Source organism: Acinetobacter sp. BY419 (assembly GCF_019038395.1).
In the GTDB taxonomy this organism is placed as follows: Bacteria; Pseudomonadota; Gammaproteobacteria; order Pseudomonadales; family Moraxellaceae; genus Acinetobacter.
Genome location: NZ_JAGFXZ010000002.1, coordinates 114,782 through 164,899 on the forward strand (window position 1 = coordinate 114,782; position 50,118 = coordinate 164,899).

Below are 50,118 nucleotides of genomic sequence, written 5' to 3' on the forward strand. Positions count from 1 at the left end.
GTTTAGAATTGGTGAGTTGGATTCATTTAATGATAGAAGTGAGTTATTTTATTGGACATTAGGGTTGCAGTTAGATCAAAAGTTTAATAGTAGAGAGTTAATAAAAAAGTTGAATAAATATGCTTTGTTGCGAACATCACATCAAAAGAAAAATTTAATTTTAATTAGTTTAATAATGGGACAAGAACCTTATGCCAATTATCATATTTTTATCAGTTCAGTCGTCAAAAAAATAAACGCATATTTATGTACTGATAAACGCCTCTTTATGCAAAGACATAATTTGAGTACATGGGGTTCTAATGGGATTAATGATATTGGAGAGTCAGAGTGGTTTAGATTGATTTTAGAGAAGGACTTGGATATTACAGATACATTTATTGATAAGCTTCTTGCTGCATATGAAAGTGCTAATAAGAGTAGTGATCCTGAGTACCAATTAAGTAATACTTTAAAAAATGTATCAATTACTGAACTAGATCATTCGAGTAATTTTATTAAAGATTGGCAGTCATACATCCATAAAGGGCTTTAATCTTATAATTGATGAAAATATTTAACTAATTTTACCACATCATCCGTTTGCAGTTGCTCACGAAGTTTTTAAAATGATTAAATAACAAATGCTTATCCACACCTCTAGATTTTTAGCTGATATGCTTATTTTTCTTTAGACTGATCCGGTTCATTCTCCGAACTGTCTAAAGTACTTTTTAAAATTGCACTGTAGATTGGCGTTGCACCTAAAGTTTGCGCCATAAATGTCGCTGCCAGACAGGTAATAATTAGCGGTAAAATGAGTACAAAACTTCCCGTCATTTCCATGACAACCATGATGCCTGTCAGTGGGGCGCGAATTGTGGCAGCAAAAAGACCGGCCATCCCCAACACCGCACAGCTAAGTAATTCAATATCATATTGAGGAAAAACAGGCTGTGCGATCATCCCAAACATCACCCCTATAATTGCACCTAAAGCAATTATCGGTGCGAAAATACCGCCAGGCGCACCTGAGCCAAAACATAAAATAGTCGCAATAAAGCGTAAACACAGAAGAATCAAAAGCGGATAGAACATGGCCATGCCATCTACAAGATTGGGTAAAAGAGCGAAACCTCCCCCTGTCATTTCAGGTTTCAGCACGCTTAAAACCCCAAAAGTACCTGCAAGCACAGCACCCGTTAAAGGAAAGAAAAATCGTTTCTTTTGATAAAACAAACCCAGAAGACGACGTAAAGTTAAAATGAGAAAATTGGATAAAGAACCAATCAGGCCAAGAAACAAACCTAAAAAAATATAAATCCAGACAGATTTTAAAGGGGCTGCCAAATAAGTCCCAATATCTAAAATAGGATTAGACCCCATAATGAACTGATAGACCATGCAAGAAGTAATACAGCCAACAAAAATAGCCTTAATAGACGCCTTGGTATAAGTAAATTCAGTTCGCATCTCTTCAATGACAAACAAGATCCCACTCAGCGGTGCATTAAATGCGGCAGTAATACCTGCACCTGCGCCAGTTGCAATGAGTGTATGCTGAGACTCTTTATTTTTGGCTTTACAGATGTCGGCAGTCATTTTCCCAAGGTTGGCCCCTATTTGTACAGTAGGCCCTTCACGTCCTAAGACCATTCCACTCCCTAATGCGCCTAAACCACCAAAAAACTTAACAGGAATGACACGCCACCATCGTACTGGACGTAAATCAAGTAATGCTCCCTCGACTTCAGGAATTCCTGACCCTCCTGTTTCGGGAGCAAACCTTTGTACGAGATAATATGCAAATGCACCCATAGCAGCCGTAATACAGAAAATCAAAAAATAGCTTAAATGGGGCGATTCCTGCTGAACATGCTGTGAAAACTGTTCACGGTAGCTAACGATATAGTTAATACAAATATGAAAAAGGGAGCCAAGCAAACCTGTTGCAGCACCCACAATGCTCGCTAATATAAGAATGATAAAGGGTGAGCGTTTTTGCCAGCTTTCTATCTTTTGAGTTGCAGTGCTTGCGAGCTCTCTGGGTGTATGCATGCGCTATCCTGAACTTGGATTTTTAATTATAATTGAACACCTTCGCGGTATTTTTACAAAGTCCACTCATAAACTAAGTTACACCTATAGCATTAACAATGCTGGATGTAGAGTTTTATCTCACCACTTCATGAGAGAAAATGTAAGCACTTTCTAGCTACTGAGGATCTGCGCGGGCTTTATTGACTCTATGTTAAATAAAGTGCCAATTGCTGAATGTCATCTGTTTGTAATTGTTCACGCATTTTTAAAAACTGCTTTTCATCTAGGTCATAGAGCTTAAGAGAAAGCAGTTTTTCTATATCTTTTTCAGGAAAACGATATTTAATAATTTTGGCAGGTACACCACCCACTACTGCATAAGGTGGCACATCTTTAGTGACCACAGCTCCCGTTGCCACCACAGCACCTTCACCTAATTTTACACTCTGCATAATCATGGCTCGGGAACCAATCCAGCAACCATCCCCAATGATTGTATCGCCCGCAGGTACAAAACTGCGTGTATCGAAGGGAAAGGCTGAAATCCAGTCAGTACGGTGTAATTGGTTACCACCCATCATGATCACGCATTCTGCGCCAAAACAGACAAAATTGCCGATATAGAGCTGATCAATCGGTTTATCGGGGGTAGAGGGCTTGTCATGTAGATAACGTACCACACAGCGCTCAAAACCCTGATCCCAGTAGGCTGAGTAGTATGAGTAATTCCCTTTGATATGAATATTCGGATTTTTCACTGTTTTAGAAATGAATTCGAATTCACACCAGTGTTTGACAGGGGAGTTGATCAGATTATCCATAGAAAAAATGTACGACTGGGGAGGTTGATGAATTATAGTTGAATTTAAGCAGCGCTTTGAAAAAGATAATTTGAGGAGATCTTATTTAAAAAAATTCCACAGCACCATAAATAACCCTTTTATGCAATTAGGAAAAAGAAAACCCGAAATTGCAGAGCTAAGCGTCGTGATTGAAATAATGAGGATAGAACTGGTATGTGTATCGATGAAGTATGACCAGTTGATCGCGATGGCAATACCGAGGATCACACCACCGAGCGCATAGTAAAAAGCCTGTATGACACGATCATCCATAACTGAAAATCTACTTATTGTTTTCTTATAAATTAAAGCTAAACCAATAATTTTGCAATAAAAAACCCCTCAATCGAGGGGTTTAAAATCAAATCGCTTTAAAAATTAAAGATATTCAACTTTCACAATTTCGTACTCAACTTCACCATTCGGTGTTGTGATTTTCGCATCGTCGCCTTCGTACTTGCCCAAAAGGCCACGCGCGATCGGAGAGTTCACAGAGATCTTGTTGATCTTAAAGTCTGCTTCGTCATCACCCACAATTTTATAGGTCTTTTGCTCTTCAGTGTTTAGGTTTTCGATGGTCACAGTCACACCAAAAACCACACGACCTGATTGCTCAAGTTCTTTAACATCGATGACTTGGCAAGCACCAAGTTTGCCTTCGATGTCCTGAATACGGCCTTCACAGAAACCTTGCTGTTCACGCGCTGCGTGATATTCCGCATTTTCTTTTAAGTCGCCATGTTCACGCGCTTCAGCAATCGAAGCACTAATACGTGGACGGTCAACGTTTTTCAGTTGATGTAATTCTTTCTCTAAGGCAATTTTGCCTTCAGGAGTCATAGGATAACGTTGCATGTTGTCCCTCAAAAGTCAGTTGAAAGATATAAAATCTATAAATAAAAAAAAGCCCGCCACCAAGAAAGTAGCGGGACTTCTTGGAAACTTAATTAACCTTTAGTTAGGTCTTGCAAGCGATACACATCCATTGGCAACTTGATTGCTAAAGCTTGGCATACAGCATCAGCACCGTTCAAGGTAGTAGTGTAATACACTTTGCCTTGTAGTGCAGAGCGACGGATCGAGAATGAATCCTGCTGAGCCTGTTTGCCTTCAGTTGTATTGATAATGAGCTGAACTTCACCATTTTTCAAGCGGTCCACGATATTAGGACGGCCTTCGGTTACTTTATTCACACGTTCACATTCAATACCGGCATCGCGGATCACGTCATAAGTGCCGCCAGTCGCGATCACTTTAAAGCCGAGATCAGTCAGCTGTTTCGCAATACCAACAGCACGTGGTTTATCAGAATCACGCACAGAGATAAATGCATGTTTGATTTCACCCTCTGTTGGAAGGCCTGGTAAACGTTCATTTGCACCTAAAACTGCTTTATAGAATGCCTCACCAAATGTTTTACCAACACCCATGACTTCGCCAGTCGATTTCATCTCAGGGCCAAGGATCGGGTCAACACCAGGGAATTTGTTGAATGGGAACACTGCTTCTTTCACAGAGAAGTGCTGAGGAATAATCTCTGTCGTGAATCCTTGAGATTCTAGAGATTGACCTGCCATACAACGTGCAGCCACTTTTGCAAGCGATTCACCGATACATTTCGATACGAACGGCACAGTACGAGATGCACGTGGGTTCACTTCCAGGATATAAATATCTTCGCCTTTTACAGCAAACTGAACGTTCATCAAACCAATAACGCCAAGTTCTTTTGCCATAGCGATGGTTTGACGGCGCATTTCGTCCTGAATCTCTTTAGACAGAGAGTAAGGAGGAATCGAACATGCAGAGTCACCTGAGTGAATGCCGGCTTGTTCAATGTGCTGCATGATACCGCCAATCACAACGTCTTTACCGTCAGATACGCAGTCAACGTCAACTTCGATTGCATCATCCAGGAAGCGGTCAAGCAGAACTGGCGCTTCGTTAGATGCTTGAACCGCATCACGTAAGTAGCGTTTAAGTTCTTCGTCGTTATAGACGATTTCCATCGCACGACCACCCAACACGTAAGAAGGACGTACCACAAGCGGGTAGCCTACTTTCGCTGCTTCAGCCATACCTTCTTCAGCAGATTTTACAATGCTGTTGTTTGGTTGACGAAGTTGCAGGCGTTGAATCATTTGCTGGAAACGTTCACGGTCTTCTGCACGGTCAATGGCATCAGGAGATGTACCGATAATTGGCGCACCAGCTTCTTCTAGAGCACGAGCCAATTTAAGCGGGGTCTGACCGCCGTACTGCACGATAATGCCTTTAGGCTTCTCGATACGAACGATTTCTAAAACATCTTCTAGTGTAATTGGTTCGAAGTACAAACGATCTGAAGTGTCATAATCTGTAGAAACCGTTTCAGGGTTACAGTTGACCATGATAGTTTCATAACCATCTTCACGCATAGCAAGCGCCGCATGTACACAGCAGTAATCGAACTCGATGCCCTGACCAATACGGTTAGGACCACCACCGATGACCATGATCTTGTCTCGAGTTGAAGGATTCGCTTCACATTCTTCATCGTAAGTTGAGTACATGTACGCTGTATCAGATTCAAACTCAGCGGCACAAGTATCTACACGTTTGTAAACAGGGGTCACGCCCAAGTTCCAACGGTGTTTACGGAATTGCTTTTGTGAAATGCCCATCAAGTCTGCAATACGAAGATCCGACAAACCTTTGCGTTTGAATGCACGGATGTTGTCCGCATTCAAATCACCAAAACCTAAAGTTTTGATTTGGTTTTCAGTTTTAATGATGTCTTCGATTTGAATCAAGAACCAACGATCGATGTTGGTCGCAGCAAATACTTCGTCCAGGGTGAAACCATGACGGAATGCATCACCAATGAACCACATGCGTTCTGGGCCAGGCACTTTAAGCTCTTGAAGGATTTTATCTTTCGCGCCTTCAGTACCTACTTCAATTTTTTCATCGAAGCCAGAAGCACCCACTTCAAGACCACGAAGGGCTTTTTGCACAGACTCTTGGAAGTTACGACCAATCGCCATCACTTCACCCACAGATTTCATCTGTGTCGTTAAAGTAGCATCAGCTTGTGGGAATTTCTCGAAGTTAAAACGAGGAATCTTAGTAACAACATAGTCAATTGCAGGTTCGAACGATGCAGGTGTTGTACCGCCAGTAATGTCGTTTTTCAACTCATCAAGCGTATAACCAACCGCTAATTTCGCAGCGATTTTCGCAATTGGGAAACCGGTTGCTTTAGATGCTAATGCAGATGAACGAGAAACACGTGGATTCATCTCGATGATCACCATGCGACCATCTTTCGGGTTAATACCAAACTGTACGTTTGAACCACCCGTTTCAACACCAATTTCACGAAGAACTGCTAAAGATGCATTTCGCATCAATTGATATTCTTTGTCGGTTAGCGTTTGCGCAGGGGCTACAGTGATTGAGTCACCTGTATGCACACCCATTGGGTCAAAGTTTTCGATGGTACATACAATGATACAGTTGTCGTTTTTGTCACGAACAACTTCCATCTCGTATTCTTTCCAGCCAATTAAAGATTCATCGATCAATAACTGTTTGGTTGGAGAAAGATCGAAACCGCGTTCACAGATTTCAATGAATTCATCGCGGTTGTATGCGATACCGCCGCCTGAACCACCCATGGTGAATGATGGACGAATGATCACAGGGAAGCCGAAACGTGCTTGAATTTCTAAAGCTTGTTCCATTGACTCGGCAATATCCGCTTTTGGACATTCAAGACCAATTTTACGCATTGCCTGGTCGAACAGTTTACGGTCTTCAGCTTTTTCAATCGCTTCTTTGGTCGCACCGATCAATTCAACATTGTATTTTTCTAAAATGCCATGCTCATCCAGAGCAAGGGCACAGTTCAAGGCAGTTTGACCACCCATGGTCGGAAGAACTGCATCTGGGCGTTCTTTCTCAATAATTTGTGCAACAGTCTGCCAGGTAATCGGTTCGATATACGTTGCATCTGCCATTGCAGGGTCGGTCATGATGGTCGCTGGGTTCGAGTTGACCAAAATAACACGGTAACCTTCTTCACGAAGGGCTTTACATGCTTGAGCACCTGAGTAGTCAAACTCACATGCTTGACCGATGACAATGGGACCCGCACCAATAATTAAGATGCTTTTAATGTCTGTACGTTTAGCCATGATTGCTCCTTAATTACTTCTTAGATGCTTCAATAAGTTCGATGAAATGGTCGAACAATGGTGCGCAGTCATGTGGACCAGGGCTTGCTTCAGGGTGACCCTGGAAGCTGAATGCAGGCTTGTCTGTGCGGTGAATACCTTGGTTGGTCCCATCAAACAGTGAGCGATGCGTTACACGCAATACATCCGGTAGATTACTTTCATCTACTGCGAAGCCATGGTTTTGAGAAGTAATCATCACAGTACCATCTGCAAGATTTTGTACAGGATGGTTGGCGCCGTGATGGCCGTTCGGCATTTTTACAGTTTTAGCACCACTTGCAAGCGCAAGGATCTGGTGACCTAGGCAAATCCCAAATAATGGAATGTCGGTCGTTTCTACAATGGTTTTTACAGCTTCAATTGCGTAGTCACATGCAGCCGGATCGCCAGGACCGTTCGACAGGAACACGCCATCCGGATTCAGTGCAAGTACGTCAGCAGCAGGAGTTTGCGCCGGCACAACAGTCAGTTTACAACCGCGGTCTGCGAGCATACGTAAGATGTTGGTTTTGACACCGTAATCGTATGCAACAACATGGAACTTAGCTTCTGGTTGAGAGAAACCTTTGCCTAATATCCAAGAACCTTCGGTCCATTCAAAACCTTCAGGGTCACAACATTCTTTTGCCAGGTCTAAACCGTTTAAACCACCAAATGCACGTGCTTTTTCAAGCGCTTCAGCTTCAGTGATATTTTCGCCAGCAAGGATACAACCATTTTGCGCACCCTTGTCACGTAGGATACGTGTCAATTTACGCGTGTCGATATCCGCAATTGCCACAACATTGTGTTGTACCAAATATTCAGCTAATGATTGGGTTGAACGGAAGTTACTGTGCAGTAAAGGCAGGTCACGAATGATCAATCCGTTGGCCCAAACCTTATGAATACGACCTGATTCAGTGTCTTCTTCATTGCAGCCTGTGTTACCGATATGGGGGTAAGTCAGTGTCACAAGTTGCTGTGCATAACTCGGGTCAGTCAAAATTTCTTGATAGCCAGTCATGGCAGTGTTGAAAACGACTTCACCAGTCGTACTACCCGATGCGCCAATCGAAGTACCTTTAAAGATAGTTCCGTCGGCAAGGGCTAAAATTGCTGGGGTGCTCAAACCAAAGCTCCTGAAATTTAGGCTGTAAAAAAGCGAGAAGACGAAAAAAAAGGAAGGCTAATTTTTAAACCTACCCTCCTATGTCTGCTCGCTTGAACTTAACACGGCATTATACGCAGAATGAGTATTAAAGTCCAATGGCTTTGCAGTGAAAGTATGAGATAAATGGCTTGCTTTTTGCATGAAAGTCTGTTTTGTAAACAATGTGAAAAAATGTAAGCAATTGATAATTGTTAGACAAATCAAATCTTAATTTTTATCAAATCGACTAATATGGCTTATGTCAATATAACAATAGGAACAAGACACATGGCTACAGCACCTAAATCTACTTCATCTAAAAAAATAACGCCGAGTGTGGTTACTGAAGCTGCCGAGCAGCTTGAAAAAGTAGCAGTCGAGGCGAAAGATCAGGCTCTTGAAACCATCGAGGAAAGTAAGGGAAAGCTTGAAGTTGAAGCCAAGCAATTAAGCGATACGGTACAAGAACAATTACGTCAATTTAAACAGGACGTATTGCAGCGTATTGATACCCTAAAAGAGCAGATTTTCGGTTCGCAGACAGAATTAACCGAATTGAAAAGCTTTATCAAGACAGAATTCAACGCGGTCATTGAAGACTTATCTAATCTGGGTAAGGAGCTGAAAGAAGATGTCAGTCAGATCTCGACCAAACATAAGGAACATCTGACTGATACTTTTAAACGTTCTAAAGACAGTACCATTGAAGTGCTGAAAAAAGTCAAACCCGTGGTAAAAGCAGAGAGCTCAGACAAAAGTCCTGAGCTGAAAAGTTAGGCTGCGCTGAAAGGCCGCTATTTAAAAAGGAGAACAATCAAATGTTCTCCTTTGTCTTTATGCAGCAAAACGGACTCACAATAAGAATCAAAGGGGAGTCACGATGCAACAGCATTTTATAGGTGTACTTATTTTACTGATATTGATCATGCTACTTAATCTTGAAAGCGGGTTGGGACGCATGCTTTATCTGGGTGTGATTGTAGTATGTCTGGGAATATTGGGACTGGTGTTTGGAGCCATTCTTCTCATGATCATTACTTTTGCTTTTATTCTTTATGCTGCTGTGAAATCCATTCAGGAACAGCATCATCTGTATCACTAAACCATGCACCCTTAAAAAGATAATAAAATCTAAAATAAGATACAGAGGATCAATCTCTTTTTAAGAGGCAAACAAAAACGTGAGACTTAAAGTCTCACGTTTTATTCGCCTGTCACAAATACAAATAGCTGATGCACAGCCAGTTTGTTTAAAACACATGCAACCAGTCACGTTTATTATGAAAATCTGCCTGAGGGCTACTATGCTGCATGGCATAGTATTGATCACCTTGCGAGGTTTTTAAGACAGCAGATAAACCCAGGAACAAGTTTTCCCATTTTAGTTTATGTGTTGCCATAAAATCAGTCAGATCAATACTGACATTGAGACCATAATGCGTACGTTTGAGCTGATTCAGCTCAATATCATCCGCAGTTTGCGGTGGCATATCTTCAGGATAACGGTATTCTTCAAATTGATAAGCCTGCCAGGCCTGGGAAGGGGAGAGATTAATCTCACGATAAAAATCTTCACCCTGAACCCCAATGAAAATTTCAAAGCAGGTCTGTTCCCACAAAAAATCTTGACGGGGATGAGCCGTCACCATGTCGGGCCACAGGATGTACTGATTGGGATCACGGATCCAGAAGCCCACATTTAAACTGAATGGGCCTTGCTGTTCGATGGCGGCAACCAGAGAGATGGCCTGAAAACGGCGATCAAATGCGCTAAGTTCGTAACTTGCCATAAGTCCTGTACTTAGTTCGACAGATGAGCGAAACGGACAAGGTTGGACAATTTTTGGTTTTGTTTTGCAGCTTTCTTGTAAAGCAATGCAATCTTACCAATAGTTTGAACCACCTCAGCGCCAGTTGCTTCTGCAATTTCCGCAATCAGTGCTGCACGCGCTTCGCGATCTTCAGCCACGATTTTTACTTTAATCAGTTCGTGATCGTTTAAAGCACGCGCCAATTCTTCGATAACATTTTCAGTCAGGCCTTTGTCACCCAGCATAACGACCGGGTTCAAAGCATGTCCGATTTGACGTAAACGCTTACGTTCCTGAATAGATAAAGACGCCATGAGAGATAACCTGAATTTTAAAACGGCTTAGTATAGCAAAAGCAAAAAACAAACGCTGTAAATTATCAGGAAATAATCATTTTCAATCTGCCTAAGAAACAAGCAAAACTCCTAGATTTAGATACACATGTATACTGCAAAATATGTCTTTTTCACGTACAATTAATAATTAGACGTTTTTTTATTTAGAGAGTTATGGCTACACGCATTACCAACCAGAAGTTATCTAAAAGTAGTCGTGATTGGATGAGAGAGCATTTAGACGATCCTTATGTGAAAAAAGCACAAAAGGAAGGCTATCGTGCGCGTGCAGCATATAAGCTCTTAGAGATGCAAGAAAAGTACAAAATCATCAAGCCAGGCATGACCGTGGTCGACTTGGGTGCAGCACCCGGTAGTTGGTCACAAATCGCAGGTAAGTTGGTCGGCGACAAAGGTTTATTGATTGCATCTGATATTTTACCAATGGATGCATTGCCCGATGTAACGTTCTTGCAAGGCGATTTTCGCGAGGAAGAAGTCTTCCAGCAATTGTTGGAAATTTTAGATGGTCGTATTGTAGACGTTGTAATTTCAGATATGGCCCCCAATACATCAGGTAATAAGGCTGTAGATCAACCGCGTCAGATTTACTTGTGTGAACTTGCACTAGATTTTGCCAATAAGGTGCTAGGCCCTAAAGGCCAATTTGTGGTAAAAGTTTTCCAAGGCACAGGTTTTGACGAATTCCGTAAGCAAGTGGTTGATAGTTTTGATGTTCTGAAAACATCTAAACCTTTGGCATCCCGTGCTCGCTCTAAGGAAGTTTTCCTGATTGGGCAGGGACGTAAGAAGGCTTTAAAATAAGTCTACTTGCCAAGTCGTTAAAAATTGTGCATTTTGTACGTTTTCAGATAATTGTAAGTTGATTTACAGCTTAAGTATTAAGGTCACCCTGAACAGGGCATGATCAAATTAGATTGGAATGGGAATAAAGCTTTGAGCGATCTTTTTAAGAATGCCGTATTGTGGCTCGTGATACTGGGTGTGCTGGTGTTAATCTTCAGCAACGTCAGTGACCGCAATCAACCGACTACAATGAACTACTCAGAGTTTGTTGCCGCGGTCAATGCTGGCCAAATTAAACAAGTTGTGATTGACGGCGAAAGAATCCGTGGCGAAAAAACAAACGGTTCAGAGTTTGAAAGTATTCGTCCGGCAGTTCAGGATCCTGAACTGATGCCAAGCCTCATTAAAAATAATGTTGTGGTTGAAGGTGAAGCACCACAACGTCAAGGCTTGCTGATGCAGCTGCTTATTGCAAGTTTCCCTGTACTTTTAATCATTTTGTTATTCATGTTCTTTATGCGCAACATGGGTGGCGGTGCAGGTGGTAAAAATGGCCCAATGAGTTTTGGTAAGTCGAAAGCCAAAATGCTGTCTGAAGACCAGATTAAAGTCACGTTTGGTGATGTGGCGGGTTGCGACGAAGCCAAACAAGAAGTGGTTGAAATCGTTGACTTCCTGAAAGATCCAACCAAATTTAAACGTCTGGGTGCGAGTATTCCACGTGGTGTGTTAATGGTGGGTCCTCCGGGTACCGGTAAAACCTTGCTAGCGAAAGCCATTGCCGGTGAAGCTAAAGTTCCATTCTTTAGTATTTCGGGTTCTGACTTCGTTGAAATGTTTGTCGGTGTCGGTGCCTCTCGTGTACGTGACATGTTCGAACAGGCAAAACGCCATGCGCCATGTATCATCTTTATTGATGAGATTGATGCAGTCGGTCGTCATCGTGGTTCAGGTACTGGTGGTGGTCACGATGAACGTGAGCAGACACTGAACCAGATGCTGGTTGAAATGGACGGCTTTGAAGGCAATGAAGGCATTATCGTAATTGCTGCAACGAACCGTGCAGATGTACTGGATAAAGCTTTACTTCGTCCAGGTCGTTTTGACCGTCAAGTTGTGGTGGGCTTACCAGACATCAAGGGTCGTGAACAAATCCTGAATGTACATTTGAAAAAATTGCCTTCAGTGACAGGTGTGGACGTTAAAGTGCTTGCACGTGGTACACCGGGCTTCTCGGGTGCACAATTGGCTAACCTAGTAAATGAAGCTGCACTCTTTGCTGCACGCCGTAACAAAAATACTGTCGATATGCATGACTTTGAAGATGCAAAAGACAAGTTATATATGGGTCCTGAGCGTAAATCGATGGTACTTCGTGATGAAGAGCGTCGAGCGACGGCTTATCATGAAGCAGGTCATGCGATTGTTGCTGAAAGTTTGCCAGGTACAGATCCTGTGCATAAAGTAACGATCATGCCACGTGGTTGGGCTTTAGGTGTTACCTGGCAGCTACCTGAATTTGACCAAACCAGCCATTACAAAGACAAAATGTTGAATGAAATTTCTATTTTGTTTGGTGGCCGTATTGCCGAAGAAGTCTTCATTAACCAAATGTCGACTGGGGCTTCAAATGACTTTGAACGTGCAACCAAAATGGCACGTGCGATGGTAACCAAATACGGTATGTCTGACAAAATGGGCGTAATGGTCTATGAAGAAGAAGCACAGCAATCCTTTATGGGCAGTATTGGTAGTCGCAGTATTTCTGAAACGACGCAACTTGAAGTAGATCGTGAAATTCGTCGAATTCTAGATGAGCAATATAAAGTCGCACGCGATATCTTAGAAAGTAAAAAAGATGTTGCGCATGCGATGGTGAAAGCCTTGATGGAATGGGAAACTATTGATCGCGATCAAATCCGTGACATCATGGAAGGTCGTGAACCTCAGCCACCAAAAGTCTATATTGCAGAAAATCCTGTGATTGATATAACTCCTAATGATGGTCCTTTGACTCCTCCGCCATTGCCAGCGAGTTAATGATTAATTTATTAAAAAGAGCCTCTTGATGAGGCTCTTTTTTTATCCCGAGAATTATTTAATTAGGGGGAGAAAGTATTCTGACATCTCTGTAACAGAGTGGGTAAAATAGTCTGATTGATTTAATGGAGTATTGACATGCAGCTGATGCCTTTAGCACAACGTATCTGGACATTTGGTGATTTAAAATTAGATCTATCTCAGCCGCATGTAATGGGGATTCTCAATGTGACGCCCGACTCCTTTAGTGATGGTGGCCGACATAATCAAAAAGAGGAGGCTGTCGCACGTGCACTGGAAATGATAGCTGAAGGCGCAACTGTGATTGATATTGGTGGGGAATCTACCCGTCCAGGTGCGGCAGCGGTAGAGGTGGAAGAGGAAATTCGCCGCGTGGTGCCTGTGGTAGAGGCTCTATCAAAACATAATATTATTTTGTCGATTGATACTTCGCAGCCTGAAGTGATTCGGGCAGCGGTTCAGGCTGGAGCGCATATCTGGAATGATGTCCGTGCTTTGACTCGACCGAATGCGTTGGAAACCGCAGCTGAATTAAATATTCCGGTAATCATCATGCATATGCGCGGTGAGCCGACTACCATGAACAATCTGGATCAATATGAGGAGGTCACTTCTGATGTGATGCGCGAGTTATCCCAACGCGTTCAGGATGCCTTGGATGTTGGAGTAAAAGCGGAAAATATCATGATCGATCCAGGTTTCGGTTTTGCGAAAAATGCACAGCAAAATCTTCAATTGCTGAACGAATTTTATAAACTCACTGAAATGGGCTATCCGATTTTATCTGCCTTGTCACGCAAACGCTTTATCGGGACAGTTCTAGATGCTGCAGAGCCGCAAGCGCGCGCGGTTGGTTCGGCAACAGCACATTTACTCAGTATTCAGCAGGGTGCCTGTATGGTGCGTGCACATGATGTTAAAGCCACAGCGGATGCGATTAAAGTCTGGCAAGCCATGCAGATGGCTTAGAAATCGTGGGCTGAAAGTCAACTACTTGGCAATGTTGTTTGGCTTTTAAGCAACAATATGCTATATAGGCACGCTTAGATTAGATTGTCATCCTTTAGAGTGCCTGTAATGTTTGCAGATTTACTTCTCCCGATGTTCGATGATGAGTATTATCCCGATATTCTGGTTGCTGAAATCAAGCAACACATCGAGCGTTTTGCAAAAAAAGTTGAAAAAGCCGGTTTATCTGAATCAGATATTTATCAGTTTGCTCAGCGCACTGTGGCGGAAATTAATAAAATGAAACCACAGTTTGAAGACCTTGATTCATCATTAGATGATACTGCTGCAGATTATATTGCTGAAGCCATGATGATGGTGGTGCAAGAGCAGGGGTATTTTGATGTGGAAATGGAAGAATTGGTTGCCACACGTGAGTGGTAATCAAAAAGCCCTGTAATTTACAGGGCTTTTTTTAGGAATCTAAAAATGCATCTTTTATCGTTGAGTAACGAATTTGATCTGAAAGGCGTTGTTCTTCCTGCATACATTTTTGATGTAATTCAAAATAATACTGTTTTAAATTGCTTTGATGAGGCACAGTTTGAGGCTGATTCGATCGTGATTGACGATATGACCAATACGCCAACTGACGAATTTTTTGTAAGCGGACTAAAGCAATCCTAGGTACGGCATTTTTAAAATAAGCTTCGATCCAAATAGTGGAAAAGCTAAATGTAATCAGCACAAGACACAGCATGCTTAAAAAAGCCGACTGAATATATTTGAAATTGAGCAGGCATAAAAATAACAGCGGCACTTGTAGATATAAACAATTTTGCAGCCGCTTTGCATAACGGATTGAACTGTATTTGGCTTGAATGTGCATACGCCATAAATACGGATACAGTAAGGCAATCAGAATCATTGAAGCGGTGCTAATGGCTTGATCTTTTAATTCAAAATAATGGTAATACAGCGCTGCAGAGATAAATAAGCAACTCAAAGCGGTGAGCAGAATAAAGAACAATAAACGCAGATATAAATGTATGTCCATGACAGGATTGAAACATTTATAACGGCTATAACCGAGCGTATAGAAAAATGCGTCGGGATGGCGCAATTGTAATTGTTGTAAATTAAAAGCATGTGACATGCGGAGCTGTTTCCGTGATGCTAGATTTTAGGCATAAAAAAACCAGCATAAGCTGGAAATTTTATTGCACCATCTTCGACTTAGAAAATGGTGCCCGAGGCCAGACTCGAACTGGCACGCTTTGTGGGCGGGGGATTTTAAATCCCCTGTGTCTACCGATTTCACCACTCGGGCATGTGCGCAATAATAGAGGACGAAATAAAGCTTGGCAAGCAAATTTCTAAATGATTGCTTTCTTTTCAAGCAATTCCGTGGCCTCTCGCTGAAAAACCAGTAGATCCCCCCGTTTTTAAAGTCATTATTTGCAGACCTTTAAGATGGTCAATGAAAAAGGATAGAGAGAACTATAAGTTCTCGTCCAGATAACTGTCGACATCCAGATGTTTGATGGTTTTACAATATTGATGCTCGTATTTCAGTAGCTGGGTATATAACTTGGCATAATGATTTAATTGCTGTTTTAGTTCGGCGTGCTGAGGATCATTGCTTGAACAAAAACGTAATTTTAGTCGAAGCAGGCAGGTCTGTTTATAAGCCCAGAAGCAGATTCTGCGTAATTGTTGCAACTGATAATGTTCAGTATTCTGGCTGTTTTTCCGGAACAAATTTTCCCGATAAAAACGTACAAAGCCAAAGCTAATTCCAACAAAGAATAAACTCCACATCAGCAGGCTGCTTTGTACAAAAATCAGATTTAAGGCTTGCAGTAGAATCACCACAGCCATCTTGATTGGGGTGTGGCGTAATAACTGATACAGCGAATAAGAAGAATGTTGAATCTGTTGCAGAATTAAGGTGAGACTAAACATCAGGAATAACAGAATCGCCAAAATGGCATAACTCTGCGCCTGAAATTCACTCACTTGCACAAAAGATTGCTGTACTAGTTCACCGAACATCAAACTGATGGGAACAAAAATCATGGCTGCCAAAACCCAGGGAATTAATAGTTTGGCTTTATCCCAGATCCCCCGGATTTTGATTTGGCTATAGAACAGGTAATTGCCCTTAAATGCCGTCGGATACTGTCGTTGCAGTTGCTGCAGCAACAAATTCATTTGTGTAGTGGGCATCATCCAGAGATTAATGAAGAAATAGACACAGGCACTATAGTTGATTTGGCGCAGAATCATAGAAGAAATCCAGTTTCAGACCTTATCATTGTTTTAATCACGAAGATTTTAGTTTTTTAGCGCCAAATTATGCGAAAATAGTCAATTCAAGATTTATTTTTTTAAGGACAGTTTATGACTGATCAATCTCCTGAGGCGTTAAGCGACATCGAAATTTTAGACATCCTGCAAAGCATGAAGAAGGATGAGCTAGATGCTGAGGCGAAAGAGGTAATTCGTCAGGGTGGTAAAGCTGGTCGTCAGGAAGCGCATAAAGAAGCGTTAGTGGCATTGAATCAGTCATTTGAAGACAAGTTTGTAGAAGCTGTATCTTTGGCCTTGGGTTTAAATTCAGCACAAATCAAAAAAATCCGTTACAAGAAAGACCGGATCCGTATTTTGAAAGCGCGCGGTATCGATTATATGGCGATTGATGGTGCTGAGACCGCACATGTGCTTTCGCAAGTTGCACAAGCGATTCTGCGTGAAGATGCGATTGTGACCAAAGACCTGCACAATATCTTCCCATTCTGGAAAGAAGGCTGGCCAATGGTGCAATTCGACAATGCCTACAAGATTTTAGAAGATGATATTAAAATTCATTATCAAGCGGTGCTTGAAGCTTTGTTGTCCAAAGTCTAAGCCTCAGTCATAAAAAAAGCACCTTCGGGTGCTTTTTTTATGACTGAGAGAATAGATTAATCCGGATCTTTTTCAATCATTTCTGGAGCGTCTACAATACGTGTCACCAAGAGCTGATCAATCTTGAAATGATCTACATCTACCACTTCAAACTTATAACCGGCATGGATGACGCTATCGGCTGGGCGTGGAATTTTGCGAAGTTTGAACATCATAAAGCCGGCCAAAGTTTCATAATTATCGTCATTCGGCATTGAATCGATTTCAAGCGCATGCTTCATGTCTTCAATCGGCGTACTGCCTTCAATCAACCAAGAATTATTATCGCGTTTTATGATTTGCAGATCTGCCTCAATCGGCGTGACCCAATCCCCCATCACGGTAATCATAATGTCGGAAAGGGTAATTACCCCTACAACCAACGCATATTCATTAATGACGACCGCAAACTTTTCTTTGGTCGAACGGAAACGATCCAAAACTTCCGACAAGGTGAGGGAGTCAGGAATGGTCAAGACATTACGAATGGTGCTTTCATTTAACTGGAGCAGCGACTGATTGTTGAGGATACGCACCAGAATATCCTTGGCATCGACATAGCCAATCACGCTATCAATATCGTCACTACAGACCAAAAATTTAGAATAGGGATATTCTGCCAGTTTTTGTCGAATACTGTCTTCCGGTTCATTTAGGGTAAAGAACACCACATTTTCACGCGTGGTCATACTCGAAGGCACGTTACGTTCTTCAAGCTCGAATACATTTTCAATGAAATGATGTTCTTGTTTTTGCAGCACCCCGGCCTGCGCACCGGCATCCATCACTGCAGAAATATCATCAAAAGTAATATTGTCATCACGGATGGTATTCACTTTAAACAGACGGAACAGCATGTTGGCAATAGCATTGATAAACCAGGCCAAAGGTTTACAGACCTTGATGAAAATCTGAATCGGATCAATCACCGACACAGCAATTTTTTCTGGCGCGATCATCGCCAGACGTTTTGGCATCAGATCGGCAAATAAAATAAATAAAGAGGTGACAGCAGTAAACGACAGGACAAAGCTAATATTTTCAGCCCAAGGTCCTTGATAAAAGCGATTAACGAAACTGATGATATAAGGACGGAAGGCACCTTCACCTAAAATACCACCGAGAATGGCAACTGCATTTAAACCAATTTGAGAGGCTGCAAAGAAGTCAGCAGAATTTGCTTGTAGATCTAAAACTTTTTGAGCGCGATGTTCACCCGATTCAGCCAGAATTTTGAGTTTGACTTTACGGGCACCTGCGAGGGCGATTTCTGTTAAAGATAAAAAACCGGCTCCCGCGATGAGTATTAAGATAATCACGATATTTTGTAAGAGGCTCACAAATCCACCTGTGGATGAATAGTATCTTGGGATATTTTTAACACAAAAAAAGACTTGAGGTGTAAAAACTACCTCTCAAGTCTTCAAAGTATAATCTTAAAAAATAAGAATTTAGAAGAATTTGAGTTTAATAGGGTGAAAATTGAGAATTATTGTTCAGGAATTCACGATTTTCTTCTTCAATCATTTGGCGGGCTACATACAGAATCAGCTGACGTAACCAGCGATGTGCAGGGTGATGATGCAATAAAGGACACCAAGCCATTTTCAATTCAAATTCAGGAATATAAAACGGTGGGTCTTTGAGAATTAAATTGTGATTCTTGGCTTGCAGACGTGCGATGCGTGAAGGTAGTGTTGCTACCAGATCCACATTCGAGGCCAATAATCCCGGCATTTGATAGTGACGGGTAAAGACTGAAATTTTACGTTTCTGGCCAATACGTTCTAAAGCCTGATCGATCCAGCCCAAACCGGCCTGTTTCTCTGGGTTAACGCCGAAACCAACGCCCATACCCGTTTTAGATACCCAGATATGCTGTGCATCAAGATAGCTCTTTAAGTTCAGGTTGGTTGCAGCCGGGTGTTTATGATTCAGCAAACAAGAAAAACTGTCGCGCCAGACTAAAACCTGATGGAAACTTTGCGGAATCTCATTAAAGCGGTTGATTGCCAGATCGACTTTGCCTTGTTCCATGTCACGATATGACACATCACTTGGGGTCAGGAAGTCTAAGACTACATTCGGTGCTTCTGAACGTAAGGCTTTAACCAGACGGGGAACCAAGGTTGCTTCCGCATAATCCGAGGTCATGATCCGGAATACACGATTTGAGGTATAAGGACGGAACTCGGTACGCGGTTCCAGAATCATCGATAAGTCAGCGAGAGCATCCCGGATACGTGGCTGTAATTCTAGAGCACGTTCGGTTGGTGTCATGCCTTCAGAAGAGCGGATCAGGAGCGGATCATTAAATAAATTGCGTAATCGGCGTAAAATATTACTCATGGCAGGCTGGGTAACGCCCAATTGTTCTGCTGCACGGGTGACATTTTTTTCGCGAAGAAGTACATCAAGATAAATTAATAGATTGAGGTCGACTCGCTCCAGATTCATAAAAGAAATACCGAGAATAAATACAAGAAATTATACTCATTATGCCATAACTGCCGGGCTTTGTGTAAAGCACCGATGAAAAAAAGTCAGATACAAAGAGAGGAAATCTAGAGGTTTAGGCAGGCTTAAATCTTAGATAGGACAGGTGCTGCTGTGCAATATTTAAGTTCACCGACATCTCTTTTAATTTAAGGAGTAAACTTGATTTTTCTAAATGCATTACCTGGCACAGCTTAGTTAAATAACGTGATGAATTACATGAAATATGAACAAAAATCCAATTTGTACTTTGCTTGGCAAATGACCAAAAGCCATCATTTTTTAAAAATTAAAGTGGGTTGGACTTGAGCCACGACTTAAGTCTAATGAAGTAATTCTGAGCAACTCGTTGAATTTTTGCACATTACAAGCATTGGCTTATTTATAAATTTTAATTTAAATACAATTATTTATAAAAACAGTTATAGGTTATACTACGACTTTGATCTAGTCATTTTTTAAATAAATACTGAAGATTCTTGCAGGCTATTGGATTAATTTCCAGAAGCCCTCTACTCTTTAACTATCCCAACGAAACGTCGAAAATCTGAACAAGTAATTGAGGGTATGATTTTAGCCGTTCGTTGAAGAAAAATCCTAATATTATTACAGGAAAATATCATGACTACATACCAAACAGCGATTGATGCAATCCGCGAATTGAAAGCAAAATTCGGTAACACTTGGGCAGACATCAGTCCTGAAGATGCTGCACGTATGCAACTTCAAAACCGTTTCAAAACTGGTTTAGACATTGCGAAATATACTGCGGCAATTATGCGTCGTGATATGGCTGCTTATGATGCTGACTCTAGCAAATACACTCAATCTTTGGGTTGCTGGCACGGTTTTATCGCGCAACAAAAAATGATTGCGAACAAAAAATACTTCGGTACAACTGAACGTCGCTACATCTACCTTTCAGGTTGGATGGTTGCAGCACTTCGTTCAGAATTCGGTCCACTTCCTGACCAATCTATGCACGAAAAAACTTCTGTTCCTGCATTGATCGAAGAAATCTACACATTCTTACGTCAAGCTGACGCGAAAGAATTAAATGACTTATTCCGCGCTCTTACAAAAGCACAAGAAGCAGGCGACACTGCTAAAGCAGCTGAAATCACTTCACAAATCGATAACTTCCAAACTCACGTTGTGCCAATCATTGCGGACATCGATGCTGGTTTCGGTAACGAAGAAGCAACTTACTTACTAGCTAAGAAAATGATCGAAGCGGGTGCTTGTGCACTACAAATCGAAAACCAGGTGTCTGATGCGAAACAATGTGGTCACCAAGCTGGTAAAGTAACAGTTCCACACGAAGACTTCATCGCGAAAATCCACGCACTTCGCTATGCATTCTTGGAAATGGGTGTTGATGAGGGTATCATCGTTGCACGTACTGACTCTGAAGGCGCTGACCTTACTCAAAAAATCCCAGTGGTTAAAGAGCCAGGCGACCTTGCTTCTCAATACATCAGCTACTTAGACACAACTGAAATCGACATTTCAGAAGCTCAAGAAGACGAAATCCTGATCAAGCGTGATGGTAAACTTCACCGTCCTAAACGTCTTGCTTCTGGTCTATATCAGTTCCGTGAAGGCACTCAAATCGACCGCGTTGTACTTGACTGTGTAACTAGCTTACAAAACGGTGCTGACCTTCTTTGGATCGAAACTGCAACGCCTAACGTTGCTGAAATCGCTCACATGGTTAACCGTGTACGTGAAACAGTTCCAAATGCGAAACTTGTTTATAACAACTCGCCTTCGTTCAACTGGACCTTAAACTTCCGTCAACAAGCGTATGACCGTTGGGTTGCTGAAGGTAAAGACGTTTCTGCTTACGACCGTGCTAAATTAATGAGCGCTGAGTACGATGCAACTGAACTGGCTGCCGAAGCTGACGAAAAAGTTCGTACATTCCAGGCAGATGCTGCTCGTGAAGCAGGTGTGTTCCATCACTTGATCACACTTCCGACTTACCACACAGCTGCTCTTTCTACTCACGAGCTTGCTCAAGGTTACTTCGGTTCTGAAGGCATGTTGGCTTATGTTGCTGGCGTACAACGTAAAGAAATCCGCGGCGGTATCGCATGTGTTAAACACCAGGCAATGGCTGGTTCTGACATCGGTGATGACCACAAAGAAATCTTCGCTGGTGACAATGCATTGAAAGCTGGTGATGACGCTAAAAACACAATGAACCAGTTCAGCGCTTAATCCGCTCAATTGATTCACCAAAAAAACCCTGCATCTGCAGGGTTTTTTGTTTGGAAAAATGCTATTAATAAATAGGGAAGAGCAGACTTAAGACCGTGCTCAAGAAGAATTATCCATAATTTCTCCATGATTGGTTTTTATCGCAGTTTTTATGTGTTTAATTCTTGCATTCTGATGCTATGTCACTGAATATTTACATATAGATTGCTTGTATTTTGTACGACTTCCATCCCTAATTAATTAAAAGTGACTCGGACTTATGCTGTCTAGATTTTTTATCCACCGCCCGATCTTTGCTGGGGTGCTGGCGATTGTTGTCATGGCAATCGGCCTGTTCGCAGTGATGAACTTGCCCGTGGAACGTTATCCGGATATTGCTCCGCCACGGATAACGGTGGCAGCAACCTATACTGGCGCTTCTGCGGAAACTGTTGAAGAGAGCGTGACACAAATACTTGAACAGCAGATCAAAGGCATTGATCATCTGCTGTATTTTAGTTCGAGTAGTGATTCTTCAGGGCGTAGCCGGGTCAGCATCAGTTTTGAAAATGGTACAGATCCCGATACTGCACAGGTGCAGGTGCAAAATGCGATTAATGGTGTACTAAACCGTTTGCCGGAAGATGTGCAACGCCAAGGGGTCAATGTCTTTAAATCGTTGGGCGATACCCATATGGTGATCAGCCTGTACGATGAGTCCGGCCGCAGTAACAATATTGAACTTTCTGATTACTTGATGACGCATCTGGAGCAGGATATTTCGCGAATTGAGGGAATTGGCGAAGTCGATGTCTTTGGTTCACAGTATGCGATGCGGATCTGGCTGGATCCCAGAAAATTAAAACAATATAACCTGATGCCGAGCGATGTTCGTGCTGCAATTGAAGCCCAGAATACTCAGGTCGCTGCAGGTGCGATTGGTGATTTGCCGGCAGTGGAAGAGCAATATCTGAATGCCAAAGTTACTTCGGGTTCCCGTCTAAAAACCGTGGAGGAATTTCAGAATATTATTGTCAAGTCAGATCGTGCTGGCAGTTTTATTTATTTAAAAGATATTGCGCGGGTAGAAATGGGTGCTGAAAATTATCAGTCTTATAGTACCAATAATGGTTATCCATCTGCCGGCCTGGGAATTTCGCTAGCTTCAGGGGCGAATGCTATTGCAACTTCTAATCTGATCAAAGCTGAAATTGCCCGTATTTCGCAGCAATTGCCAGAAGGCTATAAAATTGCTTACCCACGAGACAATACCCCCTTCGTGCAAGAGTCGATCAAAGAGGTGGTCAAAACCCTGTTAGAAGCAGTGATTCTGGTGATCATTGTGATGTTTATTTTCTTGCAGAACTGGCGTGCGACTTTAATTCCAACCGTGACTGTTCCGGTAGTCATCTTGGGTACTATGGGAGTGCTCTATGCACTCGGTATGAGTATCAATACGCTCACATTATTTGCTCTGGTATTGGCGATTGGCCTGCTGGTCGATGATGCAATTGTGGTGGTAGAAAACGTTGAGCGGCTGATGCATGAACATCATCTGTCTGCCCAGGAAGCTGCATTAGAGTCCATGCAGGAAATTAGCGGGGCACTGATCGGGATTACTTTAGTCCTGACTGCAGTATTTATTCCCATGGCTTTCTTTGGTGGCTCTACTGGTGTGATTTACCGGCAGTTTTCTATTACACTGGTTGCAGCGATGTCTCTATCCCTGATGGTGGCACTCGTTCTGACTCCAGCACTATGTGCCCTGATTCTCAAGCCAAATCCTGAACCTGCGAAATGGGCTGCATGGTTTAATCAGAAACTGGATCATTTAAAACAGCGGTATCTAAAACTGGCCCAGATCACGATCCGCCATCAGGCCGTGTGTCTGGTGATATTTGCCGGATTGATCTGCGTATTCGGTCTGTTCTACCGCGCCTTGCCCACCAGTTTCTTACCGGCTGAAGACCAGGGGATTTTAAGTCTGCAGATTAAATTGCAGGAAGGTGCACCGCTGAAAAATACCATTCAGATCGGAGAGCAAGTCCGCCAATATTTTCTGGATCAGGAGCAGGCCAATATCAATCTGGTGATGATCCGTTATGGTCGAAATTTCTCTGGAACTGGTCAGAATCTGGCGACCGGTTTTGTGGCATTGAAACATTGGGATGAGCGTTCAGGTCAGGACAATACCGCGCAAGCAATTCGTGAACGGGCCTTGAAGCATTTTCAAAACAATCGCAATGCACAAATCAACGTGTCCATGCCACCTTCAGTCAATGGCCTGGGACAAACCGATGGCCTGGATTTCTGGATTCGAGATATTAATGGCAATGGCCGGCAATATCTGGAACAACAATTTAAAGCACTGGAAGCTCAGGCCGGCAACTATACAAGCTTTGAAAATTTGGGCAAACGTTCCAATCGGGAGAAAGCAGAGCTACGCGTCAATATTGACCAAAAACAGGCCATGGCCAATGGTCTGACCCAATCGGCAATTAACAGTACCTTATCTAGCGCTTGGGGCGGCAGTTATATCAATGATTTTATTGATCGCGGCCGGATTAAACGGGTGATTATGCAGGGTGATGCTGAATTCCGCTCCAAACCTGAAGATCTGGCGCAGTGGCATGTGCGCAATGACCAGAACCAGATGGTACCTTTTAGCAACTTCTCGCAAGTGGACTGGAGTGGTGGCCCTGAAGTGGTGAACCGTTTTATGGGCTATACCGCGTTGCAAATGGAAGCGGACCGGGCCAAAGATAGCAGTTCCGGTCAGGCCATGCAGGATGTGGAAGCGCTGATTGCCGAACAGGAGGGAGTCGATGTGGTCTGGAGTGGTCTTTCCTTTGAGGAAAAACAGTCGAGTAATCAGGCCATCTGGCTGTATCTGATTTCAATTGGCTTTATTTTTCTCTGTCTTGCGGCATTGTATGAAAGCTGGAGTATTCCTACAGCGGTCATGTCTGCGATTCCATTAGGTATTGGCGGTAACATCATTTTCAGTTATGTGGCTGGCTTCCCGAATGATATCTATTTCCAGATTGCCTTGCTGACTACCATTGGACTGTCCTGTAAAAATGCCATTCTGATTGTGGAATTTGCTTCGCTGGCACAGCAACAAGGCAAATCTGTAGTGGAGGCTGCTCTTGAGGGTGCATCGTTACGTCTGCGTCCAATCCTGATGACCTCTTTGGCCTTTGGCGCAGGGATTTTACCTTTGGTCTTTGCTACAGGCGCTGGTGCAGTGAGTCGCCAGGAAATTGGGGTTAGTGTATTTGGTGGGGTGGTTTTTGGAACCGTACTGGTCTTGATTTTTACTCCATTTATGTATGTTTTGATTCGGAGTTTGATTAAGAAAAAGCCGGTCTTTAAATAAGGTGTTATACCTTCTACAACTTGGGAAAAGCCTGACTCAGTCGGGCTTTTTTCTGGCTAAATATCGAGGAATTGATTTATACAAAAAATATCGTCATATTGCAGCATGATCATTAAAAGTATTCACATGAAAAAATTAGGATATATAGAGATCAGACCAAACATCTCTTGAATACAGATTTTTATAATGAGCTGCTTATGCCGACAATTTCAGAAAAAATCCAGCATATTCAACAACAACTACCTTCCGAAAATCATGACATCGCGATAGGCTTGCTCAACCAGCTCAATGTTGCTGATCAGGCTCGCATCTTAAAGGGCCTTGATACGCAGGAGCAGGCCAGGGTTTTAAGAGAACTCAATGAACCGAGTCAGGTTTATACCTTTATGCCCTTAGGACAGCAGGTGAGCGTGGCACAGCACTTATCTATTCCAGAGCTTGTTCCTATTCTGGACGCGATGCCTTCCGATGATTTTGTTGACATTTATAAGCAGTTTTCACCGCCGTTACAGCTGCAATTAATGAGTTCATTGTCGGAAGCCTCCCAACAAACGCTCAAGGATCTGGCGATCTATCCGGAAGGCACTGCGGGTGCCATGATGAGTTCACGTTTTGTGACGCTCTCCCCAGATTTAACGATGGATGAAGCGATACAGGCCTTACGTGTCGTGGCTGAAGGACAGGAAACCCTGTATCTGATCTATATTGTCGATGCAGAAGGGCGGTTGATCGGGGTGATTTCTTTAAGACAGATCATACAGGCCTTGCCAGAGTTGCGCATTGCCGAGGTGATGCAACGTGAAGTCATTTCTGCCCAAGTGACAGATGATCAGGAAATTGTGGCCCGAGCCTTGGCCTATTATGATTTTATTGCCTTGCCTGTGGTGGATGCCCAGCAAAAACTCTTGGGAATTGTCACCTATGACGATGCTATGGATATCGTCGAAGCCGAGACCACCGAAGATATTTTAAAGTCGGGTGCAGTGACACCACTAACCAAACTGAGCCTTAAAACTGCCCCGATTTTGACCCTATATCAGAAGCGTGTATTTTGGCTGGTGATTCTGGTTTTCGGCAGTCTGTTATCTGGAATCGGGATTGCACACTTTGAAGAGACCATTGCAGCACATATTGTACTGGTGTTTTTCATGCCACTATTGGTCGGCAGTGGAGGAAATGCCGGTTCACAATCAGCTACCTTGATGGTGCGCGCCCTGGCCACAGGCGATGTTGAGTTTAAGGACTGGTTTAACTTGCTGGGTCGAGAATCTCTGGTAGCACTGTGCTTAGGCGGCACCATGGCAATTGCTGTTTCTCTTCTGGGCTATATTCGGGGTGATATCATGGTGGCTGTAGTACTGGCCATCAGCATGCTCGGGATTGTGGTAATGGGCTGCCTGATCGGCATGAGTTTGCCCTTTATTTTGAATAAACTCAAACTTGATCCTGCCAGTGCCTCGGCGCCATTGGTGACGTCCATCTGCGATGCCACAGGTGTGATTTTGTATTTGTTTGTTGCTTCCAAATTATTGTTTTAATTCACAGATTGATACATCAGAGCAGAATAAAATGCTTTATGCTCATGATAATCAGTATTATATTCTGGAATAACGTATGCCTGAGCCTGGACAAAAAACCAAACTAAGCCAACAAGAGGTGATACGTCTGGAGCGTGATCTGGCCAAGTTTGCCAATATAATGGACTCCGTAGTACGAATTCCCTTTACCAAGCAGGGAGTAGGGGCAGATGCAGCCCTCAGTACAATTCCGGTGGCTGGAGATATTGCCGGTTTTGTATTGACCTGTTATGCCATTCATAAAGCCAAACAGATCGGGGTGCCAAGTGCCAAACTCAATCCGGTGATGAAACTGGCGATGATGGATGCAGTAGTAGGATTTATTCCGGTAGCGGGCACTGTCTTTGATATTTTTATTCGGCCCAGTCGCAAGGCGCTCGATGTCGTGCATCTGCATATTCGCGAGGAATATCAGATTAGCAGTGACCAGCATGTGGTACACCCATTTTTGCATGAAAGTCTGGAACGCAAACAGCAGCAATCTGCATTCTGGCGGAATCCCGTAGTGGCCTGGATCTGGATTCATATCCCAGATATTTTAGGCACTTTATTCCTGATTTTATTTGTTTTCGCAATCGGGTGGGGTGTTATGGCGCTGTATCATTGGATCAGCTGATTATGGTTGTATTAAAGAATAATCGAATCCCGTAAAAAAAGCCTGCAATTGCAGGCTTTTTTTGAATCAGCGAAATAATATCATTTAAGCACAATCAAGTTGTTGTAATGCAGCAACACGCTGTTCGATGCTTGGATGCGTCTGGAACAATGCAGCAAGGCTAAAGCCTTCTTCTTTACCGGCAGAAATCGCAAAAGCTTTCATTTCTTTCGGCATGGCATCTGGCATTTCAGATTCTGTCTGTAAACGTAACAGTGCTGAAATCATGGCCTGTTTACCTGCCAAACGTGCACCGGCTTCATCGGCACGGTATTCACGGTGGCGAGAGAACCACATCACAATGGACGATGCTAGAATACCGAATACGATATCCAGCACAATGGTGATCACAAAATAGGCAATACCCGGTGCTTCACCTTCTTCACGACCAAAGACATTGCGGTCAATAAAATCACCGGCGACACGTGCGAAGAACATGACGAAGGCGTTCACAACACCCTGGATCAGTGCCAGAGTGACCATATCACCATTGGCTACATGACCAATCTCATGCGCCAATACTGCACGAAGTTCGTCTTTGTTCATACGCTCAAGCAAGCCGGTGGATACTGCAACAAGAGCATCATTTTTGTTCCATCCAGTGGCAAAAGCATTGGACTGATAAGATGGGAAAATACCCACCTCTGGCATTTTAATGCCTGCACGCTGAGAAAGTTGTGCAACTTCATGGAGCAACCAGGCTTCAGCTTGGTTACGAGGTGCATTCGGGTCAATCAATTCAGTACCCGTGGTCTTTTTCGCCATCCATTTAGACATGAACAGGGAAATCATTGAGCCGACCATACCGAACACAAAACAGATGACCAACAGGTTGCCTAGATTCAAGCCACCTGCGCCATGGTAACTACCGACACCGAAGAGTGACAAGATAATGCCAGCTACAACCAGTACCGCGAGGTTGGTTAGCAAGAACAAACCAATCCGCATCATTGAGAAATCCTCTTATTACATAAAAATAATCTGATTATTGAATGAAAATCATTGAAATCAATATGAGGTGAAATCGAGAAGAATTCAAGGAAAAAATAGCAATTGGCTACAAAAAATACAGTATATTTTTTATCCAAACTACAACATAGGTCTTTAAAAACAAAGCTGTTTAGCTACTATTCACTCAAATATATTTTTGCCGATGCCGATGCATTCGCAGTGGCATAAGAGCCTGCGGGTACATCAGTGAAACTGCCATCCGCTCGTGCAATGATCTGACGCTGATATTTTGCAGCCTGAATATTGGAAGCTGCCGTTATTTCAGTGGAGTAATTTTCAGAACTGGCAATCACACGACCAGTATCAGTAGAAGGTGCTGTATAGGCAGCAGTATGACTTCCTATTCCTTGGGCGTATAAGTTCTGATAACGGCTGCTGACACGACGGACATAGTCTTGGGTTTCACGAAAAGGCGGCACACCCTTATATTTGGCGACATTGCCTTCACCTGCATTGTAGCCTGCCAGTGCCAAGGTGGTATTACCATTAAAACGTTTTAATAACCACGCCAGATATTTGGCACCTGCCATAATATTCTGCTGCGGATCATAGGCATTGCTGACATTAAAACGACGAGCAGTTGCCGGCATGAGCTGCATCAGGCCTTGTGCACCGACTGGAGAACGGGCCTGTACATTAAAACCGGATTCGGTATGCATCACGGCTTTAATCAGGCCTTCAGATACGCCGTAGGTTTGCGCTGCCTGGCGAATAATCGAGTCGTAGGCATTTTTATTTCTACTATAGCTAGGCAATACCGAAGCTTCACTAGCGCCCCAGTTACTATAACTATGAATATTGCTGTCTGGATAATAGGTTTTCTTCTCAACCTTGAGGTGATTATAGCGACTTTTCTTATTGGTCAACAAAGTACTGCCATTACTGTCACGTAACTGATAGATCGTTTGACCAGCATAAGCGAAGTGACAACAGCTTGCCAATAGCAAACCACTGATCCCGTAACGCCCCATAACATGTAAATTTATTTTCATTGTTAGTATGAAGTAAACACAAGTGTGAAAAATTTAATAAAGAGTTTAACAAAAAATTACGGAATGAAAAGACTTGTACGCTGCATTTATAAACGAGTTTGTAAATGCAAGTCATTTTTTACATTTTAGTCATAGAAAAAAAAATATGATTTAATTTAAAACCTTAGGGTTGACAGGTTTAACTCGTTGATTTTTAAAGATAATTAAATTGATCAAAAAATGATCAATTTAAAGAAAAGCCTTATCTTTTGAGCCGGACAAGTTGTCAAGTCGGTTTCAATCCACAAAGTTATCCACAGCTTTTGTGGACAACTGTGGAAAAGTCCAAAAGATAAGCATCTTGACTAAAAAGTGAACGCAAATGTTCAACATATCAATCTAAATAAAACATGAAAATGAAACCAATGAGACATTTTCATGAAAATAAATTCTTTTGATGCGATAGCGGTTCGAATCGGCTAAAATTGCGCGGTATTTTTATTTATGGGTTAATCGCGTCTATGTACTCGCCAGTTGAGTCTGAACAAGGATTTAATTTCAAACCTGAACTGCCAACAAGCTCCGCCTACTACCGTTTGTTGAAGAAGCTTCGCCGCCAGGTCGGACATGCTATTCGTGACTTCAAGATGATTGAAGAAGGCGATAAGGTCATGGTGTGTATTTCAGGTGGTAAAGACAGTTACACCCTGTTAGATATCATGCTGCAGTTCAAGCGCATTGCACCGATCAACTTTGATGTGGTGGCTGTCAATCTGGACCAGAAACAGCCTGGCTTCCCGGAAGATGTATTACCGCGTTATTTAGAAGAAAATAACATTCCGTATTACATCTTGGAAAAAGATACCTACAGCATTACCAAGAAGTTAACGCCTGAAGGTAAAACCTATTGCGCAGTTTGTTCTCGTTTGCGTCGTGGTTCTCTGTATGGTTTTGCACAGGAAATTGGCGCGACCAAGGTTGCTTTAGGTCATCACCGTGACGATATCCTGGCGACTTTCTTCCTGAATCTGTTCCATGGCGGCAGCCTGAAAGCAATGCCACCAAAACTGTTGTCTTCAGATAAGAAGAATATTCTGATTCGTCCACTGGCTTATGTGGAAGAAAAAGACATCATCAAATATGCAGAAATGCGTCAATTTCCAATTATTCCATGTAATTTATGTGGCTCTCAGGACAATCTGCAGCGCGCAATTATCAATGACATGTTACGTGATTGGGATAAAGCGCATCCAAAACGTTTGCACAGTATTTTTGGCGCATTGCAAAATGTCTCGCCATCGCAGCTGGTCGATCGTGAATTATTTGATTTTGAAGTGCTAGACAGCCAGCGTGAATTCGACTTCAAAGGCAGTGATTCAACTGAAGAAGCCGTGGAAGGCGAAAACCGCCGGATTAATATGGTCAATCTGGGTTTTGCTGCAGAATAGTTTTAGAATTTGCAGACATCGACCTGCGGGTTGATGTCTGTGCTGTAAATATAAATAAAAATAGAACTACAAAAATTGAACGGCGCGTACAAAATTCGTTAGCCTTTGCGCTAATGATCATGATATAACAAAGCACAAGCATAATAGCTTCAACATGATGTCGTCTGGATAGCCGACACAAATGAACAAATAATTTGAGGAAAGATCATGCCTGCTTTTTTAACTGATGATTGGTTTTCAACTGTAGAAACTCTAACTGCGCAAGCTGGCGATTTGAATCTGCCACCGGCTTTGGCGAACCTTGCGATTAATTTGGTTGTAGCAGACACTACAGGTAATACTGAACTATCTTTAGATGGTGGGGCAATCAAAAAAGGTTTGTCTTCAAATGCCAAAACCACGTTGAATATGGATGGCGAGACTTTACGTAAAGTTTTCCTGGAATTTGACATGGCTGCTGCAATGCAGGCGTTCATGACCGGAAAAATCAAAGTACAGGGTGATATGTCACAATTGATGGCACTTCAAACTGCAAAACCAAGTCAGGAACAAAAAGATTTGTTCAAGAAAGTGCTTGAAAATACCACGGCATAATTCTTGCTGAGACATCAGCCAGAATGAAGACGAAAAAAAGCTTACCCTAAGGTAAGCTTTTTTTATCGCATTTGCATCAATGCTAAGGATTCAAACCTTAGATATTCACCAATTGAGGTGTGGTCTTGATATGCTCTAGATAAGCACGAATACGGGTCACATATTGCACCGCTTGACGGTAACGACCATTATTGGCTTTATTCTGATCTAGATAGGCATATAGGTTCACCCAGTTATCCGGGTTTTTGCCTTGTGACTGAATGCGTTTTTGCAGCTGATTTACTGCACCTGGGCCCATATTATAAGCGACCAGTGCAAACCAATTACGATCCGGATAAGGAATATGATCATAACGGCTGAGCATTTGATCATAATACTTGGCACCACCCTGAATGCTTTGGGTAGGATCGGTACGGTTACTCACGCCCATTGCTTTTGCTGTGCTGTTAGTCAGCATCATCAAGCCGCGGACACCTGTTGGAGAAACTGAATTCGGTTTCAGATAAGATTCCTGATAACCAATCGCAGCCAATAAATGCCAATCCAGATCATATTGCTGTGCTGTTTGTTTAAAGCTCGCTTTATAGATCGGCAGTCGGTTGCTCAAGTCACGTTGAATGGTCGTCCAAGATTCTTCTTTCACCACATTCTGATTATAAAATGAAGCAAGCTGCTTGATTGCACCGCTTTGTTTACCGTTACAGATAAACGCACTGGCAGTCTGGCTCAAAGGATCAGTAGCAGATTTAAATACCAGATTTAAATTGGTATTCAGGCCATTACTTACCAAAATAGACTGGTCTCCACACGTTGCAGAAAATGAGGTCAAGCGCTTATTTTCAATCGTGCGTATATCGGTGGTAGTCATAGCCAGATTGGCTTTGCCCTGCGCAACCCATTGCAGTGCTGTATTGTTATCAGGAACGATTTTAAAATCGAGCTTTACATTCAGACTGTTGGCATAGTTACGCACCAGATCATAACCGAAGCCATGCAGGTGCTGTCCATCCTGAAATACGGTGGTCGGATTTTCAACCGCAACTACGGTCAGCTTATTGCTATTGACCACATGATCAAACTGAAGTGTGGTCTTACTTGCATTGATACTGTGAAAGGGAATAAATACAGCGCTCAGTACAAGTGCTTTCAAAGGGAGAGAAGAAATTACAGATCTTAGGCAAAGCCTCGACCCAGTGGATGAACTACTGTGCATGTTGTCTCCGCTACAAGTAATTTATGCCCTAAAAATCACAGCTAACACAGCCAGAAATTTTTTACAGTTTGATAAATTCAATAAGGGTTGGGCAGTCATGACGTCATTCAAAATGACAAGAGATTTAACGTGAATTATGTAGAAAAACTACATAGATTAAAAAGTAAGCATTTCCGGAAGTTGCTGGCATATTAATGATCTAAAAAACGATTGTCAAATTTTGTACACAAATTATTTTTAAAAATAATTTTAAGTTATTGATATTTAAATTAAATATTTTTGAGAATTTAGCATTGTGTTGGAAGGGTAAATAAAATAAGCTGTTTGTAAGTGCAAACACTAAAAATATGATCAGTAAAACGTATGAAATCTAACTTAATTACCCGTGCTGGACACGATAAATTGGTGGCAGAACTTAAGAATCTCTGGCATGAAGAGCGTCCGGAAATTACCAGGAAAGTGAACTGGGCCGCGAGTCTCGGCGACCGTTCTGAAAATGCAGACTACCAATATAACAAGCAAATTCTGCGTAAAATTGATCGACGCGTGAGATATCTCGGCAAGCGTCTCGAAGAGCTGAAAATTATAGATTTTTCCCCTGAACAGGAAGGAAAAGTTTATTTTGGTGCCTGGGTCGATATTGAAAACGAAGAAGGCGAACAAAAAACTGTACGCATTGTTGGTGTAGACGAAATTTATGATCATCATCCGCAGCATATTTCGATCAATTCTCCGATGGCACGCGCATTACTGGGCAAGCAGGTCGATGATGAAGCCGAGGTATTGACACCCTCCGGCAAGAAACTCTGGTTCATCAATTCAATTCGTTATGAAAAGCCAGAAAATTCAGCAGATTAATTGAATTGATTTTATTTTGTGCAGTTGATGCAGTGAAAGCATAAAAATATTTGCCAAGCGTGATTTTTGTTTATATCATGTCGGCCATGGAAGCGTGGCAGAGCGGTTTAATGCACCGGTCTTGAAAACCGACGAGGGCTTATACCCCTCCGTGAGTTCGAATCTCACCGCTTCCGCCAAATTTTAAAAACCCAGTCAAATTGACTGGGTTTTTTTATATCTCAATATTTTCCTCAATTGCGGGTCAACGTAATAAGAAATGCCTTATTTCATTTCAATACTCAGTTAAATGCAGCTCAGGACCGTTTGATCATTAAAATTTCTGAATGAAAATACACATTTCAGTATGGGTTTCGGCTGATTTTTAGCTGAATAAACCGCTTTTTATAGAAGTTTCGCTAAATTTTATTGCCAAAAATCTGATTTGTTTATATGATGGCGGCCAAGGAAGCGTGGCAGAGCGGTTTAATGCACCGGTCTTGAAAACCGACGAGGGCTTATACCCCTCCGTGAGTTCGAATCTCACCGCTTCCGCCAAATTTTAAAAACCCCAGTCGAAAGATTGGGGTTTTTCTTTTTAGGCAGCATTTATTCAACAATTTATTCATCAATAACCAGCTCATAGCTCAAAGTTTGAAAAATGGACGCATGTGCCAAATATAGAGTCAGAGACATCAACGCGGTATCATATGCCCAAGTATCATATGGATCTCATTATGAAAATTGTCGCAGATGAAAATCTGGCATTTACCGATTATTTCTTTTCTGAATTTGGTGATATTCAACATCGTGCAGGCCGTACCTTAAGTGCAGAAGATGTGCAGGATGCAGATGCGTTATTGGTACGCTCAGTGACACAGGTCAATGAAGCACTGCTACAGAATAGTTCGATCAAGTTTGTAGGTAGTGCCACTATTGGTACGGATCATTTGGATATTGCAGCATTGGAACATCATGGAATTCAGTGGAGCAATGCAGCGGGCTGTAATGCGCAAGCAGTGGCTGAATATGTGATTACCGCATTACTGCATGTACGTCCTGAGTTAGTGGAGGCCAATACAACATTTACGCTGGGTATTGTTGGTTTGGGTAATGTTGGAACCCGTCTGGCTTATATGGCGAAACTTTTGGGTTGGCGAGTGATTGGCTATGATCCTTTGGCTCAAAGAGAGCAGGTCGATCAAGTTGAATTGAATGAGTTGTTACAGCAAGCGGATGCGATTTCGATTCATGTACCTTTAAGCAAAACAGGTGTATATCCGACGTATCATTTATTCAATGCTGCTGCGTTGGCACAAATGCAACCTGATGCGATTCTGATTAATTCAGCACGCGGCCCAGTGATTGAAGAAGCCGTGCTGATTCAGGATATCAAAGCTACGCAACGAACCGTGATTTTAGATGTTTTTGAACACGAACCGGTAATTTCAGCAGAACTTCTGGATCTGCTGACCGTGGTGACTCCGCATATTGCCGGTTATAGCCTGGAAGGCAAGGCGCGTGGTACTCAGATGATCTATGAAGCCTTTTGTCAAACTTTTGGTTTTTCAGCCAATAAGCAGTTTGAAACCCAGCTACCTGTCTGCGAGCAGTTTTTCCAAAATCAGGATTTAAAAATGGTGCTACAGCAGCATTTAGCACAAATTTATAATATTGCCCGAGATGATCAAAATCTGCGTGATTGGGTCAAGGATGGTCAGGTAGATCAGCAAGCTTTTGATCACTTAAGAAAAACCTATCCGCTGCGTCGTGAGTGGGCTGCACATGGCGGACCAAAAGCATGACTATGACTTATCAGCCGACTTGTGACATGAATGCCATGCGTGCACGAGCCACTTTATATGCGCAAATTCGTCAGTTTTTTGCCGAACGGGATGTATTAGAAGTCGAAACGCCGATTTTATCTCAAGCGGGTGTGACCGATGTGCATCTGGCCTCGGTACAGGCGCAGCGTCATGTACTGGGTAAAGCGCATACGCATTATTTGCAGACCTCGCCTGAATTTGCCATGAAGCGCTTATTGGCCAGTGGCTCTGGACCCATTTATCAGATCTGTAAAGTCTTCCGTGATGATGAGCATGGGCGTAAGCACAATAGTGAATTCACCATGCTGGAATGGTATCGTCCGGGCTTTAGCCTGAAAGATCTGATATTTGAAGTAGCCGATCTGCTTAATGTGACTCTTAAAGCGCGTTTTGGTGAAATTCGTCCAACCATTTTAAGCTATAAACATGCCTTTATGGATCGTCTGGATATCAACCCATTACAGGCTACCTTGCAGGAACTGAAAGACTGCTGTCGCCGTGTCGGTTTAAGTCTGAATTTGGGTGATGATCGTCTTGGCTATATCGACCTGTTATTTTCACATATGGTTGAGCCAAGTCTGGGTTTTGATACCGCAGTATTCCTGACCGATTTTCCGCCTGAAATGGCCTCACTGGCGAAAACCCGAATTGATGAAGATGGTGAACTGGTCGCTGCACGTTTCGAGTTGTATATCGAAGGTTTAGAATTGGCCAATGCCTATGATGAGCTGATTGATGCCGAAGTTTTGCGCTCACGCTTTGAGGCGGATAATGCAGAGCGGGCCAGACTTGGACTGCATGTCATGCCTGTCGATGAGTATTTACTGGCAGCTTTACCCAATATGCCGGAATGTGCAGGGATTGCTTTAGGGATTGACCGCTTATTGATGATTGCAACCCAGCAGATGAAACTGGAGCAGGTGATTACTTTCCCGGCACCTATTTCCTGATAGAGATTTGAATTTTTCTTCATCTTTTCAGAGGAAATAGAGAGTTGAGTTTCTGCACAAGGCGATTAGGGCAATAAAAAAGCACCCTCGGGTGCTTTGTCTTTATTCGATGGATACTGTTTGTTGGGCTTTGAGCTCACCGAGTGCCTGAATACGCCGTTCAATCAGCATTTCACCAATATCCGGACCCTGAATATCGGCAGGCAGGTCTTGTGCCTTGATAGCACGTACAGTCTGTATGGCATCAAGCATATATTGCGCTTGTGGATAGGCACGATCTTCTAAACCCAGACGGCCACGTGAATCACATTCACAAGCCTGTACAAAAGCTTCAACACGTTCAGGACGACGTAATACATCCAGGCGTTGTAATAATCGCCATAAAGTTCCCGGTTTAAGATTGAACGCCTGATGGCATTTCAGATGCTCTTTGCACACCGCCAAAGCCAGTTGCTTGGTATAAGTCGGCACTTTTAAACGGTCACACAGTTCATTCACCGGCTGGATACCACGTTCTTCATGCATGATATGTCGCGGTAATTCTTCCACCGGAGTCAAAGCTTTGCCCAAGTCATGCACTAAAACGGCAAAACGGACATCCAGGCTATAGTTTTGACGACAAGCCTGCTGCAAGGACATCATGGTGTGAATACCACAGTCAATTTCCGGATGATATTCAGGACGTTGGGGAATGCCATATAAGGCATCAATCTCTGGGAATAGCACCTTTAAAGCACCACACTGGCGTAATACTTCAAAATACACATCAGCATGACGTTCGGATAAAGCACGGGAAGTTTCTTTCCAGACACGTTCAGGTATGAGTGCATTTAATTCGCCGGATTCAGTCAAGCGCTGCATCAACGCCATGGTTTCATCAGCAATTACAAAACCTGCACTGGTATAACGGGCAGCAAAGCGGGCAATTCGCAGCACCCGTAATGGATCTTCAATAAAGGCATCGGAAACATGACGCAGAATCCGGTTTTCCAGATCCTGTTGACCGCCATAAGGATCATAAATCTGGCCTGCATCATCCATTGCCATGGCATTGATGGTCAGGTCACGACGGATCAGATCCTGTTCCAGGGTGACGCTAACATCGGTATGAAACTCAAAGCCATGATAACCATGCCCAGATTTACGTTCAGTACGCGCGAGGGCATATTCTTCTTTTGTTTGAGGATGTAGAAAAACAGGGAAATCTTTGCCTACGGGCTGATAGCCTAAGTCAAGCATTTGCGCGGGAGTTGCACCAACGACGACATAATCTTTTTCGTGATAGGGGTGTCCGAGCAAATGATCCCGAACGGCGCCGCCTACTAAATAAACTTGCATGAAAAAACCTCTATTCTTAGAAGCATCATGCTACAGAATAGAGGTTTTCTCAAGTTAAGAAACGAGGCGGATGCGTCGTTATCTTGTCATTGGCTTAAAGAGCATCTTGTTCCGCTTGCTGGATTTCTGCCACAGTCAGCGCAGTCATATTGATCACACGACGCGTGGTCGCAGTCGGAGTCAAGATGTGCACAGGTCTCGCAGCACCCAAAAGAATTGGACCAATTGTCACGTTGTTGCCTGAAGTTGCCTTTAACAGGTTAAACGAGATATTGGCAGCATCAAGGTTGGGCATGATTAGCAGGTTTGCAGAACCTTTGAAGCGTGAATTCGGAAATGCAAACTGACGAATATTCTCATCCAGTGCAGCATCACCATGCATTTCACCTTCAACTTCTAGCTCAGGCGCAATTTCAGACAGGATGTCATATACCTTACGCATTTTTTGCGCGCTGGCATCATGCTGGTCTGAACCGAAACTCGAGTGAGAAAGCAGAGCAATACGTGGTGTCATACCAAAACGGCGCACTTCTTCAGCCGCCAGAATGGTCATTTCAGCCAGCTGTTCAGCAGTTGGGTTGGTGTTGACATAGGTATCTGCAATGAACAGGTTGCGATCTTCAAGCATCAAGGCATTCAAGGTAAAGAAAGTGTTATGACCTTCTTTCTTGCCAATGATGTTGCTGACAAAGTCCAGGTGAATGTCATAGCTTGAGTAAGTACCACACAGCATACCGTCTGCCATGCCATGTTTTACAAGCATCGCTGCGATCAGGGTAGAGCGGCGACGCGCTTCACGCTGTGCATATTCAGGAGTAACACCCTTGCGCTGCATAATGTTGTAGTAATCGTCCGCAAACATTTCATAGTTCGGGTTCTTTTCCTGATCGACAATCGTGATGTTTACACCATCTTCAAGACGTAGACCCAATTTTTTGATATTGGCTTCAATTACTGCAGGACGACCTACCAGAATCGGGATTGCCAGACCGTCATCAACCGCAATTTGAACTGCGCGAAGTACACGCAGGTCTTCACCTTCCGCATAGGCAATACGTTTAGGATCAGATTTTGCCTGTTCAAAAATCGGTTTCATGACGAATGCAGAGTTGTAGACAAACTCGGACAAACGTTGACGATAATGTGAGAAATCTTTGATTGGGCGCGTCGCGACACCAGAATCCATTGCAGCTTGTGCCACAGCAGGTGCAATTTCTAGAATCAAGCGTTGATCCAGTGGACCAGGAATCAGGTATTCGCGGCCAAATGAAGCTGATTTTTCGCCATAAGTCGACGCATCTGCTTCAATGTGCGCCATACGTGCAATTGCATGGACACAGGCAATTTTCATGTCTTCGTTAATGGTGATTGCACCAACGTCCAGAGCACCACGGAAGATGTAGGGGAAGCATAATGCGTTATTTACCTGGTTCGGATAGTCAGAACGGCCAGTCGCCATAATGACGTCATCACGAACTTCATGCGCATGTTCAGGCAGGATTTCTGGATCCGGGTTCGCCAAGGCAAAGATAATCGGATCTTTAGCCATCACCTTGACCATTTCTTTGGTCAGAATACCGGCAGCGGAAAGACCAAGGAACATGTCTGCACCTGCAATCACGTCACCAAGCTGAGAGGCTTGGATATCTTGCACATAGGCTTTCTTGGATTCATCCAGACCTTCACGTTGAGTGGTAAGCAGGCCACGTGAATCGGCAACGATGATGTTCTCTTTTTTAGCGCCCAAGGCACAAAGCAGATTTAAGCAAGATAGTGCTGCTGCACCGGCACCTGAAGCCACAATTTTGATTTCATCAATTTTTTTGCCGTTTAACTGCAATGCATTCAGTAGTGCAGCACCAACAATGATTGAAGTACCGTGCTGGTCGTCATGGAATACCGGAATATTCATGCGTTCACGCAGTTTCTGTTCGATATAGAAACACTCTGGCGCCTTGATATCTTCAAGGTTAATTCCGCCGAAAGTCGGTTCTAATGACGCAATAATATCAACAATTTTGTCTGGATCGTTTTCAGCGATTTCAATGTCGAATACATCAACGCCAGCGAATTTTTTAAAGAGTACGCCTTTACCTTCCATGACCGGTTTAGAGGCCAGAGGACCAATATTACCCAAGCCCAATACCGCAGTACCATTGGTGACTACAGCCACCAAGTTACCGCGTGCTGTATACAATGCAGCAGTTGAGGGGTCGCGTTCAATCTCAAGACATGGTGCAGCTACGCCAGGCGAGTAAGCAAGGGCTAAGTCACGTTGGTTGACCAATTGTTTGCTTGGTGTAACGCTGATTTTCCCCGGAGTAGGAAATTCGTGATAGTAAAGGGCCTGTTGCTTTAAAGATTGTTCGTCCATCAGTCTCTCGATCGTTGTAAAGATTACCCGGTCAGCGGGCAAAGAATTTATTTATGTTCCTGAATATACCATTTGTTAACCAGTTCGGACAGACAAAGACGGCCGTTTTCCCAATAAACTTATTGTGGCCGAATATAGACTTAGACGTGATATGTATAAGCCTGAACTGTTTTTTCTTGCACTAAATAGGCAGTTGCTTCCTGTTCAGGAAGTGGTTTAGAAAATAAGTAACCTTGGGCGATATCACAGTCCAAATCACGTAAATATTCTAATTGGTCTTCGGTCTCGATACCTTCCGCAACCACCGTCATACCCATGGCTTTACCCATGGCCACCATAGCACTGACAATCGCTTCCTGTTTGCTTTCCCCAATCTTGCAAACAAAACTACGATCAATTTTTAAGATATCAATTGGAAAATCAGCAAGATAGGATAGAGATGAATAGCCTGTACCAAAATCATCCAGAGCAATCAGGATATGTCGCTGTTTGATTTCGTTCAGCAGGTTTTTGACTGCTTCCGAATTTTCGATTAAAGAGGATTCCGTAATTTCCAGTTCCAGACTGGCGCCTGAAATCTGGTTGTCTGCGATCGCCTGATCCAGATCATCAAGCAATTGACCGCGACGTAATTGCTGCGCCACTACATTGACTGATACACAAATATGATTAAAGCCCAGATCATTCCATTGGCGAATCTGTTTAGCAGTCTGCTGGATGACCAGACGGCCAATATCTGAAATCAGGCTGGTCTGTTCGGCTAAAGGGATAAACAAGCCGGGTGCGATAATGCCCTTTTCTGGATGGTTCCAGCGAATTAGCGCTTCAAAGCCATAAATGGTTTGATCGCTGAAATTGATTTTTGGCTGATAATATACAATCAGTTCATTATTCTGGATGGCTTTACGCAAATCCCGTTCCAGGAAAATTCCTTCTTTCTGCAATGCGTCATTTTCAATCGAATAAAAATGAATGGTATTGCCACCCAGATTTTTGGCTTCGTTCAATGCCTGTTCGGCGCAGTTATTTAAATAATCCAGCTGACGGCCATGATCCGGATAAAATGCCACGCCCATGGACAGGGTAATCACATGATCCTGACCATAAATATTAAATGGTTTGCTAAAGGCCTGAGCAATGCGTTCACAATGGTGCTGAACTGAAGGGCGAATATGTGAAATTTCATAGAGAATCGCAAAATCATCGCCATTCAGATGCGCAACAAACAGCGCTTCTGCATTTGTCATGCGCAGACGCTGCGCCACCTGACGTAAAAGCTCATCACCGCCATTATTAGACAGATACTCATTCAATGGCCGGAAGCGGTCGATGTTGAGCCGAATCACAGCCATTTCTTTGAGGGAGTCTTTTTGTGAAACCAGATATTGATGCAGCTGATAATTATAATAGAAGCGGTTTGGTAAGTCGGTCAGCGTGTCATAATTTTCCAGATAGGACAGGCGCTGTTCCTGTAATTTACGTTCAGTCAGATCCGATACAATGCCAATATAATGAGTAATCCGGCCTTCATCGTCAGTGACAGCATTAATATGCAGCCATAAGGTCGATTCTTTGCCAGACAGAAATTTTGCATACACCTCTCCATCATAAGAGCCAATCTTCTGGATCTGTTTGACAATGTTGGCCTGAAAAGTGCGTTGTTGGGATTTGTTTTTCACCACAATATCAAATAAGGATTTACCGATCATCTCGTGGCGCTCAAAACCACTCAGGTATTGGTAGTGAGGATTCACATCGATATAATCTAAATCAGGATTTAAAATGAAAATCCCTTCAGCGGCCTGTTCCAGTACACTGGCAACCAGCTTTAAACGTTCTTGAGCCAGGCGTTCCTGCTGGATATCCCGACGGATGCCGACCATTCGCAAAGGTTTATTGTTGTCGGGATCACGACTGATGACACGGCCAATATCATGTACCCAACTCCAGCCCCCTTCACTAAGCTTGATCCGGTAAGTGGCATCAAAGCGTTCAATCTGGCCACGCAGATGCTGTTTCATACTCAGCTTAAAATAGTCCAGATCCTCTGGGTGAATCAGATGCTGTAATTGCAGATGATGATCTTTGGAATTGCGCAGAATCTTTTCATCTTTATGGTTGGTTAGCGTGATGCTGCGCGCTTGAATATTCCAGTCCCAGGGGCGAATACCGGCAATTTTATGTGCAAGTTCCAGGTCTTGCTGCTTATTCTGCAGGTCATGATTGATCTGCTCAATATCATAAGTACGTTCCCTTACTTTTTGTTCCAGCAATTGATTGCTGAGCTGTAATTGCAGTTCGATGTCTTTGGATTTATTAACTTCAGTTTTGAGTTGTTGACAGAGTTCATCAGTCCAATGGATCTGCTGTTCTGCATTTTTCACCAGAATATCATTTTCTGCATACAGGCGTGAGGTGCGGCTGTGAATTCGGTAACTACTCATCGCACACAGCAAAATCACAATCATGGAAAAATTTAAAGCCAGCGCAAAGAAAGGATTAGAATGACCTACCTGATAAATTTGTGACAGTAAAAAGGGCAGTAAAGACGGTAAAAATGCCAGGCAGAAATAGCTGAGTTTTTGGGTTAGATAAGTTAAACCAAAGGCTTGACTCACAATCAGCAGCAAGGCTGACAAGGTCAGCGCTTCAATATCATCAAAGGCTGGGTTGGCTTGAGGCAAATAATAGTAAATGGTAAAAATACCTGCCGCAATGCTGATGCCTACTGCAAGGCTTTGCACCTGTAACCAGCGGTGTGCACTCTTCTGGTTATATTGCCCAGGTTTAAAATACAGTGTACTTACTAGCCAGCACATGCTGACAAGGAGCTCGGTCAGAATAAACCAAGTATTAAAATACGTATTAGAAGGGCTATATTGAATGTGATAAATACAAAAAATATAAAAGCAGACCACCATTATACTGAGCAAAAAATAGCGACTATGGCGAAGCGTGTTCGCAATCTGAGCATCATGTAAATGCTGCTGAATATAATCGTCTGGATTATCAACCATATGATTCAATGCCTGTATTCATCCTAAACGGTTTCGTCCTTGTGTATTGTTGTTATAGAACACCCAGGAAATGTGTGAAATCAATTAATAAGTAATTGTTATTCTTTAGTCGAGATTAGATGTCTTGAAAATAAAAATCAACAAAATTAAAGACAAATTTTTACCCATTCGATGAACTAAAGCACATAATTTAAAATTGAGAGGGCAACGACAGGGGCAGTTTCGGTACGCAGTACACGCTCGCCTATACACCAGTTAAGAAAACCTTTCTGGTTTGCGGCGTTAATTTCTGCCTCACTCAGACCACCTTCGGGGCCAATCAGCAGGGCAAGATCCAATGTAGCATCTGCCAGTACATCTGTTTCGTCTTTATTGGGTGCCAAAACCAGTTTGGCATGGGGTAGTTGGGTGTCCAGCCATTTTTCAAGTGATATGGGGGCTAAAATCTTGGGGATGATATTCAGCCCACACTGTTCACAAGCGGCAATGGCAATACCTTGCCAGTGATCCAGTTTTTTCTGGTCACGATCATACTTTAAACGCATTTCGCAACGATCCGAAGTCAATAGCTGAATCTCGGATACTCCAAGTTCGACTGCCTTCTGAATTGCATAATCCATACGGTCGCCTTTACTCATCACCTGACCGAGCAAAGCCTGAAACTTGGGTGTGCGATTGGCAGGATTAAATGCATTGACTGACACGGTGGCTGACTTTTTGCTCACCTCAGTTAAAGTCACCTCATATTCGCCACCCTGTCCATTGAACAGGGTTGCATGTTCACCGACTTGTGCGCGTAAAACTTTTACCCAATGATGAAATACAGTTTCCGTAAGCTCAAGGCTGACATCAACAGTTAAATCAGCATCTATATAAAAACGTGGCATTGACAGTTCTACTCAAAAATCGGTAAAGGAAAGGGCTTAAGCTAAACCAAGATCGGTGACCAGTTGACGGGTAGGGTCAGTGGTATTCATGGTATAGAAATGCAAGCTTGGCGCACCACCTGCAAGCAGACGCTCACAGAATTTAACTACGACTTCGTGGCCAAAAGCTTTAATGCTGGCAGTATCATCGCCATAAGTTGCCAGTTGCTTACGAATCCAGCGTGGGACTTCAGCACCCGTACCATCCGCAAAACGAATCAGGTTGCTGGCATTGGTGATTGGCATAATGCCTGGTGCCACAGGAATATCAATCCCTGCTTTTTGGATACGATCTACAAAGTAAAAGTAAGCATCTGGATTGAAGAAAAACTGGGTCAAAGCTGCATTGGCACCGGCCTGAACTTTTTCAACAAAGTGCTGAATATCTTGGTCAAAGCTTTCTGCTTGCGGATGCATTTCCGGATAAGCAGCTACTTCAATCTTGAAATGATCACCTGAATATTCACGGATAAAACGCACCAAGTCAGTGGCATAAGGCAATTCACCAAGTCCAACCTGACCTGAAGGCAAGTCACCACGAAGTGCGACAATACGGTCAATGCCTTGAGATTTATACAGATCAAGCAGTTCAGCAATACGCGCTTTGTCATCACCGATACAGGACAGGTGAGGCGCGACAGGTGCGCCTTTGCCATTAAAGTCATTGATGGTCGACAGGGTGCGTTCGCGAGTTGAACCGCCTGCACCATAGGTCACAGAGAAAAATTCTGGATTTAAGTGTTGTAGTTCTTGATGAACTACTTTGAGTTTTTCCGCACCTACATCAGTTTTGGTCGGGAAGAATTCAAATGAAATTGGGATGTGCTTAGACATGTTGAAATCCTTTTTTATAAATACTTTTTACCCTCTCCCTGACCTCTCCCAAAGGGAGAGGGGTATTCATTACTGAATGATTCAGGGTTTAAGCCGAACTTATGTTTTGGAAAACGATGAAGCAATTTATATAAGTTTGGGTGTTCACCCTCTCTTGTGCTGAACTTCAAAGCAGTGCTTAAAGCACGCTCAGGAGAGGATTTAGGGGGGTGAAAAATTAGTACTTATAAGCATCCGCTTTAAATGGACCTTCAACAGGAACGCCTAAGTAATCCGCTTGCTCTTGAGTCAACTGAGTCAACACACCACCGAAACCAGCAACCATCGCCGCAGCCACTTCTTCATCTAATTTCTTAGGAAGTAGTTCTACACGAATCGCTGCCTGTTTTTGGTCTTCAGGAAGATCAGCAAATTTCTCAGCGAACAAATGCATTTGACCCAACACCTGGTTGGCAAAAGAACCATCCATGATGCGAGAAGGGTGACCCGTTGCGTTACCCAGGTTCACCAAACGGCCTTCTGAAAGAAGAATCAGATAATCGTTTTCACTTTCTGAACGATACACCTGGTGTACTTGAGGTTTCACTTCCACCCACTTGTAACCACGTAAGTAGTTGGTGTCGATTTCAGTATCAAAGTGACCGATGTTACAAACAACAGCACCTGCTTTAAGTGTATCTAGCATGGCAGCGTCACAAACGTGATAGTTACCCGTGGTGGTGACGATCATGTCGGTATTTAAAAGAAGATCAGCATTCACGTCTTCTTTTTTGCCCGTTTGTACGCCGTTTTTGTATGGAGATACGACTTCGTAACCGTCCATACAAGCTTGCATTGCACAGATAGGATCGACTTCAGATACGCGAACGATCATACCTTCTTGACGAAGAGACTGAGCCGAACCTTTACCAACGTCACCGTAACCGATTACAAGCGCACGACGGCCAGATAACAGCATATCTGTACCACGTTTGATCGCATCGTTGAGTGAGTGGCGGCAACCGTATTTATTGTCGTTTTTAGACTTGGTCACTGAATCGTTGACGTTGATTGCAGGAACTTTGAGTGAACCATCTTTCCACATTTCAAGCAGACGTTGAACACCTGTGGTAGTTTCTTCAGTGATACCGTGGATTTTGGCAATCAGTTCAGGATATTTTTCATGAACCACAGCAGTCAAGTCACCGCCATCATCCAGAATCATGTTGGCATCCCAAGGTTTGCCGTTTACATTGATTTGTTGTTCAAGACACCACATGTATTCTTCTTCAGTTTCGCCTTTCCAAGCAAATACAGGAACACCTGAAGCCGCAATTGCAGCAGCAGCATGGTCTTGAGTTGAGAAGATGTTGCATGACGTCCAGCGAACTTCTGCGCCCAATTCAACCAAAGTTTCAATTAAAACTGCAGTTTGAATGGTCATATGGATACAGCCGAGAATTTTCGCGCCTGCAAGTGGTTTTGCTGCCGAGTAGCGTTTACGCAGACCCATTAGGGCTGGCATTTCAGCTTCAGCAAGTTTGATTTCTTTACGGCCGTAATCAGCAAGTGAAATATCAGCAACTTTGTAATCTGTAAATGAAGCAGTAACCGCGTTCATCAGGATCTCCTAGGAAAAAATAGATTGGATCGTTCTGTTCGCGGATGCCGTTGTTGATCAGAATGAATGTCTGACCGATGGTCGAGCCTAGCGATTTTACATTGCTATTTTTTAAAATCAGCCTGTAAAACGTCGCAGCATCCCTCGACTAGCGCCGTATTGTACTTGGAATCTAAACATGAGCCAAGTTGAAAAAGATAATATTATTTATTTTCTGTATTTTGAGCTTTTAGTTGATCAAAAGCCTATCAGCATAAATACGGTAAATTGAATGTTTTATTTTAAGATTCTTTTGATTCTTCTGCATCACATAGCGGGCGAGTATGGGAGTTAAATAAAAAGCCCATCATCTGACGGGCTTTTTTCACTTATTTAGCTTCAGCAGCATCTGCTTTCTTAGTCCAGAACTCAGCTAGTTCTTCATCGCCATCTACACCTAAACCATTGGCATAAATAAAAGCAAGATCGCGCATGGCCTGAACTTCGCCCCATTCAGCGGCTTGTTTGACTAAAGCAATCGATTTTTCTACGTCTTTTTCAATCACATCACCGCGACGGTAGAAACCGGCCAGCTCTAAAGTCGCAGCAGGGTGCTTTTCGATATTGGCTTTACTTAACCAGTAATAGGCTAACTCAAAGTGAGCTTTGGATTCTTCAGGATCTTCTTCTGCCAATTCTTTGGCATAAACGGTATAACCTTCACCTAACCAGTACATCGCATCAACCAGTCCGCCATTGGCAGCTTTCAATGCCCACTCTTCAGCCAGAATGATGTCATCATCATGCTCGCTTTGCATATACAGTTCAGCCAGTTCGAATTGCGCTTCAGCATTACCTGCAAGGGCAAGATTGGTTAGGACAGCAGAGGGAGAAACACGCTGGGTCATATCAACATCTCAAAAATATTGTGCGTAGACTAAAAGGTTTAAAGCAAAAAAGCCAATCCAAAGATCAGATTTTCAAAAGAGATTGATAAATCAGATGATTAGATCAAGCACAGGATTCCTGAAATCAAGACGATGAGCGCACAGATCATCACTATCATTTTAATTTTGCTTTCCAGATAACTCAGACTTAAACCCACGAACAATGCTGCAAAAGTCAGACTGCCAAGCCAATAGCTGATCATATTGCTGGCTGTACCAATGCACAGGCACAGAATCAGTGCAATGATCAATATCATCCAGCCGATGATGCTGGCGAGTCTGGTTTTGGAGGCATCTAATTCTTTAGTAAAAATCTGTTTTTGATGTTTGGACATAGATGCTGCAAGCACAAAAAAACCGAGGCTGGTTAAAGCCCAAATCAATAAGAAGAACATCATGCCTGATTCCCCTTGAGAGCAGCTTTGGCCTTTTTAAGCGGCAAACCTGTATGGTTTTTAACTTTATTGAAAGCAAACCAGAACAGGATCGCAAGTACCCACATCGCCAGATCAAAAGAAGCAATCATCCACTGATCATGCAGGATACTATTCCAGATTGCTTGTCCACCGGTGAGGAAGTTCACGATTGGCAACAATGCGAATGCCACAGTTGCAAGCATTAGCAGCTCTAGCCAGGCCTGACGATGGCTACGAAGCATGGCATACAGCAACGTCAACAACCAGACGATAAAGAAGCTACGAATTTCCCAGTTTAGACGCATGTCCATGTCTGCCGGAATAAAACGGTTGGCATAAAAGTAGGCAGCACAGGCAATAGGTAAACCAATAATGGCAGCGATATTGGTCACTTCGACAAGACGATAACCAAAAGATTTATAACCTTGTTTCTGTTGTTGCGGGGCACGTTTGACACACCATAGAATCAAACCGGTCGCAATCATTAAGGTGCCCACCATACCTGACATGAACAATAACCAGCGTAGAGCTAAGTCCACGCCACGTGCTTCATGCAATGTGGTGAATACATTATAAATACCATTTGCGACTGAAGGCGTTTTCAGTGTGGTTTGATCCGGCTTTAATTCACCTGTCACGCCATTGAAAGCAAGACTCGGATAAACACTACGATAAGCCACACTGACTCCATTTAAGGCACGAAGCTCAATTTCGGCTTTAGCGGTATTTGGCTGAATAATGTTAATTGTACCAACCGGATTATTTTCCCATTCTCTCTCGGCTGTTGCCAATACTGGTGCGAGATCTGTTAATGGCACTGGGCGTGCAGCTGGAGCTTCACCCCGAGAGTGGCGACGCTCACCACGGCTTTCTCTTTCGCTACGCGGTCGACGCTGGTCACCATCACGGGATTCAGTTTGAATACTATTATCCTGAATCAAGCTCTTACGTTGATCTTGCAGAAATGCGCCACGATTTTCATAAATCTGGTTGACACCCCAAGGCATCAGGGTAAAGAGCAGAAGCAGTAAACCGCTAAAGGTAATCATGATATGAAATGGCAGGGCAAATACCGCAGTAGCATTATGTGCGTCTAGCCAGGAACGCTGACCTTTGCCCGGACGGAAAGTAAAAAAGTCTTTGAAGATTTTTTTATGGGTAATTACACCGCTGATAATCGCCACCAGCATGAGCAGGGTGGCAATACCGACAATCCAGCGCGCCCAGATCCGGGGTAGGCCATACAGTTCAAAATGGAAGCGGTATAGGAAGGAGCCACCACGTGTTTCACGGGCTTGCAAAACTTCGCCGGTTGCACTGTCAATGGTTACGCGGGTACCGCCACGACGCGCACGAGGATCTTCACCGGCACTGCGAATATTGAGTGTGGTGGTATTTTGGCGTGAGTTAGGAAGCTGGATTGCCCAGCTGCCAGCATCCGGATAATGCTGTTGCAGATAAGCCAATGCCATACGCGTCTGTTCGATCTGGGTCTTTTGCGGGACTGACTGATGAAATTCCGGTTTCATCCAGATGCTGATTTCATTCTGGAAAAAACTCAAGGTTCCGGTCAAGAAGATCGCATATAAAAGCCATCCTAAAATCAGACTGGCCCAAGTATGCAACCACGACATCGACTGGCGTGGACCTTCTTGTTTTGCATCTACTCTCATTCTAATTTCCTAGGAATTTATAGGTGATATAGAGCAAAACACTGGGAATCACGATCCCGAGCGTGGCTTTCATGGTCTTATTCACCATAAATACCCAGATAAAAGCTACAGTATTTAAGCTAAAACCAATCAGGGTGGCCGACATGGCTGCGCTGCTTCCAGCATCCATAAATAACTGGGCAATCACAATGGTTACCAGCGAGGCAAGGAGATAACCGCCGACACCCGCCAGAATAAAGCGATATAAAATCATCCCACGATAAGCCAGCATATTTGCTTTGACTTTATTTTTGCTTGATGGACTCGGTGCAGTAACTGTTCCAGTCGCTATAGCATGCATATTCGGACTATTCATCATCGAAAATTCTATTTACAAACTTATGAAGTAATTGATGAGAATGATAACAATTATTATTTATATTTTAAATAAGAAGTATAAAACTATTTATGTGAAAAATAAAAAGAACTATTTATAAGTCCTTAGATTAGCATTTGAAGTGCAACACCATGTTGTTGCCATAATACCTGACTCGGACTTTTAAAGCCGAGTCTTTTTCTTGGACGATGATTTATACGGTCAGTGATTTCTGAAATGTATTCATCTGTATATTGATTCAAGTCACTTCCTTTTCTAATGTATTGTCTGACTAAGCCATTCGTATTTTCATTCGTACCTCGTTGCCAAGCGCTATAAGGATCAGCGAAATACCAGTCTATTTCTAATTTTTGAG

43 protein-coding genes and 3 tRNA genes (1 of these 46 running past the window's edge) are annotated in these 50,118 nt (G+C 43.0%); 19 read left to right on the forward strand and 27 right to left on the reverse strand.

All coding sequences use genetic code 11. The features are described from left to right. A protein-coding gene (locus tag KUG37_RS01420; RefSeq protein WP_367947492.1) for a P-loop NTPase fold protein crosses the window boundary here: on the forward strand, positions 1-535 show its end. 659 nt of this gene lie to the left of the window's left edge; the window shows 535 of its 1,194 coding nt (coding positions 660-1,194); its start codon lies off the left edge, out of view; the stop codon is at positions 533-535. A 125-nt stretch (positions 536-660) separates the two neighbouring features. On the opposite strand, the gene clcA is transcribed toward KUG37_RS01420, so the two are convergent. From clcA to carA, 6 genes are all read right to left on the reverse strand, one after another. Further along, on the reverse strand, positions 661-2,037 hold the full coding sequence (gene clcA / locus KUG37_RS01425) for a H(+)/Cl(-) exchange transporter ClcA (RefSeq protein ID WP_216933868.1): 1,377 nt from the start codon (positions 2,035-2,037) through the stop codon (positions 661-663). A 188-nt stretch (positions 2,038-2,225) separates the two neighbouring features. Then, positions 2,226-2,840, reverse strand: a complete 615-nt coding sequence (locus tag KUG37_RS01430) for a CatB-related O-acetyltransferase (protein ID WP_216933870.1) — start codon at positions 2,838-2,840, stop codon at positions 2,226-2,228. A gap of 81 nt (positions 2,841-2,921) precedes the next feature. Beyond that, positions 2,922-3,134 carry a hypothetical protein gene (locus KUG37_RS01435; RefSeq protein ID WP_216933872.1) on the reverse strand — a complete coding sequence of 71 codons (213 nt, stop codon included), beginning with the start codon at positions 3,132-3,134 and terminating at the stop codon, positions 2,922-2,924. Between the two features lie 105 nt (positions 3,135-3,239). Beyond that, positions 3,240-3,716, reverse strand: a complete 477-nt coding sequence (greA, locus tag KUG37_RS01440; protein WP_216933874.1) for a transcription elongation factor GreA — start codon at positions 3,714-3,716, stop codon at positions 3,240-3,242. A 92-nt stretch (positions 3,717-3,808) separates the two neighbouring features. Further along, positions 3,809-7,039, reverse strand: a complete 3,231-nt coding sequence (gene carB, locus KUG37_RS01445; protein WP_216933876.1) for a carbamoyl-phosphate synthase large subunit — start codon at positions 7,037-7,039, stop codon at positions 3,809-3,811. A 13-nt stretch (positions 7,040-7,052) separates the two neighbouring features. Continuing rightward, complete coding sequence (carA, locus tag KUG37_RS01450; RefSeq protein ID WP_216933878.1) at positions 7,053-8,192, reverse strand: glutamine-hydrolyzing carbamoyl-phosphate synthase small subunit; 1,140 nt, start codon at positions 8,190-8,192, stop codon at positions 7,053-7,055. A gap of 309 nt (positions 8,193-8,501) precedes the next feature. On the opposite strand from carA, the gene KUG37_RS01455 reads away from it, so the two are divergent. Together KUG37_RS01455 and KUG37_RS01460 are read left to right on the forward strand one after the other, a co-directional pair. After that, complete coding sequence (locus KUG37_RS01455) at positions 8,502-8,990, forward strand: hypothetical protein (protein WP_216933880.1); 489 nt, start codon at positions 8,502-8,504, stop codon at positions 8,988-8,990. Positions 8,991-9,093: 103 nt separating this feature from the next. Further along, positions 9,094-9,315 (forward strand): hypothetical protein, encoded by a 222-nt coding sequence (locus KUG37_RS01460; RefSeq protein ID WP_216933882.1) that lies wholly within the window; start codon positions 9,094-9,096, stop codon positions 9,313-9,315. 148 nt (positions 9,316-9,463) lie between these two features. Here the strand turns inward: KUG37_RS01460 and KUG37_RS01465 are convergent, their stop codons facing one another. Together KUG37_RS01465 and yhbY are read right to left on the reverse strand one after the other, a co-directional pair. Next, on the reverse strand, positions 9,464-10,003 hold the full coding sequence (locus KUG37_RS01465; protein ID WP_216940101.1) for a DOMON-like domain-containing protein: 540 nt from the start codon (positions 10,001-10,003) through the stop codon (positions 9,464-9,466). An 11-nt stretch (positions 10,004-10,014) separates the two neighbouring features. Beyond that, a complete protein-coding gene (yhbY, locus tag KUG37_RS01470) occupies positions 10,015-10,338 on the reverse strand; it encodes a ribosome assembly RNA-binding protein YhbY (protein ID WP_216933886.1) in 324 nt (107 codons plus the stop codon). Positions 10,339-10,533: 195 nt separating this feature from the next. On the opposite strand from yhbY, the gene rlmE reads away from it, so the two are divergent. From rlmE to KUG37_RS01490, 4 genes are all read left to right on the forward strand, one after another. Continuing rightward, on the forward strand, positions 10,534-11,184 hold the full coding sequence (gene rlmE, locus KUG37_RS01475) for a 23S rRNA (uridine(2552)-2'-O)-methyltransferase RlmE (protein WP_216933888.1): 651 nt from the start codon (positions 10,534-10,536) through the stop codon (positions 11,182-11,184). A 132-nt stretch (positions 11,185-11,316) separates the two neighbouring features. Beyond that, positions 11,317-13,206 carry an ATP-dependent zinc metalloprotease FtsH gene (gene ftsH / locus KUG37_RS01480; RefSeq protein WP_216933890.1) on the forward strand — a complete coding sequence of 630 codons (1,890 nt, stop codon included), beginning with the start codon at positions 11,317-11,319 and terminating at the stop codon, positions 13,204-13,206. 138 nt (positions 13,207-13,344) lie between these two features. Further along, a complete protein-coding gene (gene folP, locus KUG37_RS01485; RefSeq protein ID WP_216933892.1) occupies positions 13,345-14,196 on the forward strand; it encodes a dihydropteroate synthase in 852 nt (283 codons plus the stop codon). A gap of 108 nt (positions 14,197-14,304) precedes the next feature. Continuing rightward, a complete protein-coding gene (locus KUG37_RS01490) occupies positions 14,305-14,619 on the forward strand; it encodes a DUF5713 family protein (protein ID WP_216933894.1) in 315 nt (104 codons plus the stop codon). Between the two features lie 31 nt (positions 14,620-14,650). On the opposite strand, the gene KUG37_RS01495 is transcribed toward KUG37_RS01490, so the two are convergent. The 3 genes from KUG37_RS01495 to KUG37_RS01505 all read right to left on the reverse strand — a co-directional run bounded on the left by KUG37_RS01495 (position 14,651) and on the right by KUG37_RS01505 (position 16,404). Beyond that, the gene (locus KUG37_RS01495; RefSeq protein ID WP_216933896.1) at positions 14,651-15,331 is read right to left on the reverse strand and encodes a hypothetical protein; all 681 of its coding nucleotides are present in this window, start codon (positions 15,329-15,331) and stop codon (positions 14,651-14,653) included. Positions 15,332-15,419: 88 nt separating this feature from the next. Then, a tRNA-Leu gene (locus KUG37_RS01500) sits at positions 15,420-15,505 on the reverse strand. 170 nt (positions 15,506-15,675) lie between these two features. Next, positions 15,676-16,404, reverse strand: coding sequence for a hypothetical protein (locus tag KUG37_RS01505; RefSeq protein WP_216933988.1), 729 nt, complete (start codon positions 16,402-16,404; stop codon positions 15,676-15,678). Positions 16,405-16,578: 174 nt separating this feature from the next. On the opposite strand from KUG37_RS01505, the gene KUG37_RS01510 reads away from it, so the two are divergent. After that, entirely contained in the window at positions 16,579-17,085 is a 507-nt protein-coding gene (locus tag KUG37_RS01510) for a hypothetical protein (protein WP_216940102.1), read from the forward strand. Positions 17,086-17,141: 56 nt separating this feature from the next. On the opposite strand, the gene KUG37_RS01515 is transcribed toward KUG37_RS01510, so the two are convergent. Further along, entirely contained in the window at positions 17,142-18,464 is a 1,323-nt protein-coding gene (locus KUG37_RS01515) for a hemolysin family protein (RefSeq protein ID WP_216933900.1), read from the reverse strand. 127 nt (positions 18,465-18,591) lie between these two features. Continuing rightward, complete coding sequence (locus KUG37_RS01520) at positions 18,592-19,581, reverse strand: LysR family transcriptional regulator (protein WP_216933902.1); 990 nt, start codon at positions 19,579-19,581, stop codon at positions 18,592-18,594. 660 nt (positions 19,582-20,241) lie between these two features. On the opposite strand from KUG37_RS01520, the gene KUG37_RS01525 reads away from it, so the two are divergent. From KUG37_RS01525 to KUG37_RS01540, 4 genes are all read left to right on the forward strand, one after another. Beyond that, a complete protein-coding gene (locus KUG37_RS01525) occupies positions 20,242-21,843 on the forward strand; it encodes an isocitrate lyase (RefSeq protein ID WP_216933904.1) in 1,602 nt (533 codons plus the stop codon). Positions 21,844-22,102: 259 nt separating this feature from the next. Beyond that, positions 22,103-25,201, forward strand: coding sequence for a multidrug efflux RND transporter permease subunit (locus KUG37_RS01530; RefSeq protein ID WP_216933906.1), 3,099 nt, complete (start codon positions 22,103-22,105; stop codon positions 25,199-25,201). Positions 25,202-25,398: 197 nt separating this feature from the next. Further along, a complete protein-coding gene (gene mgtE, locus KUG37_RS01535; RefSeq protein ID WP_216933909.1) occupies positions 25,399-26,739 on the forward strand; it encodes a magnesium transporter in 1,341 nt (446 codons plus the stop codon). A gap of 76 nt (positions 26,740-26,815) precedes the next feature. Next, positions 26,816-27,394 (forward strand): DUF4112 domain-containing protein, encoded by a 579-nt coding sequence (locus KUG37_RS01540; RefSeq protein WP_216933911.1) that lies wholly within the window; start codon positions 26,816-26,818, stop codon positions 27,392-27,394. A gap of 84 nt (positions 27,395-27,478) precedes the next feature. Here KUG37_RS01540 and htpX read toward each other — a convergent pair whose 3' ends face one another. Next, positions 27,479-28,384 (reverse strand): protease HtpX, encoded by a 906-nt coding sequence (htpX, locus tag KUG37_RS01545; RefSeq protein ID WP_216933914.1) that lies wholly within the window; start codon positions 28,382-28,384, stop codon positions 27,479-27,481. A gap of 176 nt (positions 28,385-28,560) precedes the next feature. Next, the gene (locus tag KUG37_RS01550; RefSeq protein WP_216933916.1) at positions 28,561-29,436 is read right to left on the reverse strand and encodes a lytic transglycosylase domain-containing protein; all 876 of its coding nucleotides are present in this window, start codon (positions 29,434-29,436) and stop codon (positions 28,561-28,563) included. A 500-nt stretch (positions 29,437-29,936) separates the two neighbouring features. Here KUG37_RS01550 and ttcA point away from each other — a divergent pair, with 500 nt between their 5' ends. After that, positions 29,937-30,863: a tRNA 2-thiocytidine(32) synthetase TtcA gene (gene ttcA / locus KUG37_RS01555; protein ID WP_216933918.1), complete on the forward strand. Its 927-nt coding sequence runs from the start codon at positions 29,937-29,939 to the stop codon at positions 30,861-30,863. A gap of 207 nt (positions 30,864-31,070) precedes the next feature. Beyond that, the gene (locus tag KUG37_RS01560; protein ID WP_004280536.1) at positions 31,071-31,457 is read left to right on the forward strand and encodes an SCP2 sterol-binding domain-containing protein; all 387 of its coding nucleotides are present in this window, start codon (positions 31,071-31,073) and stop codon (positions 31,455-31,457) included. Between the two features lie 97 nt (positions 31,458-31,554). Here KUG37_RS01560 and KUG37_RS01565 read toward each other — a convergent pair whose 3' ends face one another. Next, positions 31,555-32,670, reverse strand: coding sequence for a transglycosylase SLT domain-containing protein (locus tag KUG37_RS01565; protein ID WP_216933921.1), 1,116 nt, complete (start codon positions 32,668-32,670; stop codon positions 31,555-31,557). Positions 32,671-33,033: 363 nt separating this feature from the next. Here KUG37_RS01565 and greB point away from each other — a divergent pair, with 363 nt between their 5' ends. The 5 genes from greB (at position 33,034) to epmA (ending at position 36,283) form a co-directional block, all read left to right on the forward strand. After that, positions 33,034-33,528: a transcription elongation factor GreB gene (greB, locus tag KUG37_RS01570; RefSeq protein WP_216933923.1), complete on the forward strand. Its 495-nt coding sequence runs from the start codon at positions 33,034-33,036 to the stop codon at positions 33,526-33,528. Positions 33,529-33,616: 88 nt separating this feature from the next. After that, a tRNA-Ser gene (locus tag KUG37_RS01575) sits at positions 33,617-33,707 on the forward strand. 267 nt (positions 33,708-33,974) lie between these two features. Further along, positions 33,975-34,065, forward strand: a tRNA-Ser gene (locus KUG37_RS01580). Positions 34,066-34,244: 179 nt separating this feature from the next. Beyond that, a complete protein-coding gene (locus KUG37_RS01585) occupies positions 34,245-35,312 on the forward strand; it encodes a 4-phosphoerythronate dehydrogenase (protein WP_216933925.1) in 1,068 nt (355 codons plus the stop codon). After that, complete coding sequence (epmA, locus tag KUG37_RS01590) at positions 35,309-36,283, forward strand: EF-P lysine aminoacylase EpmA (protein ID WP_216940105.1); 975 nt, start codon at positions 35,309-35,311, stop codon at positions 36,281-36,283. The genes KUG37_RS01585 and epmA overlap by 4 nt, the downstream gene beginning before the upstream one ends. 102 nt (positions 36,284-36,385) lie before the next feature. Here epmA and KUG37_RS01595 read toward each other — a convergent pair whose 3' ends face one another. The 11 genes from KUG37_RS01595 to KUG37_RS01645 form a co-directional block, all read right to left on the reverse strand. Beyond that, positions 36,386-37,621 (reverse strand): multifunctional CCA addition/repair protein, encoded by a 1,236-nt coding sequence (locus KUG37_RS01595; RefSeq protein ID WP_216933930.1) that lies wholly within the window; start codon positions 37,619-37,621, stop codon positions 36,386-36,388. Positions 37,622-37,715: 94 nt separating this feature from the next. After that, positions 37,716-39,995, reverse strand: coding sequence for an NADP-dependent malic enzyme (locus tag KUG37_RS01600; protein WP_216933932.1), 2,280 nt, complete (start codon positions 39,993-39,995; stop codon positions 37,716-37,718). 140 nt (positions 39,996-40,135) lie between these two features. Then, a complete protein-coding gene (locus KUG37_RS01605) occupies positions 40,136-43,012 on the reverse strand; it encodes an EAL domain-containing protein (protein WP_216933934.1) in 2,877 nt (958 codons plus the stop codon). Between the two features lie 176 nt (positions 43,013-43,188). After that, positions 43,189-43,899: a 16S rRNA (uracil(1498)-N(3))-methyltransferase gene (locus KUG37_RS01610; RefSeq protein ID WP_216940107.1), complete on the reverse strand. Its 711-nt coding sequence runs from the start codon at positions 43,897-43,899 to the stop codon at positions 43,189-43,191. A gap of 36 nt (positions 43,900-43,935) precedes the next feature. Continuing rightward, the gene (gene metF, locus KUG37_RS01615) at positions 43,936-44,772 is read right to left on the reverse strand and encodes a methylenetetrahydrofolate reductase [NAD(P)H] (protein WP_216933939.1); all 837 of its coding nucleotides are present in this window, start codon (positions 44,770-44,772) and stop codon (positions 43,936-43,938) included. A gap of 217 nt (positions 44,773-44,989) precedes the next feature. After that, positions 44,990-46,372 (reverse strand): adenosylhomocysteinase, encoded by a 1,383-nt coding sequence (gene ahcY / locus KUG37_RS01620; RefSeq protein ID WP_216933941.1) that lies wholly within the window; start codon positions 46,370-46,372, stop codon positions 44,990-44,992. Between the two features lie 368 nt (positions 46,373-46,740). Further along, the gene (locus KUG37_RS01625) at positions 46,741-47,259 is read right to left on the reverse strand and encodes a tetratricopeptide repeat protein (protein ID WP_216933943.1); all 519 of its coding nucleotides are present in this window, start codon (positions 47,257-47,259) and stop codon (positions 46,741-46,743) included. 98 nt (positions 47,260-47,357) lie between these two features. After that, on the reverse strand, positions 47,358-47,696 hold the full coding sequence (locus KUG37_RS01630) for a DUF3325 family protein (protein ID WP_216933945.1): 339 nt from the start codon (positions 47,694-47,696) through the stop codon (positions 47,358-47,360). Then, positions 47,693-49,387 carry a PepSY domain-containing protein gene (locus KUG37_RS01635; protein WP_216940109.1) on the reverse strand — a complete coding sequence of 565 codons (1,695 nt, stop codon included), beginning with the start codon at positions 49,385-49,387 and terminating at the stop codon, positions 47,693-47,695. Before KUG37_RS01635 ends, KUG37_RS01630 begins: the two co-directional genes overlap by 4 nt. A 1-nt stretch (position 49,388) precedes the next feature. Beyond that, positions 49,389-49,745: a hypothetical protein gene (locus tag KUG37_RS01640; RefSeq protein ID WP_216933947.1), complete on the reverse strand. Its 357-nt coding sequence runs from the start codon at positions 49,743-49,745 to the stop codon at positions 49,389-49,391. A 122-nt stretch (positions 49,746-49,867) separates the two neighbouring features. Then, positions 49,868-50,118, reverse strand: a 251-nt coding sequence (locus KUG37_RS01645) for an IS30 family transposase (protein WP_216935223.1), incomplete at its 5' end; no start/stop codon positions are given.

Bases quoted from the DNA above. Each gene is read 5' to 3' on its own strand.
- folP (WP_216933892.1), top strand. From the start codon at position 13,345: ATGCAGCTGATGCCTTTAGCACAACGTATCTGGACATTTGGTGATTTA.
- greB (WP_216933923.1), top strand. From the start codon at position 33,034: ATGAAATCTAACTTAATTACCCGTGCTGGACACGATAAATTGGTGGCA.
- KUG37_RS01595 (WP_216933930.1), bottom strand. From the start codon at position 37,621: ATGCAAGTTTATTTAGTAGGCGGCGCCGTTCGGGATCATTTGCTCGGA.
- epmA (WP_216940105.1), top strand. From the start codon at position 35,309: ATGACTATGACTTATCAGCCGACTTGTGACATGAATGCCATGCGTGCA.
- ttcA (WP_216933918.1), top strand. From the start codon at position 29,937: ATGTACTCGCCAGTTGAGTCTGAACAAGGATTTAATTTCAAACCTGAA.
- KUG37_RS01510 (WP_216940102.1), top strand. From the start codon at position 16,579: ATGACTGATCAATCTCCTGAGGCGTTAAGCGACATCGAAATTTTAGAC.
- KUG37_RS01610 (WP_216940107.1), bottom strand. From the start codon at position 43,899: ATGCCACGTTTTTATATAGATGCTGATTTAACTGTTGATGTCAGCCTT.
- KUG37_RS01540 (WP_216933911.1), top strand. From the start codon at position 26,816: ATGCCTGAGCCTGGACAAAAAACCAAACTAAGCCAACAAGAGGTGATA.
- KUG37_RS01455 (WP_216933880.1), top strand. From the start codon at position 8,502: ATGGCTACAGCACCTAAATCTACTTCATCTAAAAAAATAACGCCGAGT.
- KUG37_RS01565 (WP_216933921.1), bottom strand. From the start codon at position 32,670: ATGCACAGTAGTTCATCCACTGGGTCGAGGCTTTGCCTAAGATCTGTA.
- KUG37_RS01460 (WP_216933882.1), top strand. From the start codon at position 9,094: ATGCAACAGCATTTTATAGGTGTACTTATTTTACTGATATTGATCATG.
- yhbY (WP_216933886.1), bottom strand. From the start codon at position 10,338: ATGGCGTCTTTATCTATTCAGGAACGTAAGCGTTTACGTCAAATCGGA.
- KUG37_RS01505 (WP_216933988.1), bottom strand. From the start codon at position 16,404: ATGCCCACTACACAAATGAATTTGTTGCTGCAGCAACTGCAACGACAG.
- KUG37_RS01430 (WP_216933870.1), bottom strand. From the start codon at position 2,840: ATGGATAATCTGATCAACTCCCCTGTCAAACACTGGTGTGAATTCGAA.
- rlmE (WP_216933888.1), top strand. From the start codon at position 10,534: ATGGCTACACGCATTACCAACCAGAAGTTATCTAAAAGTAGTCGTGAT.
- KUG37_RS01490 (WP_216933894.1), top strand. From the start codon at position 14,305: ATGTTTGCAGATTTACTTCTCCCGATGTTCGATGATGAGTATTATCCC.
- mgtE (WP_216933909.1), top strand. From the start codon at position 25,399: ATGCCGACAATTTCAGAAAAAATCCAGCATATTCAACAACAACTACCT.
- KUG37_RS01605 (WP_216933934.1), bottom strand. From the start codon at position 43,012: ATGGTTGATAATCCAGACGATTATATTCAGCAGCATTTACATGATGCT.
- KUG37_RS01465 (WP_216940101.1), bottom strand. From the start codon at position 10,003: ATGGCAAGTTACGAACTTAGCGCATTTGATCGCCGTTTTCAGGCCATC.
- KUG37_RS01550 (WP_216933916.1), bottom strand. From the start codon at position 29,436: ATGAAAATAAATTTACATGTTATGGGGCGTTACGGGATCAGTGGTTTG.
- clcA (WP_216933868.1), bottom strand. From the start codon at position 2,037: ATGCATACACCCAGAGAGCTCGCAAGCACTGCAACTCAAAAGATAGAA.
- KUG37_RS01640 (WP_216933947.1), bottom strand. From the start codon at position 49,745: ATGATGAATAGTCCGAATATGCATGCTATAGCGACTGGAACAGTTACT.
- metF (WP_216933939.1), bottom strand. From the start codon at position 44,772: ATGTCTAAGCACATCCCAATTTCATTTGAATTCTTCCCGACCAAAACT.
- KUG37_RS01525 (WP_216933904.1), top strand. From the start codon at position 20,242: ATGACTACATACCAAACAGCGATTGATGCAATCCGCGAATTGAAAGCA.
- KUG37_RS01435 (WP_216933872.1), bottom strand. From the start codon at position 3,134: ATGGATGATCGTGTCATACAGGCTTTTTACTATGCGCTCGGTGGTGTG.
- KUG37_RS01530 (WP_216933906.1), top strand. From the start codon at position 22,103: ATGCTGTCTAGATTTTTTATCCACCGCCCGATCTTTGCTGGGGTGCTG.
- carB (WP_216933876.1), bottom strand. From the start codon at position 7,039: ATGGCTAAACGTACAGACATTAAAAGCATCTTAATTATTGGTGCGGGT.
- htpX (WP_216933914.1), bottom strand. From the start codon at position 28,384: ATGATGCGGATTGGTTTGTTCTTGCTAACCAACCTCGCGGTACTGGTT.
- greA (WP_216933874.1), bottom strand. From the start codon at position 3,716: ATGCAACGTTATCCTATGACTCCTGAAGGCAAAATTGCCTTAGAGAAA.
- KUG37_RS01600 (WP_216933932.1), bottom strand. From the start codon at position 39,995: ATGGACGAACAATCTTTAAAGCAACAGGCCCTTTACTATCACGAATTT.
- KUG37_RS01495 (WP_216933896.1), bottom strand. From the start codon at position 15,331: ATGTCACATGCTTTTAATTTACAACAATTACAATTGCGCCATCCCGAC.
- ahcY (WP_216933941.1), bottom strand. From the start codon at position 46,372: ATGAACGCGGTTACTGCTTCATTTACAGATTACAAAGTTGCTGATATT.
- KUG37_RS01635 (WP_216940109.1), bottom strand. From the start codon at position 49,387: ATGAGAGTAGATGCAAAACAAGAAGGTCCACGCCAGTCGATGTCGTGG.
- KUG37_RS01585 (WP_216933925.1), top strand. From the start codon at position 34,245: ATGAAAATTGTCGCAGATGAAAATCTGGCATTTACCGATTATTTCTTT.
- KUG37_RS01560 (WP_004280536.1), top strand. From the start codon at position 31,071: ATGCCTGCTTTTTTAACTGATGATTGGTTTTCAACTGTAGAAACTCTA.
- KUG37_RS01630 (WP_216933945.1), bottom strand. From the start codon at position 47,696: ATGATGTTCTTCTTATTGATTTGGGCTTTAACCAGCCTCGGTTTTTTT.
- KUG37_RS01625 (WP_216933943.1), bottom strand. From the start codon at position 47,259: ATGACCCAGCGTGTTTCTCCCTCTGCTGTCCTAACCAATCTTGCCCTT.
- KUG37_RS01520 (WP_216933902.1), bottom strand. From the start codon at position 19,581: ATGAATCTGGAGCGAGTCGACCTCAATCTATTAATTTATCTTGATGTA.